We start from the raw sequence: 56,049 nt of genomic DNA on the forward strand, positions 1-56,049 counted from the left end.
CCCGGTCGTTAAGTCTCTTTGCGCTGATGGTACTGCCCTGTGGTGGGGTGGGAGAGTAGGTTGCTGCCACGGTTTGTTGTGGGGGGGTCGTCCTTTGTGGGCGGCCCCCTTTTTTTTGTGTGTTTTTTGTTGTGTGCCGGGGGGTTGTCCGGTTGTGAAAAACCGGAATACACACCGCTCCACGCGCAAATCCCGGGACAGCATCCCGGAGCGAGGAACCCGAGCGGAACTCCTCCACAGGCGGAACCGCGGCTGGGGACGCGCGGTCACATCCCCCGGCCCTTCGGGCCATCCCTGGCGCGACGCACGCCGCTGGGAGCGCCCGGAGCGGCCCTCGGTCTCGCCCGGCCGGCCTCTGGGAGCACGGGGGCGGGCAGCGCGACGGGAGACGGCACACCGCCTGGAGCTCCTGCCCGGGGCATGGCGCGGGGACGGCAGGTCCACCCGGCTGCCTCAGGCGTCTCAGGAGCCGGTGCCAGGGCGGCGTGCAGCCCTGACCGCAGGAGGTCCCGGGGGTGGAACTCCCGCTGACGAGGGTCGTGTCAGAACCTCGGGGGATGTCGGCCTAGTCTTCGTCAGCCTCGGGGGTCTCGATGAGCTGCCGCAGCAGCGCAACGAAGTCCTCTTCGCTCATCGCCGACCAGTCCACGTGCTCGTTCATGTTCTGCGGTTTTCCCCGACCAGGGGCCGATAAGCCTGTGTTGGCCCTATTGGTTTGAGAAGTCTCGGTTAACGAGGCGTTAGCGCAGCTAGTCGGCTCAGAAGTGCTGGCTCAGATCCGCTGGCGCGCTCAGACCCGCTGTTGCAGGGCGCCGCGGCACTCGGGGCAGCGGCAGCGCTTGTTGTAGCCCGTGACGGTGCCGTGCGGCAGGGACGGGTCCCGCTGCTCGGTCAGCGTGAAGTCGAGCTGGTCGCCGAAGGCGGTGAGGATGCGGGCGGTGGAGAAGACCTGTGCGGGGCTGACGCCCAGTTCTCCCGCGGCGTCGTCGATGTGCCTCCCCATCCGGAGTTTCGCGATGAGACGGGACCGGGTGCTCGGAGGCATCTCCGCCTCCGCGTTCGCGATCAGCTGCTCTGCGTCGTCAATGGGGTAGCTCATGGATTTCCTCTACGTGTGTGGTTACGCCCGCCGAAACAGGCGCCTCAAGCATCGTACGCGGTTTCCTCAGGTGGACGGTGGACACCGTCCACGGGGGCCGCGTTTTCGGCCGCCCTAATGCATCGAATCGGCAGCTGTTTTCTAGAAGTGCATTGCTAGATGCTAGACGCCATGTTTCGCTGGTGGTACACCTCCGCCACTCTGTGTCATGGGAACAGCGTTATGACCAGCCCCACGGTCCGCCGTCGGCGACTGTCCGCCGAACTCCGTCGTCGCCGCGTACAGGCGGGGATGACCCTCAGCGATGTCGCCGACGAACTGGAGTGGTCCCCCGCCAAGCTCGGCCACATCGAGACCGGCATCCGCAAGTGGCCCTCGGTCATGGAGATCTCGGCCCTGCTCCAGCTCTACGGGGTGACCGGCGGACAACGCGAGGCGATCCTGACCCTCGTCCGCGAGTCGCGGCTGCGCCCGTGGTGGACCGAGTACGAGGACGTCCTGTCGTCCGCGTACGTGGGCAACGAGGCCGGTGCCGTCTCCGTGCAGGCCTACGCGGGCATCCTGGTCCCCGACCTCCTCCAGGTCCCCGACTACACCGCCACCGTGGCCCGGGCCCTGGGACACAACGGGCGCGCGGTCGAGCGCATGGTCGCGGCCTACCTCAAACGGCAGGAGATCCTCGACCAGGGCGGCCTGGTCCGCTACCACGCCATCGTCGAGGAGGACGCCCTGCAACGGGTGTCCGGCGACCTGGGGCTCCTGCGGACCCAGACCACCCGCATCCTGGAGCTCGCCACGGGCTCGGACCGTGTCACCGTGCAGCTGCTGCCCACCTCGGCCGGTCCGCACGCCGGTGTCGCCGGGCCCTTCTCGGTGCTGGAGTTCGACGAGGACGAGTCGGCCCTGGCCTACGTGGAGGCCACCCAGGGAGGGACGATCGTGGAGGCCGAGGAGTCGGTGGCGGCCTGCAAGCGCGTGTGGTCGGCACTCACCCGGACAGCGGCGTCTCCGCAGACCACGCTGGGTATCCTGCGGCGCATGGCATTGTTGACCTGAGGACACGGAAGCACATCACTCCGAGAAGTTGGTGGAAATCCGTCCACTGTGGCGGGGACCGCCCCCAACAGCTTGCTAGTCTGCTTGGTGACAACCTCATAAAGTTCTCTGCGGAGCCCCGTCGCGGACGGGTGCCCGCGTGTACGCATCGAATTACCGAAAGGGTCCAGACAGTGAAGAAGATCATCGTCCTGGCGCTGGTGGCCCTCGGGGCTTTCGCCGTCTACCGCAAGATCCAGGCGGACCGCGCCGAGCTCGACCTGTGGACCGAGGCCACGGCGGCCAGCGAGAGCTGACCGAACGGTGCGGTGCGCACCGTCCCGGCCAGTTCCTGAGTGACACGAAGACGTGGGTGGGCCGACGATCCCGGGGTGCGACCCACGGCTTTGTGCTGCTTTTGGACCCGAGCGCGGCCCCGCTCGGTGAGCGGGACCACCTTCCGATGAAGGTATGCTCTGCATAGTGGCCAGGGCTTGTGCCCGGGTTCCGAGGGGCCATAGCTCAGCTGGCAGAGCGCCGGTTTTGCATACCGGAGGTCAGGGGTTCGACTCCCCTTGGCTCCACTCCCATTTCCGCAGGTTACAGACATGACGACGGCCACCCAGACGTACAGCTTGGGTGGCCGTTGCACATTTAGTGCACATTGCCGGAGTTTCGTCAGGCGGCACGACCGCGCTTCTTCGTCTCCGCGGCTTTGGCCTTTCGGAGGGACGCGGCGCGCTTGTCACCCATCTTCCGGGCCACCTCGTCCAGCCGGTCGGGGAAGAGGTGCCCGTAGGTGTCGAGCGTCATCGTCGCGGTCTTGTGACCGAGCATCGTCTGTACGACCTTGACGTCAGCCTCAGCGGCGATCGCCAGCGACGCGGCGGTGTGCCGCAGCTTGTGAACCGTCACGTCCAGTTCGGCGAGACCGGCATCCTTCACAGCCGGAGTGAAGACGCGTCGTCGGAAGTTGTCGTAGTGCAGCGGCCCGCCCATCGGAGCGGTGAACGCGAGATCGTCAGCCGCTTTGCCCCCGCACAGGGCACGGAGCTCCTTGAGGAGGAAGCCCGGAATCGGCACGGCACGCTGTTCGTGGTTCTTCGGAGTCTCCAGGTACAGCTTGCCCGACTCCCGACCGAAGGTCTCTTCGACGTGGACCCGTCGACGTCTCAGGTCGATTCGGCCGACCTTCACGGCGGCGACCTCACCCCAGCGGAGACCGGTGTAGGCGAGCAGCAGCACCAGGACCCGGTACTCACCGGAGCAGGAGGCCAGACGTTCCACCTGGACGTGATCGAGGTACACGTGTTTGCCGGGAACGATCATCGGCAAAGCCACCTCTTTGGCGGGATTCACCATGATCCGACCGGATTTCACCGCCCAGGCCAGGACCTGAGAGAGTGCGTAGTAGACCTTGCGCACATAGGAGGGGCTCAACTTGCCCCCGCGCTTTCCCGGTTCGTTGATCAGACGATTAACCCAGTCGGACACCGCTTCGAAACGCACCTGGTTCACGGGCACGTCTCCCCAGGCGGGAAGGACGTAGTTGTCCAGGTATTCACGGTAATCACGTCGAGTCGACCGTTTGAGGTGGTGTTGGGCTTCTAGCCACTTCTCCGCGATCTCTCCGACCGTCATCTTCCCGGCGGATGGATCCCGGAACGTGCCCGAACTCAGCTGGCCCTCAAGTTCGACCTGTCGTCTCTCCGCGTCGGGCTTCTTCTTGAAGGTGCCACCGCTCTTCATCCTTCCAGCAGGGTCGTAGTAGCGGACCATCCAACGGGCCGGAGGGGTACGTCTGGCCTCCTTGGCCTTCTTCACCGCCTCGTTGTAGGACTTCTCCTTGGTGCGGTCGTAGACCCATGCGCGAGCCATAAGGCCGTTTCCTTTCCAAGTGGGGGTTACTGGGAACGGACCCAGGCGTGCACTTCGGAGGGCACATAGCGGACGTACCGGCCGACGCGGTGGGAGGGAGGGCCGTCGCCCTTGTATCGCCATTCATAGAGCGTTTTAGGTGGAATGCGTAGGTATGTGGCGGCGTCCTTCACCGACCACAGGGATTGCTCACGGCGGTGTTCAGTAACGGCTACAGCAACCGTCTTCGTTCTCACGCGACCCTGCCTTCCTGAATTGCCGAGTGTTCGGGGGTACGTGCTGCGTCGAGCTGTGCGCGGCGTTTGAGGGCTTCGCCCACCGCGCGGAGGAGTCGTTGCTCCCGAGGGGCCACGTCGGGGTCAGTTGGACGGGCCAGTTCCCAGGCGAAGGAGCCCGAGGCGACCGAGGACAGCACGGGAGGCCGGTTCTCCTCGTCGCCCTGGTCCTCGTCGGTGGGGTTGACGCCGAGGGATTCCAGGACCCAGGTGAGCCGGTCCGCCTTGTGGTCGGCGAGGGTCTTTCCCGACCACTTGCGCGAGACCAGGGCGCGACGGCCCGCGTAGCCCAGGTGTTCGCGGCGGTGTGCCTTGGAGCGGCAGAACCCCGGGCGCATCCCAGCCTTTGCGCCCTCAGGTTGGATGCCGTAGCGCAGCCAGTTCGAGCACCGGGGCGAGCACGGTTCGAAGCGGAGCGCGTCCAGGAGCCGGTCCACGTGCTGTTCCTGGCGAGTCGTCTCGGCGGCGTGGCACTCGGCGATGTCCTTGGTGAGGTACTTGGCCAGGTAGCGCACACACCGGGACGCGTCTTCGGACCCGGCCACGACCCCTTTGGCGTCGACCTGACGGCCGAAACGCACCACGTGATGGGGTTCCGCCCCAGGGTCGGCGTCCACCAGGTCCAGCGCCTCATCCCAGGTGGGCAGGACTTCACCCGTGGTCGGGTCGAGGAAGGTCTCCGCGGATTCGTCCCACACCGGCAGGTGGTCGCCCTCGAAGAGCACCCGGTTCGCCGGGGGCCACCACACCTGGTGGTAGGTGGCGGCTGCGATCTGGCGCAGCTCCGCCCGGGGGATCGTGCCCCGGGTGGCCATGTGCAGGTGCGGAGCCAGGCGCCGTTGGGGTTCCACGGCCGCGAAGTACTGGACATCGAAGCCCGCGACCCGTCGAAGGTTCTGCACGAACCGGTCCACCAGTTTGGAGAAGTGCAGCGCGTCCCGTGCGGCCCGCCGGTAGTCGTACGTGGAGGGGTCGACGGGGGTACCGTCCGAGCGGACCCGACCGTAGGAGTCCAGGGTCAGAGTGATGAACAGGGAGGGCCGGAACACCTTGCCCGTGTTGGGGTCGGTGAAGGCCCGTCCGACCGTCTTCCTCGTCATGGGTCGCTTAGGAAGGTCGGGTACGTCCTGTCGGCGTTTGGTCGAGCGCACCCGACGCGACCCCGGCGAGGAAGAAGCGGAGCGGGTGACCGAGCCTCGAAGGCCGGAGGCTGTGATCTCCTCGTCCAGGTCCGCGATCGCCGCGTCCAGCGCGGCCAGGTCCTCAGCCGACGCCATTCCCGTGGCGGCGAGCCGGTCCCGTTCGGCGGTGACCACGGCCCGCTGTTCCACCCAGGAGCGTTGCACCTCGGTCGGCGGGTCGGGTTCCACCACGGGTTCGGTGGCCAGGTGCCAGCCCTCTTCGCACTGGGTCCGCCGAAGCGACCTCTTACGACGAGCGCAGGCCGGACACCGGGATTCCAGCGTGGACCCGCACGGAACGTCGATCACCTCAGTCTGTCCGGTGGCGATGCCGGTTCGCCGGAGCGAGACAGGCCGGATGCACACGCCGTGGTCGGCGGCGACCTGTTCGGCCACCTCACGGGCCAGCGGTTGCGCGAGGCGTTCAGCCCGTGTCGTCTTTCCGGTGGGAGTGGGCATCAGGCCACCCCCGTGCCGTAGGCGGCGGCCATGGCGGTGATGTCGTCATCGGAGACGTAGGCGGCCCGGACGCGGACCGGAGTCGGTGAGCCTTCCAGGCGGACGTAGGCGACCCCGGGCAAGGACGGGTCGATGAGGTGGGCCCCAGCCCCGTGTTCCCGGGCGCCCTCACCGAGGACCATGTCCACCTGCGATGCCTCGTCCAGCCTCAGGGCGACCTTGTCCGGGAACAGGTTGCGCAGGTTCATGACCTCCTTGCGCGGGTCCTGCAAGGCGACCAGGACGCAGAAGCCGACCGAGCGGCCCTGTGAGGTCAGGGTGGCGATCGCATTCTCCGCCCGCTTCCGGATGTCCCGGTCAGGGTGGTACGCGGTCAGGAACGCCACCTCATCAAGCAGCACCAGGACGAAAGGGTCCTGCGTGGTGGGAGTGTGCGAACGCTGTCGCCCCGCGTACCGGGACGCCCGGTCCTGCATGTCGGCCACGGCCCGCTCCAACACGGCCACCGCGGATTCACCCGTGTCCGCGTACTGGGCGAACAGGTCGCGACCGTAGGACAGTTCCATCCGTTTGGGGTCGATCGCCCACACCTGCGCGGTACCGGCCTTGACGGCGGGGAGCAGGGCGCGCACCGCCGACCAGAGCACCGAGCCCTTGCCCGCACCGGTCACCCCGGCCACCAGGACGTGCGTGCCGTGCAGCCGGAGAAACCAGGTCGAGCCGTCCTCACACCGCCCCACCGGAAGCGCCCCCAGGTCCGGGGAATCGGGGATGTCCAGGGCTTCCAGGGGTTCGGACAGGGTGTCCCTGCGCGGGAACTCCAGGGTGATGTCCCGGGGACCGTTGACGATCACCCGGCAGGAGGGCGCGGCGAACCCGTGCGCCAGCTCTACCACCCGCGTTTCGAAGTCCGCCGGAGCGGTTCCGGCCACGAGAGCCACCCGGACCCTGTCCGCCCAGGTGTCGCACGTGACGCGGCGGATGCGCGGCAGGTAGCGGCGTTCCTGGTAGGACTCAGCCAACCCGGAGATCACCAACACCGGCTGCCAGTGACGGCGGTAGACGAACACATGTCGCCACCAGGCCAGCAGCCGCAGGAGCACACAGCGCCGGTAGGAGTCGGGCCAGGTGCGCCACCACACCAGGGACACCACGGCGGCCAAGCCCCAGAGCGCGGCCAGTCCGTGCCAGTCCAGCCACCACCAGGCCCCGACCGAGGAGGTCAGGCAGGCGACCATCACGGGGAAGCGGAAGGGCAGGGTGAGAAGGAACCGGAGCAGGCGCCAGATCCAGGAGGCCAGGACCACGATCCCCGGGGTTTCCACGATGGGTGTCGTCCAGCGCACCCCTTGGGCCGGAGTCGGCAGGGTCGGGGAGGTCTGGGTGGCCCCGATCTTGGGCTGTCGCATCACCACTCACCCCTGTTCTCGTTCTCGATCCGGGCCAGGAGCCGGTCACGGTCAGCGCGGGCACGAGCGGCGAACCGGGAGGCGGCGGGGTTGCCGTCCCGGTCGGCGATCATGGCGAAGACACGGGCCTTGAAGTCGAAGAAGTCCGCGCGTTCGGCATCGGTCAGGGGCGGGGTACGGGTCGCGTCCAGCAGCAGGCGGACCAGTTCCGGGCCGCTGAGCCCGGACAGGTCACGGGGGTAATCGGACATACTGAAGACACCTCTTCACGAAGCTTGAGCAAGGGCTTGCAGGAGGGGTTCAAGGGGCGGCCGAGGTGTTGGCGCACCAGGCCGCCCCGTCTTGCGTGTGGGGGTCAGGCGGCGTCCTTCGCCGCCGGGGCACGGCGACTACCCGAAGCGCCGGGAGCCTTCACACCACGGGCCCGCAGCGAGTACGCGACCCGGGGGCGACGGCCGTTGTCGTCGACGTAGGGCATGACCGCCATGGACTCGAACTCGATCGGTCGGAAGGGCAGCCCCGGAACCTCGTCCGGCAGGGTCGGGCAGACCTCGGCGGCAACTTTGACCTTGACCGACTTGGCCTTGCCCCGCGCTTCGGGGTCGGCGTCGATCACGTCCACCGCCCACAGCGGAAGGCCCGTGTCCTTGTCGAGCTGGGGCCGCTTGGTCTCGAAGTCGGTGATCGCCTCCACGCCCAGAGCGAAGGCACCATGCGGGAACACCGTCCCGAACGCGACGGGCAACGCACCCTGAATAGCCATAAGAGCAGTCCTGTTCTTCTCGTTTGAGCTGTTCACGATCCCGGAATGATCGACACGCGATCATCCGCACCAGGGATAGATACATGTATAGCATGTATCGAAATTGGCGACCAGTGGTCACCGCACGCCTTGTCTGTGGTTGTCGTGTCCGCCGCCACTCTGGGTTGCGGCGACGGTTCCACCATCCCCGGAAGGGCCGGGACGAGATCACTACATGGCTGGACGTGTTCAGGACGTCTCGATAATGTGAGCGCGTCCCAAGACATCCTGCGAATCCCGGGGTACATGCCGAACGAGAGGTTGCGAGCCGCGCTGTTGCAGCGTGGGGCCACACCGGTTGATCTGGCCGAGGAGATCGGCGTGGACGCCAAGAGCGTGGAGCGCTGGATCACCCAGGGGCGCACCCCCTACCGCCGGCACCGCTACGCGGCCGCGGCCTACCTCGGCGTGGAGGAGACCTACCTCTGGCCCAAGGCCCTGTCCCCCGAGCAGAGCAAGGCCGCCTCACAGAGCGAGATCGTCCAGATCTACCCGCACCGGTGGAGCGTGCCCACCGACCTGTGGAAGCGGCTGTTCCAGGAGGCGCAGCAGGAGATCTCGATCCTGGTTTTCAGCGGATTCTTCCTCGCTGACGACCCGAGCATGATCACGTTGCTGGCGGACAAGGCCAAGGCCGGGGTTCGCGTGCGCGTCCTGCTGGGAGACCCCGACAGTGAGGCGGTGGCCCAGCGCGGCCGGGACGAGGGGTTGAACGAGCTCCTGGCCGCGAAGATCCGCAACGTCATCGTGCTCTACCGGTCGTTGCGCCAGGTGGAGGGCACGGAGTTCCGACTCCACGGGACGACGCTGTACAACTCGATCTACCGCGCCGATGATCAGTTGATCGTCAACACGCACGTCTACGGCGCGATGGCCTCGGAGGCCCCGGTCTTCCACCTGCGCAAGATCCCGGGCGGGACCCTGGTCGGCACCTACCTGGAGAGCTACGAGAAGGTCTGGACCGAGGCGACCGCACTCGACTGAGGGAAAGAGTCCATGGGTAAGCGGATTGACTACTACGACGACCCCGAGGCCCCAGCCGCCAACAGCCTCGTCCCGTCGGTGAACGTGTTCGTGGTCAACCACCGCGATGAGGTGTTGATGATCCGCCGCACCGACAACGACAACTGGGCTGTCCCCGGGGGCGCCGTCGACCTCGGCGAGTCAGTGCCGCAGGCCGCCGTCCGGGAAACGCTGGAGGAGACCGGCGTCACCTGCGAGATCACCGGGATCATCGGGATCTACAGCGACCCGAGGCACATCATCTACTACACCAGCGACGGCGAGGCCCGCCAGGAGTTCTCCATGGCCTTCTCCGCCCGCCCGCTCGCAGGAGAGCCCACGCCGAGCGACGAGTCCAAGGAAGTCGTCTGGGTACCCAAAGACGAACTGGCTGGATACCGGATGGACCGGTCCATGCGGATGCGCGTGGACCACTTCCTCAGCGGAGGTCCGACCCACATCGGATGAGCGGTCAGCCGACCTCAGCCAGGCGGTGTTCCACGGCCCGCACCGACGCAGTCAGCAGCGGTGAGGAACGGCTGATGGAGCGGTGGACCAGGTCCTCAGGGGCGTAGCGCTTCAGGATCTCCGACAGGCGACGTTCTACCGGCAGGTGGGCACCGTCCGGGCCGGTGGTCATGTCCGCGTAGGTGAGCGCGTCTAGCAGATCCTCCGGCGGAGCGTCGAACTCGTCCTTGAGCGCGGTGAGCAGGCCCCGTTCCTCGGCCTCCACCACGGCGCAGGAGTGGTAGGCCACCAGGGAGACCAAGGTTTCGTCCGCCTCCTGGACCTCGCGCAGGTACCGGGCACCGTCAAGGGGATGGAAGCCCGTGGTCGCCAACTCAGGGGAGTATCCGATGTCGTGCAGCCAGGCGGAGGCTTCCACCAGGTCGGCATGTGCGCCGAGCATGGAACGGAGGGAGCGCGCCTGTTCGGCTACCCCCTGGGAGTGCGCCCAGCGTCGGGGTAGCGGCTGTTCGAGCAGTTCTCGCGCGAGATCCCGCGCCCAGTGAACATGTCCCACATGTACCAGGCTAGCCTGCGGTCGTCTCGGCCCCTTTGACGAACCGTCCCTTACCGTGCACGGCGACGACGAGCCCGGTCCCTTCCAGTTCGGAGAGGGCTTGCCGAGCTGTCCCCCGTGACACCCCGTATTGGTCTACCAACGCGGCCTCACTGGGCAGGGCGTCCCCCGGGGCAAGGTGTCCGCTGGTGATGCGTTCCCGTAGGTCAGCGGCGATGCGCCGGTATTGGGCAAGCGGGGTTTCCTCCGCAGGTGCGCTCTTACGCTCCTCAGCGGTGCACACGACACGACCGGTCCCGGGAAGGGCCTTGATCAGGCGTTCCGCCTCCAGTTCGGCCAGAGCACGGCGCACGGTCGTACGTGAGACGCCGAACTCCTGGCGGAGTGCCGCTTCGGAGGGAAGCGTGTGCCCCGGGGCGAGGTCCCCGCTGGTGATGCGAGCGCGTAGGGACTCCGCGATCTGGTGATAGGTCCCCCATGGGGTACGCGGACTCAAACAGGTTCCTCCGAAGCGAGTTCGCAAAGCGAAAGACGGTTTATTGCACGAACTCTAACCAGTGTGCAACTCGAAGCTCATGGACGTCCGCCGGTGTCGACCCAGCCCGAGGGCTCCTCCCCTTCGATCGACATCCGGCGGACGCCCCAACCGCAGAGCCAACGCCGATGAACGCGAACGGCGGCGCTGACCTACGGTCGGTCCTCACCCTTCGGGAGGACCGTCTTCGGTGGCCCCTACGCGGAGCCCGTTCTCGGTGACGCGTTCACCGGTCAGCCCGGAGACGCCTATCCCCGCAGGCGGGTATTCGAGCTGGTGAACGAAGATCTCTACGTTCTCCTCGACCAGCGTCGGCGCGTGCGTGACGTCATGGCGTGTGGCGGTCGCGATCCACAGGCCCCCGTGGCGGCGGATCGACCACTGTTCCCCGTAGTGGCGCTGGAGAAGGAAGAGCAGGGTGTTCGGGGCAGGCTCACGGGTCATGCCGCTACGACCTCCCTCCGGGAGATCTCAAGGAGCAGTTCCAGGCCCAGGCGGGAAGGGTCGATCGTCACCGGCCGGTGCCCCTTGTGCAGGACGTACGGGCGTACCACCCGCGCGAGAGGGGCGACGGGATGAGCCGGAGGCGGAGGGGTGAACGGAAGCCGCGCGTGCGGCTTGGCCCGGGAAGACCGGTGTGTTGTGGGTCCGCGCGTCCGCAGGTGCGGGATCAGATTCCGCATGGTTCTCCCTGATGAGTCGGGCGAGGCCCCGGCGGGAACGCTCGCTGCGCCGGAGCCCTCTTACATGCGGAAACGATGCTCTGAGTGAGCGGACATGTGTACCACGTATCGGACAACTTCAGGGACGTCTAGGGACGTCTTCTGTTATCGTCGGGGTTCCGCACCCCCCGGAGGGCACCGACGTGAACACCGCACTGCGCAGGGCACTGGCCGCGTCCCGGCTCACGGAGACCGACGTGGCCGCACACCTCGGCGTCGACCCCAAGACCGTGCGCCGCTGGATCTTCGGCCAACGGCCCTACCCCCGGCACCGCTGGGCACTGGCTGATCTCCTCCAGGTTCAGGAGGATCGTCTCTGGCCGCTGGACGGCCAGCTCCGCGAGGACCGCGCACCGCTTTCCGAGCACGCCCACCGCGTCTACCCGCACCGCTGGGAGGTACCCCGTCAGGTCTGGCACGATCTGTTCAGCGAAGCGGAACAGGAAATCGGCATCCTGGTCTACAGCGGCCTGTTCCTGGCGGATGACGCGGGAATCCTGCACGTTCTCGGAGCGCGGGCACGTGACGGCGTGAGCGTTCGCATCCTCCTGGGAAATCCCGAATCCGAGCAGGTCAAACAACGGGGAAGAGACGAGCGGATAGGCGAGGCGTTGGCGGCCAGGGCGAGCAATGCGCTGCTGCTCTTCCGAACGCTTCTGGAGGTCGACGGTGTCGAGATCAGGAAGCATTCGACCACGCTGTACAACTCCGTCTACCTGACGGAGAGAAAACTCCTCGTCAACCAGCACATCTACGGGCTTCCAGCGGCGAAGTCACCCGTGGTCGAGATCAACCGCGACCTGTCCCCGGCCATGGCCGAGACCTACGTTCGGAGCTTTGGCCTGGTGTGGCAGGACGCCGAGCCCGTGACCACATAGCCAGCCGTACCGTTGCCGAATTGGGCTGTATGGGATCAAGGCGACGGCGCGAGCGCCGTCGCGCGGCCCGGCGCCCGTCTCGGGCTGCGGGCTGCCGCCCGGTCCCGAGACGGGCGCCGGGCGGAGCGGAGGAGCAGCGCCGGGGGTGATCCGACAGAGCCAGTGCCGGCCCCGGACGGCCCGCCTTGGTTGCTGGCGTGTTCGGTCCCGAGGCACCCGATAGCGCGACACGCACTGTCTCGGGTGACCGGCTCCGGCGCTATCGGGCACCTCGGCCCGGAACCGTGGTTGCCGAATACAGGGGTCGGGGGAGTCATGGCGGGCGTACTCTGAACGGGACATCCCACCTGGGGCGGAGGCGGATTCGGGGGTCCGGGACGATGCACATTCAGTGCACACGACCCCGGGAACCGGCGGGTAACGGTGGGAAGCGGTCGGATGCATCAGCGCAGGTCACTGGGGGTTCCGCAGGTCGGATGGCCGTGCTCAAGTGATTTGCATACCGGAGGTCAGGGGTTCGACTCCCCTTGGCTCCACACCTTCCGAGGCGGCCCCGCCCGGCGGCTGACAGCCGCCGGGCGGGGCCGCCTCGCTGCTTTCCGGGCTCTTCGGTCTCTTCGGGGCCTTCGCCTGCAATTCCTGAGATATCGGACTCCAAGCCGCGAATAAGACAGCCCGGATAAACCACCTTGGTTACTAATCAGTAGGCCTGTTCGGCCCTATCCGGGGCGATTTTGGTGTCCTCTGGGTCATGCGGGTTCTGGGGTCCGTATAGCCCGTTCGAGTGATGCGGATGACGCAGAGTCCTCTTCGCCCGGGGGTGTCCGGGCCGGGACCGACCTCCTTGCCGCGATGCGAAACCCCAGGTCATGCGCCTGCCGGGAAAAGGCCGGGATCCAACCTTGCATTCTGGTTACGCGGACCCGTCCCTACCACATGCAGTGACTCTCCGTATGTGTATGATGACAGTTCCTCTTAGTGCAATGGTCCTAGTGGGCCATATGAGAAATAGGCCTCTTGGGGTCTGTTGGTGAACTGGGACGAACCGTAGTTTCGACACCAGCGACAACGAGGGAGACAGCGCGCCGAAACGAGCGACCCCCGGAGACGAGCCGTGCGGCCCCCCGCCCGGCGAGGTGACACCGTCCTCGGATCGGACCGCTTCTCCTCACCCCGCCGACGGTCGCGCCAGTCGGCGGGTTCCGATCACCACACATGCTGATCTTGGGAGTGGGGCAACATGTGGAATGAGAAGATGGCGGCCCGCGCCAAATGCCGTGAGATCGACCCTGACGCACTGTTCGTGCAGGGTGCGGCCCAGAACCGCGCCAAGCTGATCTGCCGGGGCTGTCCGGTCCGGACCCAGTGCCTGGCCGAGGCGCTCGACAGCCGTATCGAGTTCGGCGTCTGGGGAGGCATGACCGAACGCGAGCGCCGCGCCCTGCTGCGCCGCCGCAAGGACGTGACCAACTGGTACGAGTTGCTCACCAGGGCGGAGCGCCGCTACGAGCGGGAGCGGGCCGACCAGCCTGTGCCCGTTCCGGCCCGCAACTAGGGGCGGCCGGGGAAGGGGAGCCCCGGCACCGCAGACGAAAGTAGGGGCGTTCTCCGCCCTGAGGGGGAGTTCCGGATCAGGGGAGGATCAGGGTCGGCCCCGATGGCCCCGGCCGGCCCGATGGCGCATCATGAAGGGAGTACGGCCGATGAGTGCCGTACTCCCGTCGCCGTTGGGAGTGGGAGTGTCCGTGCAGAATCCTCAGCACCCGGCGAGGCGTCCCTCGGAACCGCAGATCCGCCTCACCGACGCTGAACGCGATGCCACCATCAAGGTCCTCCAGGAGGCCTACGGTCGCGGTCAGATCAACGAGCTGGAACTCGATGAGCGCACGGACAAGGCCATGCGGGCCAAGTTCGGCGCCGACCTGGTTCCGCTCACCGAGGACCTGGGAATGACGCCCGCGGGAGAGCCCCGGGCCTCCTCCCCCTTCGGCTCCTTCGGTGGCCGGGCGGGCGGGGAGAAGACCGACCCCCGCACGCCTTTGCCGAGCACCCCGGCCGAGCGGGCGGTGGCCGCCGTCGCGCACGGCGGGAACTACTTCTTCCCCGTCGTGGCGCCCCTGGTGCTCTTCGTGCTCAGCGACAGGGTCTCGCCCTACGTGCGGCGCCAGGCGATGGAGGCGCTCAACTTCCAGATCTTCTGTATCGTCCTCGGCCTCGCGAGCGCGTTCCTGTTCTTCCTGCTGTTCCCGCTGCTGGTGACGGCGGCCGTCGCCCTGGGATGGGTGGTGCTTCCGGCCATCGCCACCATCGCCAGCCTCATGGGCCGGAACTGGCGCTACCCCATGTTCTTCCGCGCTCTCAAGGACAACTGAGCGGCCCGGCCGTGCCGCCGTCCCGGACACGACGAAGCCGGGACGGAGGATCCGTCCCGGCTGAGGGGATGGGACCCGCCCCGCGGACGGGGTCCGTCTCTCGTCGTTCGGTCTAGCGGCCGGGCTGCCCGTTCTCCTGGGCCCGGTTCTCGCCGGCGGCCGTGCGCACGGTCTCCTTGGACTTGCCCTTGGCCGTCTTCGCGGTCTCCTTCGCGGCCTCCTTGGCCTTGTCGGCCGTCTCGGAGGCCTTCTCCTCCAGGTTCTCCCTGGTCTCGCGGACCTGGTCGCGCGCCTGGTCCAGGTGCTCCTGCCACTCGGCGTCCTGCGACGCCTGACGCATCCGCACGAGCGAGTACACGACCAGACCGCCGATCACGGCGGCGCCCCCGACCAGGATTCCGCGGGGGACACGGCGGTTGCCCCGCCGGGTCAGCCGCAGCCCGCGGCGGCCCGGTTTCGGGTCGACACGGTGCGCCGCGGCGGTCAGCATCCCGGCCACGCGGGGCGCCACGGTGTTCTCCACGCGCAGCGCCGCGTTCTCCAACCGGGGAGCGGTCCAACCACGGGCCTGGAGGAGCTTCAGAGCGGCCTGGTCACGCGCCTGGTCCGCGTACGGACCGATCCGGTCGGCCTGCTCACGGGCCAGGTCCTGCAGGCGGGAGAGGGTGACCTCCGCCTCCTTGCGTGCCTTGTGTCGCTTGGAAGTGATAGGCACGTCGTCAGCTCCTTCGATCGTTCACCGGTTCTGCGTTCCCCACCCGGTGCGGCCGACGGTTGTCGCCACACGGGCGGCTTCTCCTACGTCGTCCTTCCCCGTTATCCGGGTGTTATCTCAACATACGTCCTCTCCGTGTGTGATCTACGTATCGACACCGCCCGGCGGCATTTCTCCGTGGAACGGTTCCGCGGGCGCCGCCGACCGCGGCGATCTGCCCGGACACCGGTCCCGGACCGCGGACGGGTAACGTGAGCACGTAAGCAAAGTCGATCGAAAGGCACGTAGGTGTCGGACTCCACGGGTCAGCCCACCGCGCGGCTGAACACCTCCAAGGGAACCATCGTCGTGAAGCTGTTCGAGGAGGAGGCGCCGGAGACGGTCGCCAACTTCATCGGACTGGCCGAGGGCTCCAAACAGTGGATGGACCCCACCACGGGCAAGCCGTCCAACGACAGCCTGTACGAGGGCACCATCTTCCACCGGGTCATTGAGGGCTTCATGATCCAGGGCGGCGACCCGCTCGGCACCGGTCGCGGCGGTCCGGGCTACACCTTCAAGGACGAGATCCACCCGAGCCTGCGCTTCGACCGTCCCTTCCTGCTGGCGATGGCCAACGCGGGCCCGGGCACCAACGGTTCGCAGTTCTTCATCACCGTGGACAAGCCGTACTGGCTGGACGGCCGCCACACCATCTTCGGCGAGGTCGTCGAGGGCGACGACGTGGTCACCGCGATCTCCCAGGTGGCGACCGACTCCCAGGACCGTCCGCGCGAGGACGTGGTGATCAACAGCATCGAGATCACCCGCTAGGGAGACGCCCCGAGGAGGAACCCGCCCATGACCGCATCCCCGCCGTCCGGAGCATCGTCCGAACCGGGCCCCCATGCCTCGCGCACCTGTTACCGCCACTCCGACCGGGAGACCGGGGTCAGCTGCCACAGGTGCGGGCGGCCCATCTGCCCGGACTGCATGGTGGAGGCGTCGGTGGGCTTCCACTGCCCGACCTGCGTCTCGGAGGGGAACCGCGGGGTGCGCCGGGCGCGGACCGCGTTCGGGGGCAGGCCGGTGGCCAAGCCCTACGTGACGTGGACGATCCTGGGGCTGATGGTGGCCGGGTTCATCGCCCAGCTGGGTACGTCCGACCCGGTCGGACGGGCGGGCTCCTCCCCGCTGGTGTGGGAGTTCGCCATGCTCGGCTTCGGCCACACGGAGGACGGGGCCCTCCTCGGCGTGCTCGGCGGTGACTGGTACCGGCTGATCACGGCGGCCTTCCTGCACGGCAGCGTCTTCCACCTGCTGTTCAACGGGTACGCCATGTACGTGCTGGGCACCCAGCTGGAGAGCTGGCTGGGCCACGGCCGCTTCCTGGCCCTGTGGGTGCTCGGCGCCCTGGCCGGTTCGGTGCTCAGCGTCCTCGCGGCGCCCGCCCAGTTCTCCGTCGGGGCCTCCGGCGCGATCTTCGCGCTCTTCGGGGCGGTCTTCGTGATCGGTCGGCGCCTGCGCCTGGACCTGCGGATGGTCGGCGTCCTGCTGGCGGTCAACCTCGTGCTGACCTTCGTCGTTCCGCAGATCTCCTGGACCGCGCACATCGGCGGGCTGGTCGCCGGGTTCCTCCTCGGCGCGGTGTTCGCCTACCTGCCGGGCCGGTCCGCCGGGAACACGGCGCGGACCGTCACGCACGTCCTGCTGACCGCGGCCTTCGCCGCGCTGCTGGTGGCCCTGGTGGTCACCGCTCCGCTGATCGTCCTCAGCTGACCGCGCCCGGGCCCCGGAGGAGTCCTCCTCCGGGGCCCGGGCGCGTGCGGATCCCCACCGCGTGCGGCGGGGACCTCCGGTCTCAGGAGCAGTCGAACCAGTGCCCGACAGGGCGCCCGGGGCACGAGCGGCACTCGAACACGTACACGCCGCCCGCGTCCCCCAGCATGAGGCCCGCCGCCTCCCGGACCGGGCGCCCCCGCCCGGGGCGGGGCGCCTCCTCCCCGTCGACGACCGCCCGGTCCTCGGCCGGGAGCCAGGTGCGCCAGGAGTCCCCGCCGTACTCCCAGCTGGCCACGGTGAGCAGGTGCTCCATGCGCTGCCCGCACGACGCGCAGTCCGGCCACACCGGGTCCTGGGTCCAGCCCGGGTACCCGCCCAGCTTGATCCCGGGGGCCTCGGCGAGGTGGTACTCGTACTCCAGGCCCGTGTCCGCCTCCAGCCGGTCGAAGCGCTCCCGCAGAGCCCTGAAGAGTTCCGGGGGCAGGTCCCGGCCGGGGTACTCCGTCACCCGCTCGGGGTGGACCGCGCAGGGGTCGGGCACGGAGTCGGGAGGCGCCCCGGAGGGCGCGGGGGGTGTGGCGCGGACCGGACCGACCGCGTCGGCGGCGCGCCAGTACACGCGGGGCAGGGGGTAGGCGAACTCGCCGTGCTCGAAGGGGCACCACAGGACCTGGAGGAGGTCGCGCCCCTCGGGGAAGGGGACGCCGGGCGCGTCCTCCCGGTGGACCTGGACGACCGGGACGAGGGAGGCCCCGTCCTCGGGGGGCGCGCCGTAGCCCATGTCCTCGTGCTCCTCGGCGCACACCGGCCAGGGCGCGTCGGCGGGCCACAGCAGCGGGCCGCCGACCGAGCTGTCGCGGAAGGAGGGGTCGCCCGCGCGGGGGTGGAGGCGCACCGCCTCCCGGCGCAGAGGGACCAGTTCGGGGAAGAGTCCCTCCACGTCGACGGGGCGGGGCGGGGTATGACGGGTCACCTGTGCCTCCGGTGCTCGGGCCTGTGCCGGTGACGGGACCCTACGCACCGGGACGGACGTTCGCCCCGGGGTTGCGTACCCGCGTCGGAGACTGTGCGGGCATGCCGGGCAGAGCTGCCCACAGCCTGTGGACAACTTTGTGGAAAACGTGTGTCGGTGCTGTTCGGAGCGGGTGCGGGGGGCTACTCGGAAACCGTCCGCACCGCGGTCAGTGCCAGCGTGTGGACAGGATGACGGCCACGATGATGCCGCTGAACCCGATCAGCAGGTTCCAGTTCTGCCAGTCCTGCATGTAGGGGATCTGGGAACCCGCGATGTAGTAGACCGCGATCCAGAGAATGCCCAGGGCGAAGAAGCCCAGCATCGTCGGGACCAGCCATCGCGGGCTGACCTTGGGCTTCTCCTTGGAAGGAGGCGGCGTGTAGACGGCCTTCTTCTTGCGATCGCTGCGGGACTTGGGCACGGTCGCTGCTCCAGTACGTGGGGCGGTTCGTAAACGAGAACACAGTCTACGCCCCGGATGAGGCCCGCGTCACCGCCGGCCCCGTGTCCGGGTACTCAGTCCCTGCGGACCGAGGGGAAGACGAACTGCTCCTCGTCGCCCTCGCCGTCACCCGGAGGCGGCTCCTCGGTGCCCGGCGGGGGTTCCTCGGTGCCCGGGCCGCCGCCGTTGCCGTTCCCGTTCCCGTTTCCGTTGCCGTTCCCGTTGCCGGGCTGCTCCTCGTTCTGCGGGGCCGCGGCGAGTACCACGTTCACCGTGGTCCCCGGGGCCACCGACTCCCCGCTCCCGGGGCTCTGCCGGATGACCGTGCCGACCGGTCCCTCCGTGGACTCCTCCTCCGAGAAGGAGGCGCCCAGACCCACCTGCTCCAGGGCGGACTGCGCACCGGCCTGGGTCATGCCCTCCAGGTCGGGAACCTGTACGTCGTCCGGGCCGGAGGAGATCCGCAGGGTGATCTCGGTGTCCGGGGCGACCTCCTCGCCGCTGGCCGGGTCGGTCCCGATCGCGTTGCCCTCGGCCACGCTGTCGCTGGCCTCGGAGGCGGTGGTGACGTTCTCGAAGCCCGCGTTGCGCAGGGTGTCGCGCGCGGCGGACTCGCTCTGGCCCTCCACGGAGGGGATCCTGACGGCGTCCGGGCCGCTGGAGACGTACAGGACGATCTCGGTGTCCACCGGCACCTCCTCGCCGCCGGCCGGGTCGGTCTCCACGACCGTGCCCTCCTCGGCGTCGGGGTCCGCGCGCTGCTCGGTGGTGACGTTCGTGAAGTTCGCGTCCTCGAGGGTGGACTGTGCCTGCTCGACCGTCGAGCCGACCACGTCCGGCACCGCGGCCGTCTCCGTGTCCGGGCGGCCGTTCATGTTCATCAGGACGAACACCAGGACCAGGGAGGCGATCACGCCGAGGCCGAGCAGCACCCACAGCGCGGTCTTGCCCGCGTTGTTGCGCCTGCGGTCGTCGTAGTCGTCGTAGTCGTCGTAGTCGCCGTAGCGCTCGTCGGTGGCGGGCGGCATCGCCGTCGTGGCCCCGGCCGCCGCCATCGCCATCGTGCCCGCCTGCGTGGGCATCCCGGCGAGGCCGCGCTGGAGGTCCGCGCGCATCTCGGCGGCGTTCTGGTAGCGGTCCTCGCGGTCCTTGGTCATCGCCCGCAGGGTGATGTCCTCCAGCCACTCCGGGACCTGCGGGTCCACCTCGCTCGGCGGCACCGGCTCCTCGCGCACGTGCTGGTAGGCGATCGAGACGGGCGAGTCTCCGGTGAAGGGCGGCTGCCCGGTGAGCAGCTCGTAGAGCACGCAGCCCGTGGAGTAGATGTCGCTGCGCGGGTCCACCCGCTCGCCGCGCGCCTGCTCCGGCGACAGGTACTGGGCGGTGCCGATGACCTGCGAGGTCTGCGTCATCGTGGCCTGGTCGTCGTTCATGGCCCGGGCGATGCCGAAGTCCATGACCTTGACCTCGGCGTTGCGGGTCAGCATCACGTTGGCGGGCTTGATGTCGCGGTGGACGATCCCGTTGTCGTGGCTGTACTCCAGCGCCTTGAGGATGCCGTCGACCAGCTCCGCCGAACGCTCCGGCAGCAGTCGCCGGTCGTCGTCCAGCAGCTCCTTGAGGGTGCGGCCGTCCACGTACTCCATGACGATGTACGGGATGGACACGCCTTCGACCATGTCCTCGCCGGTGTCGTACACCGCGATGATGTTCGGGTGGTTCAGGGAGGCGGCGGACTGGGCCTCCCGCCGGAACCTCGCCTGGAACACGTGGTCGCGGGCCAGGTCGTGCCTGAGGGTCTTGATCGCGACGAGACGGTCGAGCCGCAGGTCGCGTGCGCGGTAGACCTCGGCCATGCCGCCGCGCCCGACGATGGTGTCGAGTTCGTAGCGTCCGCCAAGGAGCCGGGGCTGGGACATGTCGTGTACTGATCCTCGTGTCTTCCGGAGGCCGCCCGCGGGCCGCCGCCTACCCTGAACGTCTCTCGCTCATGGCCTCTATCGTGTGGTGTTGCCTTCGCCTTCGCCCGGAGGTGTCACCACTCCGCCGCCTTCGCCGCTGTCGCCACCCCCGCCGTTGTTCCCGCCCGGGGGGTCCTGGGTGCCGGTGTCGGGCGGATCGGTGGCCTCCCCCTCCGAACCGCCGTCCTCGCCGTCGTCCTCCGGGGGAGTGGCGTCCTCGCCACCCTCCTCCTCGTCGACGGCGCTCTCGCTCGGCTCCGGATTCCGAGGCTGCGTGGGCCAGTCGTTGCCCCTGTCGGGGACGACCGGCGCCTCCTCGGAGGTGTCCTCCTCGGTCTCGAGCGTCCGCTGCGGTGACGGTGACGGCGTCGCGGCCGGAGCCTCGACGGTGTCGCGCACGTTGCCCGTCTCCGCTCCGCTTCCGGACCAGAGGAAACCGGCCACCATGGCGGCCACGATCATGACCGTCGCACCGACCGCCGCCAGGACCACGGGAAGGCTGATCCGCCTCCTGGGCTCCTCGGCCAGACTAGCGGAGCCCCCCTGCTGTCCAGGCGGGACGGTCGGCTGTCCGGAGGTGCGCCGGGGCACGGCGCCCGGGGCCGCGTCGGGAACCGCGCCCACGACCATGGTCTGGGCCATGCCCTCGAAGCCCGCGCTGGGCGTCGGCGGCCCGGTGCCCGCGTTGGAGCGGATCACCGCCGCCATGTGCGCGACCTCGCTGGCGGAGGCGGGCCGTTCCTCGGGATCCTTCAGCAGCAGCAGGGAGACCAGGTACGCGACGTCGTCGGGGACGTCCTCGGGCAGCTCCGGCGGTTCGTCCCGGGTGTGCGCCAGGGCCAGCGCCACCGGGGTGTCGCCGGTGAACGGCGGCGTCCCGGCCAGGCACTCGTAGGCCACCACGCCCAGCGCGTACAGGTCCGAGGAGGAGGTCGCGGGCCTGCCCGAGGCCTGCTCGGGGGAGATGTACTGGGCGGTTCCCATGACCATGCCGGTCTGGGTCAGCGTGACCGACATGTCTCCCCGGGCGATGCCGAAGTCGGTGAGCTTGAGCTGCCCCTCCGGGGTGACCAGCAGGTTGCCCGGCTTGATGTCGCGGTGCACCACGCCGCGCGCGTGCGCCGCCGCCAGGGCCTGGGCGGCCTGGCAGACGAAGTCCAGCGTCTGGTCCGGGCTGAGGTGGCCCTGCTTCCGCAGCACCTGGGAGAGCGGTTCACCGACCACCAGCTCCATGATCAGGAACGCGCGGCCCTCCTCCTCGCCGTAGTCGAAGACCTGCGCGATACCGGGGTGGGACAGGCCCGCGGTGATGCGGCCCTCGGTGCGGAACCGCTCCCTGGCCGTGGGCTCGGCCATCTGCGCGGGGTGCAGCAGTTTCACCGCGACGGGGCGGTTGAGCAGGGTGTCCGTGGCCTTCCAGACTGTACCCATGCCACCGGAACCGATCTGCTCCTCCAGGCGGTAACGATCGCTCAGAACGGTCCCGGTGAGTCCACCGGGACCGTTCTGTGAAGATGGCTCGTAGGCGCTCACTACTGAACCACTGCCTCCATCATCTGGCGGGCGATGGGCGCCGCCAGTTCGTTGCCGCTACCGCCGCCGAACTCGACCACGACCGCGACCGCGATCTGCGGGTCGTTGGCCGGCGCGAAGCCGATGAACCAGTTGTGGGTGGGGCTGTCCGGGCCGGTCTCGGCGGTACCCGTCTTGCCCGCCACCTGGACCCCGGGGATGGCGGCGTTGGTGCCCGAGCCGCCCTGCTGGGTGACCAGGGTCATCATCTCCGTGAGGTCCTCGGCGGTGCTGGCGCTGACCGCCTGGGAGTAGGTCTCCGGGCTGGTCTGCGTGATCACCGACAGGTCGGAGTCGCGCACGCTGTCCACCACGTAGGGTCGCATGACCTCACCCGAGTTGGCCACACCCGCGGCGACCATCGCCATCTGGAGGGGGGTCGCCTCCACGTTGGACTGGCCGATCCCCGCGCGGCCCAGGATGTTGCGGTCCTCCTCGGGCGGGGCGTAGCTCGGGGTCACCGACAGGGGGATGTTGAGCGGGTTGGCCTCGGCGTCCTCCACGGTGGGGTGGAAGCCGAACGCGCTGGCCTGCTCCGACAGGTTCTGGCCGCCGACCTCGATCGCCCAGTTGGCGAACGAGGTGTTGCAGGAGATCTGGATCGAGTGCGCCAGGGTGTCCGGCTGGCCGCCGTTGCAGGTGCCTCCCGGGGTGGCGTTGGGCAGGTCGTTGCCCAGGGACAGCACGTCAGGGGCGTCCTGGGTGCTCTCCGGGGTGGCGTCCAGGTACTCCATGGCCGCCGCCGCGGTCACCACCTTGAAGGTCGAGCCCGGGGGGTAGCGCTCGTTGAGGGCCCGGTTCAGCAGCGGCTTGCGCGGGTCGTTCTCCATCGCCGTGTAGTTGTCCACGGCGGCCTGGGTGTCGGTGATGCTGACGACCTCGTTGGCGTCGTAGGAGGGGTAGGACACCGCGCCCAGGACCGCCCCCGTGTCGGGGTCGAGCGCGACCGCGGCGCCGTTCTTGCCGCCCAGGGCGGCGAAGGCCTCGTAGCCCGCCTTCTGCACGCCGGGGTCCAGGGTCAGCAGGACCTGGGCGCCCTCCGGCTCCCGGCCGGTGATGATGTCGCGGAAGTTGCGCACGGCCAGGCGGTCGTCGGAGCCGTCGAGCAGCGCGTTCTCGGTGTACTCGATGCCCGAGGCCCCGTAGGTGCGGAAGGAGCCGACGATCGGCGTGTACAGCCCGCCGCCCACGTACTCGCGCTGGTACTTGGGGGGTTTGCCCTCCTCGGAGATGTCCTCCGAGTAGGCCACGTTCTCGCCCGCGACCTGGATGGGGCCGCGCGCCTCGCTCAGGCGCTCGCTGAACTTGCGCGTGTTCAACGGGTCGTTGCGGATCGCCTCGGCCTGGAAGCCCTGGATCCAGGTGACGTTGAGCATCAGGACCACGAGCAGGAACAGGGCGAAGACGCTGAGTCTGCGGATCGGTGTGTTCATCGTCGGATCACCTGGGTCGCGCCCTCGTCCTGGATCGCCTGCGGTGCGGGTCGTCGGGCGTTGTCGCTGATGCGCAGGAGGATGCCCATCATGATCCAGCTCGCCATCAGCGCGGAACCGCCCGCCGACATGAAGGGTGTGGTGGAACCGGTCAGCGGGATCACCCGGGTCAGCCCGCCCAGGACGATGAAGACCTGGTAGGCGAGGACGAAGGCGATGCCGCTGGCCAGCAGCTTGTTGAACACGCCGGTGGAGGCGAGCGCCATGCGCATGCCGCGTTCCACGAGCAACCCGAGGACCAGGAGGATGGCGAGCAGGCCGGTCACGCCCAGTTCCTCGCCGAGCGAGGCGAGGATGAAGTCGCTGTCGGCGGCGAAGATGTTGTGCGCCTGGCCCGCGCCCAGACCGGTGCCGAAGAGGCCGCCGTAGGCCATGCCGACCAGTCCCTGCACCAGCTGCTGGCTGCCGCCGACCTCGTAGTAGACCTCCTGGTCGAAGGCGTTCAGCCAGATGTTCACCCGGGCCTGGACGTGCCAGAAGAGCAGGTAGGCGATGTAGGCGCCGCTGACGAACAGCAGCAGGCCGATGGTCACCCACGAGGAGCGCTGGGTGGCCACGTACAGCATGGCCAGGAAGGTGCCGAAGAGCAGCAGCGAGGTGCCCAGGTCGGTCAGCAGCACGAGCATGCCGATCGCGAGCAGCCAGCCGACCAGGATCGGCGCCATGTCCCGGGCCCGGGGCAGGTCGATGATCTTGAAGCGGCCGATCTTGATCGGTTTGCCCACGATCTGGAGCACCTGGCGCTTGTTCATCAGGTAGGAGGCCAGGAAGATGACCAGCGCGATCTTGGCGAACTCCGAGGGCTGGAGGGTGAACGGGCCGATGCCGATCCACAGCCGGGCGCCGTAGACCTCCTTGCCCAGGCCGGGAACGGCCGGGAGCATCAGCAGCACGATCGCGACCAGGCCGCTGATGTAGGTGTAGCGCTGCAGGACCCGGGGGTCCTTGAGGAAGATGATGATGAGGAAGCAGCAGATCAGGCCGACGGCCGTCCAGACCAGCTGCATGCCCACGCCCGCGCGTTCGATGTCCTCGACGTCGACCGCGTTCAGCCGCCAGATCATCGCCACGCCGATGCCGTTGAGGAACAGCGTGCACGGCAGGATCAGCGGGTCGGCGTAGGGCGCCACGAACCGCATGGCCACGTGCGCGGCGGCGGACAGGGCGCCGAAGGTCAGGCCCACCGTCCACATCGCGGCGGGGACCCGGCCGTTGAGGTTGATGCCGGCCATCGCGATGCCCGCCATGGTGATGCCGATGGCGAAGACGATGAGGACCAGCTCGGCGTTGCGCCGCTTGACCGGCGGCAGCATGGTCGGCGCCTCGGGGGCGGATGCGCTACTCACACCTGCTCACCCGGACCCTTCCTCGTTCGCCGCGTTCTCGCGGAGCAGGCCGACCCGCTCGCGGGCGTCCTCCAGGTTCTCCGCGGGCAGGGTGTTCTCCACGGCGTCGCGGTCGGCCTCGGGGAGCGAGTCCAGGCGCAGCCCGGTGTCCTCGACCTCCTCGGACAGGCTCAAGCCCGCGAGGTCGGTGTTGATCCCCTGGTAGATGCTCACGGTCTCCCCGGCGGGGGAGGGGCCCACGTAGTACTGACTGTCCACGTACTGGCGGCCGAAGTAGTAGGTGGCGCCCGCGACGACGGCGACCACGACCAGGAACACCAGCACCATCGGCCACCAGCGGCGGGTGCGGTACTCGGCCTCGGGTTCCGGACGGCCCCGCCGGCCGGCCGGCGGGGCCTCGTAGCCCTCGTAGTCGTCGTTGTAGGGGTCCGCGTAGCCCGACCCCGGCGCGGCCCCGTACGGGCCGTCTGCGGGCTCCTCGTCGCCTACCGGGTCCATCTCGGCGGTGTCGCCGGAGCCGCGTAGCTCCTTGGCCCGTCTGGCCGGGCTGTCGTCGCCCTGGTCGGTGATCTCGCGGCGCTGGTCGGCCGCGCCGACCACCTGGGCCGAGCGGGTGGGGCCGTCGCGGTCGGTGTCGGTCTCGATGACGTCGGCGATGACCGCGGTGATGTTGTCCGGGCCGCCGCCGCGGATGGCGAGTTCGATGAGTCTCTTGGCCGCGGTGCGCGGGTCGGCCTCGGTGGCGAGGGTCTCGTGGATGGTCTTCTTGCTGACCACGCCGGAGAGCCCGTCCGAGCAGAGCAGGTAGCGGTCGCCGACCTTGGCCTCGCTGATGGAGATGTCGGGGTCGACCGGGCTCTTGCCGTCCAGGGCCCGCAGGATCAGGGACCGCTGCGGGTGGGTGGCGACCTCCTCCTCGGTGATCTTGCCCTCGTCCACCAGGGTCTGCACCAGGGTGTGGTCGTGGGTGATCTGCTCGAAGCGGGGGCCGCGCAGCAGGTAGGCGCGGGAGTCGCCGATGTGGATGAGCGCTACCCGGGAGCCGGCCCAGAGCATGGCCGTCAGGGTGGTGCCCATGTTCTCCAGCTGGGGCTCCGCCATGATCCTGCGCGAGAGGGAGGCGTTGGCCTGCTCGACCGCGCGCTGGAGGACCTCGGCCATCTCGTCGGCCCGCGGCGACTCGGAGTCCAGCCGGCGGATGGTGGAGATGGCGATGGAGCTGGCCACCTCTCCGCCCGCGTAACCGCCCATGCCGTCGGCGACCGCGAGGAGGTGTTGGCCGGCGTAGCCGGAGTCTTCGTTGCCTTCGCGGAGGCATCCTACGTCGGAGTACGCCGCGTATCGGAGAGCGATGGTCATTTGCGCAGTTCCAGGACGGTTTTGCCGATACGGATGGGCTGACCCACCGTGATGGGCTGAGGGCGGTTCAGCTTCTGCTGGCCGAGGTAGGTGCCGTTGGTGGAGTTGAGGTCCTCCACGAACCAGCGGCCGTTGTCGGAGTAGACGCGCGCGTGGCGCCCGGACGCGTAGTCGTCGGTGATGACGAGGGTGGAGTCCGGGGCGCGCCCGATGAGGATGGGTTGGGCGCTCAGGTCGACCGTGGTCCCCTTGAGCGAGCCCTGGGTCACGACCAGGGCCGTGGGCTCGTTGCGGCGCGCGCGCTGGGGCCGGGAGGAGTACGAGGGCGCGGAAGCCTCCCGGCGCTGGGCCGGACGCGGCGCGGGGCGGGGCTTGCGCCGCGGCTTCTTCTTGGACGGACCGAAGAGGTCCGTGCGGATCACACCGACCGCGAAGAGGACGAACAGCCAAAGCACCGCGAGATACGCGATCTTGATCAGTATGAGGGTCAAGTTGGACATCGAACTGCTCTTCAGCCCCTGTCGTGCTCCGGCCGGGGTGGCGGTCATCTACGCCGCCACCGTGTCTTCCCCACCTTCGGGTCGGTGAGTGTCGAGGTCGCCGACCGCGGCGTCCGGCCGCGGCCATTGTGCCCGATCGGTCAGGTCTTCGCGGAGACTACCCTCCCGGCCGGATATCCGACAGCGGATCCACATTCGGCCCGCCCGGGCTCGACCTGTCAGACGCCGGCGGGACGGCGTTGGTTGCGGTCCTTTCGGGTCTGATCGGTCGGCTCCGCGGGGGCGTCAGTCGCGCCGGAACGTCATCGTGGTCCGGCCGAGGCTGATCCTGCTGCCGTCCACCAGGCGGGCCTGCCTGACCTGCTGGCCGTTGACGAAGGTGCCGTTGGTCGACCCCTTGTCCACCAGGATGGCCTCGTCGCCGTCCAGGCGGATCTCCACGTGGTGGCGGGAGACGCCGTTGTCGACCAGGCGCAGGTCGCAGTCGGTGCCGCGGCCCAGGAGCGTGACCGGCGTGGTCAGCTCGAAGGACTGCTGCATCCCGTGACTGGCGATACTGCCCTCGGCGGTGGCCCCGCCGGGGGAGATCAGCAGGCGCGGACGCCCGGTCTGCTGCTGGCCCGCGGCCTGGCCCGGGTCGCCGACCGGCTTGCGGACCTCGCCGTCCTTGCCGACCATGGTGCCGCGCACGACACCCGAGCGGATGCGGAAGCGGCCCGTCTTGAGGCCGTCGTCGGACCTGAAGTGCACACGGACCGGCCCCACGAAGGAGTAGCCCTGCTCCGTGGCGTAGTCGCGCGCCAGCTTGGACAGCTCCTGTCCCAGGCTGTCGGCGTAGACTTCCAGGCGTTCCTTGTCGCTGGTCGCCAACTCGACGATGAAGTCGTTCGGGACCAGGGTGCGGCCCTGGGCCACGATGGCCGCCCGCTCGTCCATCTCGCGCTGGACGGCGCTCGCCACCTCGACCGGCTGGAGCTCGGACTTGAAGGCCATCGCGAAGGTGCCTTCGATCATGCCCTCAAGCCTGCGCTCGAAGCGTTGGAGCACTCCCACGAGGTACCTCCCTTTGTACTCCACTTCGTATGTGTAGACGATCGTAACCGGGCTGGGGTGCCCCTGGTTTCAGGCGCACCCCGCCAGGGCCCCCGCGGGGTTGCTCCCCAGTGGACCGAAATGCGTGTGCGACCCACCTCCAGAGCGTGCTAGCCTTATCCATGTCGCCAGGGGAACCGGACGAAAAGCCCGGATCACCTGGCAACACAACTGAAGAAGTGAAGAAGTGTCACTCGGGCGGGTGGCGGAACGGTAGACGCGCACGGTTCAGGTCCGTGTGTCCGAAAGGATGTGAGGGTTCAAATCCCTCCTCGCCCACATGAAGCGGGCTGCTGCTCGGAGGCTGTGCCTCCTCGCGGCAGCCCGCCGTTCTTGTTGAGGGGCGATCCCCCGCACCTCCGGAGTCCGGGCACGGTGGCGGGCCCGACGGCGATCGCCGGGCGGCCGCCGCCGGGCAGACTCCTCCGGGGCCGGACCCGGTCCGGACGCGCCCGCGGATCCGGGGGCGCGTCCGGGTTCCGGTTCGGTCAGTCGATCCTCGCGGCCCCGTCCAGATCCCACACCCGAAGGTGTCCGCACATGCCGTTGCGCAGCGGCCCGGACGGCACGTCGGCACCGTAGACGGCGGACTCCTCCAGGTGCGTTCCGTCGCCCCGACCCAGCGCCTCCAGGTGGCTCCTGGTGGTCCGGGCCTGGTGCACCGCTCCCCGTTCCACGTGGTGGTGCCACCCCGCGGCCCGCTCGCGGACCAGCTCGGTGGCCGCACGGTACAGTCCGCGCATCGCCCCGGGACCCTCGCTCTCCACCCGTTCGCGCAGTTCCAGGTAGCCCTGCACGGCGAGGTCCCGGCGCTCCCGGGCCGCCCGCTCGGCCGAGGTGACGGCCTGGGGCAGCACGGTGGCCCGGCGGTAGGCGTCCGGGTCGGCCAGCACCCGGCCGGGGTAGGTGAGCACGGCGTCCCCCGCCTCCGGCAGCCCCGCGTTCTGCATGACGACCAGGATCTCCAGGTCGCCGCTGTCGTTGACCAGCCGGTGCACGGTTCCGGGCGTGAACCACAGCAGGCTGCCCGGGCGCAGCGGGGTCCGCTGGAACCCGGCCCCGCTGAGGGTCTCCAGGAAGCCCTCGCCCCGCAGCACCACGTAGCCCTCCGCCGAGGCGGTGTGCAGGTGCGGCGAGCCGCCCGCGAGCCCGTCGGCGGCGGGCCAGTCGTAGACCCGCAGGTGGGAGACGGCGGTGCCGCCGGGGAACCCCGGGATCCGGGGGCCGTTCACCGGGTCTCCCCGGTGCCGCCGTCCCCGGCCGGGTCCGCCGCGGAGCCCTCGGCCGCCTCCCGCTCCAGCTCGGCCAGGCCCAGGTCGGCGAGGGCCTTGGAGCCCTCCCCGCCCCGGTCCCCGTCCGCGACCACGACCGCGTACCGGAAGGCGAGGGTCTCCCCCGCGCCGACGGTCACGACCTCGTCGAAGAAGGGCGCCGGGCACACGCACGCGAAGATCCCGCTGCGCACGAACCACTTCACCGGGTGCCCGGGGTTGTCCGGGGCGTCCACGAACACCAGCGTGGAGGAGGAGTCCGTGCCGTCGTGGCGCCCCACGAAGCCCATCCACGGCGAGCGCGTCCCCATGAGGTCGTCGCCGCCCTCGCGCCCCTCGGCGTGGACGCGCCCCCCGCTGAAGGAGCGGGGACCGCGCCAGAACAGCCCGCCGTACCCGGCGTTGGGCCGGCCCTCGGTGGTGGGGCTGCCGAAGGGGACGTCCCCGCCGGTCAGGTTGGTGAACGAGGTGGTGAACACCAGGGTCCACGCCCCCCGGTCGGGGGCCGCGGTCACCCGCAGCCCCCGCCGCTCGGAGAACCAGGTCTCGCCCTGCTCGGTCACCCACTCCAGCCGTTCGCCGATCGAGACCCGTTCCGGTGAGGCCTCGATCCGGTCGAAGGACCGGTGCTGGGTGGAGCCGTCGTTGGCGAGCTGCTGGTACCCCGCGTCCCGGAGGTAGGTGGGCCCGCCCCAGAAGTTGGCCGATCCCACGTTGGGCAGGGACCAGGCGATCCCCTTGTGCCACACGTGGTCGTGCGGCCGGTACAGGCTGACGGTGTCTCCGCCCAGGGTGCGGAGGGGGTGGAGGTAGGGGCGCGGCGCCTCCAGCTGCGCGTCCCAGGGGCGGTACACGTAGCGGAAGAGCTCGCCGCCGTCGTGGGTCAGGCGCAGCGAGCGTCCCTGCTCGTGCACCAGGCCCAGACCGCGCGCGGCGGGCTCGCCGTCGGCCGTGGTGGTCGTGGTGTTCGCGGACATGTCCTTCACCCTTCTGTGGCCGGGAACCGGTGTGGTCGGCGGGGCGCGGGGGAGCGGGCCCCGCGCCCCGCCGGGACTACTCCTCGATGAAGTACTGCTCCGGGTTGGTCGGGCCGGGGTCGTTGTAGTTTCCGGAGGAGTACATGCTGTCGGGCACGTTGTGGAAGGTGTCCGCCACGATCCCGTAGCCGGGCGGGCTCAGGCTGATCCCGATGGCGTAGAACTGCTCCTGCGTGACCGCCAGGAAGTCGTGCATCAGCTCCTCGCGGGCCTCGGGGTCGGGCTCCTCCTGGATGGCGTCGTACATCTCCAGGTGTTCGCGCACCTCGGCGGGCGGCTCCTGGGAGCGGGGGTCCTGGCCGTCGGAGACGTACCACTGGGCCCACGGGATGCCGAAGTTGGACTCGCCGCTCTGCGTGGGCGCGTACCAGCGCGGGTCGTACATCGCGTCCATCATCCCGTTGTCGCCCGACCACACGTTGGCGTCGTGCTCGTTGTTCTCCCGGCGGGTCTGCCAGAGGGAGCGGTCCTCGGTGTTGAGTTCCACGTCGATGTCCAGCTCGCGCCAGAAGCCGACGACCATCTCCATCGAGTCCACGATGTCGGGGCGGAAGTCCGTGGGCACCGACAGGGTGAAGCGCACCGTCTCGCCGCGCGGGCTGGTCCGGAAGCCGTCGGAGCCGCGCTCGTCGTAGCCCGCCTCGTCGAGGATCTCGTTGGCCAGGTCGAGGTCGTACTCGGTGTACTGCTTGGCCAGCTCCTCGTTGAAGAACGGGCTCTCCTCGCGCGGTGCGCCCTGCCAGGGCTCGCCCTGGCCGCGGTAGACGACGTCGATGATGTCCTGGCGGTTGATGGCGTGGGAGAGCGCCACCCGGAAGTCGCGGTCGTTGAAGGTCTCGCGCAGCTCCTCGTCCTCGTGGGTGAGGTTGAGGGAGATCATCGCCGTGTTCATCTCGGCGGGCTGGAGCTCGAAGAAGTCGTAGCCCCCGGACTCGCGTCCCTCTGCCAGGGTGGGCCGGTTGGCCAGGGTGTTGAAGTGGCGCGAGTGCATGTCGATCTCGCCGTTGAGCGCGCGGACCAGCATGACCTCCTCGTCGGGGAGGATGTCGAAGACCACCCGGTCGATGTAGGGCAGCTGGTTGCCCTCGGTGTCGACCTTCCAGTAGTAGGGGTTGCGCTCCAGGACCATGCGTCCGGAGTCGGCCAGCGGCTCCACGACCTTCCAGGGGTACATGGTGGGGATGTCCGGGTTCTGCCAGTACCGGGAGCTGTCGATCACGCCCGCCTTGGCCTCGAACATCTCGACCCAGTCGGTGAAGCCCTCCTCCCGTGCCAGCTCGTCGGCGTCCGGGTTGTGGTCGATGTGGAACTGCTCCAGGTAGTGCTTGGGCTTGGTCACCACCTGGTACTGGAGGAGGTCGTACCCGGCCCACAGGGCGTCGGGCTCCTCGAAGGTGATGGTGAAGGTCTGCTCGTCGATCTTCTCGGCGGTGCCGGGGCCGGCCGCCGCGACGGGGGTGAGGTCGTGGTTGTTGAAGATGTCGTTGAAGGCGAACACGACGTCGTCGGAGGTGAACGGCTCCCCGTCGGACCAGCGCAGGCCCGCGCGCAGGGTGAAGGTCAGCTCGGTGGCGTCCTCGTTGTACTCCCAGGACTCGGCGAGGTTGGGGATCACCTCCTCCCAGTCCGTGCTCCAGCGGGTCAGGTTCTCGTAGCCCACGGTCCGGCCCAGCCAGGGCCAGTCGCCCACGCCCAGGATGGCGGTGTTCCACTCCCCGCCGTAGACGCCGACGCGCTCGTGGGGCTCGACCACGAGGGGTTCGTCGGGCAGCCGTTCCTCCAGCGGGGGCAGGTCGCCCGACTCCACCAGGGCGGCGAGCATCGGCGCCTCACCGGTGCCCTCCACCTGCTCCCCGCCCTCGACGTCGGGGTCGAAGGAGAAGAAGGAGCAGCCCGTGGCCATCACCACCGCCGCCGTGCCAGCGGCGGCTCCCAGCCACCGCCGTCTGCCGCCTGTCATCCGTTGCCTCATGTGTCCTTCTCCTGCTTCATGGGGGGTTTCCCGCCTCGGGCGGGCCGGGGGGTCAGGTACGGGAGCTGCCGGGGCCGCCGTTCGCGGTGATCCCGGTGAGGTCGAGTTCCTCGGCGCGGTGGCAGGCCACCGTGCGGCCCGGCGCGGTCCCGCGCGCCACGGGCGCCTCGGTGGCGCACAGGTCGACGGCGTACCGGCACCGGGGGTGGAAGGGGCAGCCGGACGGCGGCCGCGAGGGGTCGGGCACCTCGCCGGTGAGCCGCACGCGCTCGCGGGTGCCGCGCAGCCGCGGGTCGGGGATCGGCACCGCGGAGATCAGCGCCTCGGTGTAGGGGTGCAGCGGTTCGGCGAACAGGTCCTCGGTGGGCGCCACCTCCACGATCCGGCCCAGGTACATGACCGCGACCCGGTCGCACACGTGCTCCACCACCGACAGGTCGTGCGACACGAACAGGTAGGTCAGTCCCAGCTCGTCCTGGAGGTCCTGGAGGAGGTTGAGGATCTGCGAGCGGACCGAGGTGTCCAGGGCGCTGACCGCCTCGTCGGCCACGACCAGGCGCGGCCCGGCGACCAGCGCGCGGGCGATGCTCACCCGCTGGCGCTGGCCGCCGGAGAACGCGTGCGGGAAGCGGCGCAGGTGGTCGGGGTGCAGCCCGACCCGCTCCATGACCTCGCGGACGCGTGCCTCCAGTTCCTCGCCGCGCAGGCCCAGCAGCGTGCGCAGGGGTTCGCCCACGATGTCGCGCAGGGTCATCCGCGGGTTGAGCGAGGACTGCGGGTCCTGGAAGACCATCCGCACCTCGCGGTGGTAGGTCGCGGCGTCGGAGGCGGACAGGTTCAGGGCGTCCAGGACGCGGCCGTCGGCGGTCCGGTAGCGGATGTGCCCGGTGGCCTCCGGGCGGACCCGCATGACGCTCGAACCCAGGGTGGTCTTGCCGCAGCCGGACTCCCCGACCAGGCCCAGGGTCTCGCCCTCGTACACGTCCAGGTCCACTCCGGCCACGGCCCGCACGCGGCGAGGGCCGCGCCGGGACCGCCGTCCGCGCACGGGGTAGCTCACCTCCAGGTCGCGGACGCTGAGGACGGGGGCGGTCGCCGCCGCGTCCGAGGCGGGACCGGTCCGCTCGGCCGGCGCGGGGGCCGGGGTCTCAGTCGGCATCGGGGGCCTCCTCGCCGTTCGGGGTGTTCTCCTGCGGGCGCGCGCCCGCCGCGGGTGCGCCCGTGTTCGCGCCGCTCCCGGTACCGCCGGCGGCTCCGGCCGGAACCGGTTCCCCCACCAGGAGGCAGCGCACGCGGCGGCCGGGTCCGGGCGCGGTGACCGGGGGGACGGTGGTGTCGCACAGCCCCTCCACGGCCTCGGGGCAGCGGGTGCGGAACACGCAACCCGTGGGCTGGTTCCCGGGGTCGGGGATGGTGCCCCGGATGGTGGGCAGGCGGCGCGAGCGGGAGGCGCCCATCCTGGGCACGGCCTCCAGCAGGGCCCGGGTGTAGGGGTGGCGGGGGTCGTGGAAGACGTCGTCCACCGGGCCCTGCTCGACCACCGTGCCCAGGTACATGACCGCGACCTCGTCGGCGATCTCGGCGACCACGCCCATGTCGTGGGTGATGAAGAGCAGGCCCATGCCGGTGTCGTGGCGCAGGTCGGCGAACAGGTCCAGGATCTGCGCCTGCGTGGTGACGTCCAGGGCGGTGGTGGGCTCGTCGGCGACGAGCACGCGGGGGCCGCACGCCAGGGCCATCGCGATCATCACCCGCTGGCGCATCCCGCCGGAGATCTGGAAGGGGTAGGAGTCCACGACGCGCTCCGCGCCGGGGACGCGCACGCGTTCGAGGAGTTCGACGGAGCGCTTCCTGGCCTCTCGGCGCGACACCCCGTGGTGCACGCGCAGGGACTCGCCGATCTGGTCGCCGACGGTGTGCACCAGGGACAGCGAGGACATGGGCTCCTGGAAGACCATGGCCACGTCGCGGCCGCGCACCGCGCGGATCTCCCTGCCGGTGGGGCGCAGCGCGGCCAGGTCCAGGGGCTCGCCCGGGCCCTCCGCCGGGTACAGCAGGATCCGGCCGCCCACCACCTCGCCGGGTGGATCCACCAGCCGCAGCACCGAGCGGGCCATGGCGCTCTTGCCGCAGCCGCTCTCGCCGACCACGCACAGCGTGCCGCCCCTGCGGACGGTCAGGTCCACCCCGTCCACGGCCTTCACCACGGCGTCGTCGGTGGTGTAGTACGTGCGCAGGTCCCGGATGTCCAGGACCACGTCGTCTCGGGTGTGGGTCACCACGGTGGCCACCTCCCTACCGGTAGGGGTCGGCGGCGTCGCGGACGCCGTCGCCGACGAAGTTGAGCACCAGCACCGCCACCGTCACCGCTGCCCCGGGCAGCAGGAGCCAGGGGGCGCCGGCGATCGAGTGGATGTTCTGCGCCTCCTGCAGGAGCACGCCCCAGCTCACGACCGGGGCCTGCAGGCCCAGTCCGAGGAAGGACAGCGAGGTCTCGGCCAGGATCACGAACGGCACGGCCAGGGTGAGGGAGGCGATGATGTGGCTGGTGAAGGAGGGCAGCATGTGACGGCCGATGATCCTGCCGGTGCCGCAGCCGTCCAACCGGGCGGCCGTCACGAAGTCCTCCTGCCGCAGGGACAGGAACCGCCCGCGCACCACGCGCGCCAGGTCGGTCCAGCCGATGAGGGAGAGGATCACGGTGATGGCCAGGTAGGTCTGCACCGGTCCCCAGTCGCGGGGCACGGCGGCGGACAGGCCCATCCACAGCGGGATCGTGGGGACGGACATCAGGAACTCGATGACGCGCTGGATGGCGGTGTCCACGCGTCCGCCGAGGTAGCCGGACAGGCCGCCGAGGACCAGCCCCAGCACGAAGGACAGCGCCACCCCGGCCAGCCCGATGGACATCGACACCCGGGTGCCGTAGATGAGCCGGGAGGCCATGTCGCGGCCGTTGCGGTCGGCGCCCAGCAGGTACACGCGCTGCTGCGGGTCGGCGGCACCGATCAGGTGGCGGTCGGAGGGGAACAGACCCCACATCTCGTAGGGTTCGCCGCGCACGAACAGGCCGACGGGGATCTTCACGGACTCGTCGACGGTGAAGGTGTTGGCGAGCGTATCCGGGTCGCGCTCCACCTGGTAGCCGTACACGTACATGCCCAGGTCGAAGCCGTCCTCGGTGTCCACGAAGTGCAGCCGCTGCGGCGGGGCGTAGGTGTGCTCGGCGCTGTAGGCGCTCGGTGTGCTGGGTGCGAGGAACTCGGAGAACACCGAGACCAGCAGCAGCGCGCACAGCACCAGCACACCGACGACGGCCAGCTTGTTGCGGCGGAAGCGCCGCCAGACGAGCGTTCGCTGGGGGAGGTCCGGGGCGGTTCGCGCCCTCCCGGGGGCGACCGTGCCGGTCGCCGCGGGGTCGGCCGCGGGCTCGCGGCCGGTGGGGGCGGGGCGGTCGGGCAGTGCTCCCACGGGTCACACCCTCTCGACGTGGGGGTGGCGGATGCGGGGGTCCCACCAGGCCAGCAGCAGGTCGGACAGCAGCGTTCCGATGACGGTCAGCGCGCCGAGGACGAGGATGACGCTCCCGGCCAGGTACATGTCCTGGTTGCGCAGGGCCTCGACCAGGAGCGGGCCGGTGGTCTCCAGGCTGAGCACGATGGAGACCAGGACCTCGCCGCCCACCAGGGTGGGCAGGATCCAGCCGATGGTGCTGATGAAGGGGCTGAGCGACATCCGCACGGGGTACTTGAGGATGACCCGCCACTCGGGAAGTCCCTTGGCGCGGGCGGTGGTGACGTAGGGCTTGCGCAGCTCGTCCAGGAGGTTGGCCCGCAGGACCCGGATGAGCGCCGCCGTACCCGCGGTGCCGATGATCAGGACCGGGATCCACAGGTTGGACACCACGTCCAGCACCTTGCCCAGGTTCCAGGCGGCGTCGGCGTACTCGCGCGAGACGATGCCGCCCACGCTCTGGCCGAAGTAGCGGTAGGACACCCAGGCGAAGATCAGCGCGAGCATGAAGTTCGGGGTGGCCAGGCCGACGAAGCCGACGACGGTCACGGCGTAGTCGCCCAGCGAGTACTGGCGCACCGCCGAGTACACCCCGAGGGGGAAGGCGATCAGCCAGCTCAGCAGGAGGGTGGACAGGGCCAGGACCAGGGTGAGGCCGATCCGGTCCCACATGAGGTCGGACACCTCGCGGTGGTACTGGAAGGACTGGCCGAAGTCGCCGTGCAGGACGATCCCCGAGATCCAGCGCCAGTACTGGACCAGCACGGGGTCGTTGAGCCCGTACCTCTCCTCCAGGGCGCGGATCTGGGCGCTGTCCACCCCCTGGCCCTGCGCGGACAGCTGGGCGATGTAGGCGGTCAGGAAGTTGCCCGGGGGCAGCTGGATGACCAGGAACGCCACGACCGAGATGGCGAACAGGGTCGGGACCATGTACAGCAGGCGGCGGATCACGTAGCGGCGCACGGTGTCCCCCTCCCCGGGGCCGCCGTGCGAAGGCCCCGCGCCCGGTCCGCGCGCTCCCGGCCCGTCGTCCGCTTCGCTGTCCGGCCCGGCCGCGTCCGGGGCGTCACCACCGGACGCCCCCGCCGTCCATGCGGGTGTGGAAGGGCGACTCCGGCCCCAGGTCGGCGGGGGTGACGGGCCGCCCCTCGAAGGCGGAGGCGTAGACCCCCGCGACCAGGCGCAGGGTCCGCAGCGCCTCGGCGGAGGTGACCGGCGGGGCGGTGCCCCCGCGCAGCGCGTCCAGCACCCGGGAGATCTGCGCGTGGTGGCCGCTGTCGGCCCCGTGCTCCCCGGCCTCCCACGCGGCGGTGAGCTCCTCCTCGCACCCCGGGGCCGGGGTGATCCGCCAGTCGGAGTCGCCGTAGCCGTAGAGGTGGACGAGTTCGACGGTGGCCCGCTCGTAGTCGATCCGGATCCGGCTCTCCTCCTGGGGGGAGACCAGGCTGTTGACCACGCTGGCCACCGCCCCGTTGGCGAAGGCCACGTGGGCCAGGGACACGTCCTCGGTCTCGACGTCGCGGGCCTGGCGCCGGGCCACCGCCGACACCTCCGTCCACTCGCCGAGCAGGAAGAGCAGCAGGTCCATCTGGTGGATGCCGTGCCCCATGGTCGGGCCGCCGCCCTCGGTCTCCCACCTGCCGCGCCAGGGCACGTCGAAGTACTCCTGGGGCCGGAACCAGGTGGTGTGGCAGGCGGCCACCAGGGGACGTCCCAGCACACCGGCGTCGGCCAGGGCCCGCACCCGGCGGGCGCCCGAGCCGAAGCGGTGCTGGAACACCGTGGCCAGCCACGGCCCGCGCGCGCCGCCCTCGGCCGCCGCCATCTTCTCCGCCTCGGCCAGGCTCAGCGCCGGCGGCTTCTCCACCAGCACCGACGCACCCGCTCCCAGGCAGGCCTCCACCTGGGAGCGGTGCAGGCCGGGCGGTGTGCACACGTGCACCAGTTCGGGGCGTTCGCGCTCCAGCATCACGGCCAGGTCGCCGTATCCGGCCGGGATGGCGAAGCGGGAGCGGAACGCGGCCAGGGTGTCGGGCTCGACGTCCACGGCGGCGACGATCTCGGCGCGCTCCTCCAGGGAGCGCAGGGCCGAGGCGTGGAAGCGGGCGATGTTGCCGGTGCCCACGAGCGCGACGCGGATCCGGTCCGCCGGGGCGGCGGCCTCCGGTGAGGGGGTGTTCATGAAGGTGCTCTCCTCTGACGGGGGGTGCGGGGGGCGGTGTGCGAGGGAGGAGCGCCCGGGCCGGACGGCCCGGGGGTCAGCCGTGGGCGGCCACCTCCCCCTGGTCGACGGGGTCGAGCTGGACGACGCAGTCCATGCGGCGGGTGTGGTCCACGGTGCGCTCGGGTCCGTCGAGCCGGACCGCGACGGTGTGCCGCACGTCCAGGCTGGAGGCGGACAGCAGCAGGTCCAGGTGGCCGGGGTCGACCACGCGCCGCCCGTCGGGGCCGGTGTAGGAGGACAGGTCGGCGTGGACGGTGAAGTCGACCGCCCGCGCCTCGCCGGGCTCCAGGTGCACCCGGGTGTAGCCGACGAGCCGCCTGCGCGGCCGCGCCACCCGGGCCACCGGGTCGTGCATGTAGAGCTGGACGACCTCGGTCCCGGCGACGGGGCCGGTGTTGCGGATGGTGCAGCCCACGGTGACCTCCCCGTCGGTGCCCAGCGCGGTGATCTCGCCGGGGAGCGCGGGGCTCCCGTCCACCCGCGGGTCCTCCCAGGCGAAGCGGGTGTAGGACAGGCCGTGCCCGAAGGGATGGCGGGGGGTGGGGTCCACCGAGCTGACCTCGCTGCGGTGCGCGAGGTCGGGGCCGAGGTAGGTGGTGGGCTGCCCGCCCGGACCGTTCGGCACGGACACCGGCAGGCGCCCGCTGGGGTTGACCCGGCCCGAGAGCACACCGGCCACGGCGGGCATGCCCTCCTCCCCGGGCAGGAAGGCCTGCACGAGGGCGGCGAGCCGGTCGGCGACCGGCCCGAGCGCGTAGGGGCGTCCGGACACCAGCACCGCGACCACGGGGGTCCCGGTCGCGACGAGGGCCTCCAGGAACTCCTGCTGGACCCCGGGCAGGCGCAGGTCCTCGGCGTCACAGCCCTCGCCGGAGGTCCCGCGGCCGAAGAGGTCGGAGCGGTCGCCGACCACGGCCACGCACACCCGGGCACGGGCGGCCGCGCTCACGGCCGCCTCGAAGCCGTCGGTGGAGTCGCCGTCCACTGAGCAGCCCTCGGCGTGCTCGATCCGCGTACCGGGCAGTTCGGCGCGCAGGGCCTCCAGCAGGGTGGGGATCTCCACGCCGACGGGGGTGTCGGGGTGGCGCCTGCCCACGTGTGCGGGGAAGGAGTAGCAGCCGAGCACGGCGTCCCCGGTGTCGGCGAGCGGCCCGACCAGGGCCAGGTCCCCGCCGTCGGCCAGGGGCAGGGCCTCCCGGGGGTTGGACAGCAGCACCACGGAGCGCTCGGCGAGTTCGCGGGCCAGGGCGCGGTGCTCGGCCGGGTCCAGGTCCACCGGCGCGTCGGGGTCCTCGGGGCCGGGGTCCCATCCGGCGTCGAGCAGGCCGAGCTCGCACTTTTGCAGCAGGACCCGCCGGGCGGCCAGGTCGACCGCCTCCTCGGGCACCTCGCCGGAGCGGACCAGGGCGGTGAGCCGGTCGCCGTAGCAGTGCACGGTGGGCAGCTCCACGTCCACGCCCGCGGTCAGGGCCAGGGCCCCGGCCCGGTCGGCGGAGTCGGCGACCCGGTGCAGGGTCTGCAGGAAGGTGACGCCGAAGTAGTCCGAGACCACCGTGCCCTCGAACCCCCACGTGTCGCGCAGCAGGCCGGTGAGCAGACCGGGGTCGGCGGCGGCGGGCAGCCCGTCGTTGTCGTTGTATGCCTGCATGACCGAGCCCGCGCGGCCGTCGCGCACCGCCATCTCGAAGGGCGGGAGCAGCACGTCGGCGATCTCGCGCGGTCCCGCCGAGACGGGGGCCAGGTTGCGTCCGGCCCGGGAGGCCGAGTACCCCACGAAGTGCTTGAGGGTGGCCACGATCCCGGTGGACTGCAGGCCGCGCACGTAGGCGGTGGCGACCGTCGCGACCAGGTGGGGGTCCTCGCCGATGGTCTCCTCGGTACGGCCCCAGCGGGCGTCACGGCTCACGTCCAGGACGGGGGCCAGCCCCTGGTGCACGCCGACCCGGCGCATGCTCGTTCCGATCTGCGCTGCCATGCGCTCGACCAGGTCGGGGTCGAAGCTGGCGCCCCAGGCCAGGGGCACCGGGTAGATGGTCGCGGACCAGGCGGCGAACCCGGCCAGGCACTCCTCGTGCGCCACGGCCGGGATGCCGAAGCGGTTGGCGCGCATGATCTCCCGCTGGCTGCGGGCCAGCGACGCGCGTCCGGCGGCGGGGTCCACCGGCACGGTTCCGAAGGGGCGCGTGAGCTGGCCGAGGCCGTGCTCGATGACCTTCTCCCAGGCCGGCGGTTCCTGGGTGAGGTCGTGCTGGTGCGGTGCGACCGCCTCGCCGGAGGCGTCCGCGCTCACCCACACACCGTGCAGCTGGGCGACCTTCTCCTCCAGGGTCATCGACCCCAGCAGTCTCTCGACGCGCGTCGCCGCGGGCAGGGACGGATCCCGCCAGCCGTCGGCGGGTGCCTCCTGAGCGGCGACGTGGTCCGAGGGTCCGGTCATGGGTGGGGTGCCTTTCTGTGCGTGGTGGGGATGCGCGGGGGGAGGGCGGCGCACGGGGGGTCGCGCGTACTCGACATTCGAAACTTTCGGTTTTTATATCGAAACTTACTGATCGAGAATGTACGTATTCTCCGTGTCCTGGTCAACCCCCCGGGGAGATATGTGTCACAAGCTGGCGGCAGCCTGCGCCGTTGTGGAATTCTCGCTGGTGGGAAAGAAAAAGGTTTCACGGGACGTTTCAGTGGGAAGCGCTTACCATCCGAAACTTTCGGTTCCACTGCTGGTCACGGGACGGCGGCGTGCTCCAGAGCCCGGGCGGACACTTGGGTCCCGGGGCCACAGGTGCGACACTTCGGGCGTGAGACTTCCCGAACGACTCCACGAGCTCGGGCGGCCCCTGGTCGCCGAACAGCTGGCGCACCCCACGGTCGCCGGCATCTCCCGCGGCGACCTCGACGAACGGGCCTTCCGCTACTGGCTGGAGCAGGACCACCTCTACCTGCTCGACTACGCGCGCGCCTTCTCCCGCCTGGCCTGGCAGGCACCCGACCACCACCTCGCCGACCTGGTGGGCATCGCGCACAGCACGCTCAACGAGGAACTCGAACTGCACCGCTCCCTGGCCGGGGAGTTCGGCGCCGACCTGGGCACCCGGGAGAAGGGGCCCGCGTGCGCCTCCTACACCGCGTGGCTGCTCGACGCCGCCGCCGACTACCGGGACGGCCTCGCCGCCGTCTACCCCTGCATGTGGGGCTACAACCAGCTCGGGCTGGCCCTGGCGGAGAACCGCCCCGAGGAGCCGCGCTACCGCCGCTGGGTCGACACCTACGCCGACCCCGAGTTCACCGCCCTCACCGAGCACTACGGGCGGATGCTGGAGGAGGCCGCCCCCGACCCCGGGCGCGCCGAGCGGTTCTTCCTGGAGGGCATGCGCCACGAGGTGGCCTTCTGGGACACCCCGTACACCGCGCCCGCCTCCTGAACCCTCCCCGCGCGCACGGCGGAGGGCGGGGGCCGGACCCGGCCCCCGCCCTCCGCCGGGGCGCACCGCTCAGGGGTTGAGCACCGTCTCCACGGTCTCGAAGCGGTCGATCTCGCATCCGTTGCGCTTGTTGAACTCGGTGTCGACCTCGGTTCCGCCCACGTGCCCGGTGACGTGGACGACCTCGGGGCCGCCGATCTGCATGGTGCACACCATGTCGGAGGTGTCGAGGACGAACGGCTCCGCGCCGACCTCCTCGATCTCGGCGCACGCCGCCTCCGGGGCGGGGTGGCTACCGCCCTCGGGGCCGCAGGTGAGGGTCCATACGCCCTCCTCGTAGCCTTCCTCGGGGGACAGGGCCTCGTCGTCGCTCAGTGAGCGCTCGATGGTCAGCTCCACGTCGGCGCCGTCGGCGGACTCCTCCTCGGAGCCCTCCCCGGTCGTTCCGGGGGGCGGAGCGGTCTGGTCGGACTGTTCGGACTCGGGGGCGGGCGCGTTCACCTCGGCGGGCTCGTTGCCGCAGGCCGTGATAAGCAGGCCAAGGGCTGCGAGAGCGGCGAGGCGGGACGGCAGGGCCGCCGCGAGGGTGTACTCAGCCATACGGTTTGGACGCGGAGGGTCTCCGCCCGGTTCCCCGGTTCCTCACATTCTTCGAAGCACGCAGACACAGGGGGTCACATGTTCGGCAACGGTGTTCCGGAGGCCAACGTCACCGAGGTGCCCGAGGGCGCCTACCTGCTCGACGTCCGCGAGGACGACGAGTGGAACGCGGGCCACGCGCCCGACGCCACGCACATCCCGCTCGGCGAGCTGGGCCAGCGCGCCGCCGAGGTGCCCCAGGACCAGCGGGTCTACGTCGTCTGCCGCGTGGGCGGGCGCTCCGCCCAGGCCGTCGCGGCGCTGAACCAGGCGGGCTGGGACGCGGTGAACGTCGCCGGCGGGATGCGGGCCTGGGAGCACGCGGGCCGCACGATGGCGGCGGAGTCCGGAGCCGAGCCCCGGGTGATCTGAGGGGTCCGCGGGTCTCCTCCGGCCGCCGATTCGGCGCCGATTGCGCAAAGACCTGCCTTCGGGGGCGCGCGGGTGGCACTATGACGTCGTGAGTTCCGAGCGCGCGCCCCTCAGCGCCGAAGCCGTGCTGGCCTCCTCAGCGGACGCGGTGGTGTGTATCGACAGCGAACTCCGAGTCACCCTCTGGAACCCGGCCGCCGAGAGGCTGTTCGGCTGGCGGGCGGAGGAGGTGCTCGGGGAGGAGCTGCCGATCGTCCCCGCCGACCTGAGGGCCGAGTCCGGCGCGGTGCTCGAACACGTGCGCTCCGGCACCCCGCTGTCCATCCACACCCGCCGCGTGCGCAAGGACGGCGGTGTCGTCGACGTGCGGGTCAACACCAGCCCGGTACCCGGCGCCGCCGGCGGAACCGCCGGGTGGGTGCTCAACCTCTATCCCTCCGACAGCGACACGCGGGCCCAGTCCTCGGCGATGGAACGGGCCAGGCTGGTGCGGCGGCTCACCGACGTGGTGGTCGACATCAACGCCGACCTGAGCCTGCGGATCGTCCTGGACCGCATCTCCCGCGGCATCACCGAGCTCACCGGCGCCGACGCGGGCGGCTTCGTGCTGCTCAAGGAGGACCGCGTGGAGCTGGTGAGCATCTCGGAGCTGTCGGAGCAACTCCGGGGCTTCAGCTCGGCGCTGGACGACAGCCTGTTCGGCGAGCTGTTGCGCAGCGGCAAGTCCGTGCTGCTGGCCAACGAGGACACCCGCGGCCTGCAGGACCTGGTCTGGGCCGACCTGCCCGGGCTGCACACCATCGCCCTGGGCGTGTCCAACGTGCACGGCCGCCCCTACGGCGCCCTCTACGCGCTCTACAGCCAGCGCAAGGTCGGCCACGTCGAGCTGGAACTCCTCGAACTGCTCGCCGCGCACGCCGGGGTGGCGATCGGCAACGCCCTGGCCTACGAGGAGCTCAACCGCCAGCGCGTCCACGAGCAGGCGGTGGCCGACTCCAGCGCCGACGGCATCGCGGTCCTGGACTTCGGCGGCCGGGTGCGCAAGTGGAACCGCTCGGCGGTCGAGCTCACCGGCTACCGGGCCGAGGTGGTGGAGGGGCGCCACCCGCCCTTCCCGCTGCCCGCCTGCCACGGCCAGCCCGTCAAGCACCAGCTCAAGGACGGCCGCTGGCTGGAGATCCTCATGGCTCAGATCCCGCGCACCCACGAGTGGGTGGTGGACTTCCGCGACATCACCGCGCAGAAGGCCATGGAGGACGAGCGCGAGGCCTTCCTGGCCACGAGCGGGCACGAGCTGCGCACCCCCATCACCGTGATCCACGGCTACGCCACCACGCTGATGCGCAAGTGGGAGCGGCTCACCCCGGAGGCGCAGTACAAGGCCGTCGGCACCATCGCCGAGCGCTCCTCGGCCCTGGCCACGCTGGTGGACCGGCTCCAGCTGGGCTCGGACGTGGCGCGCGGGGACCTGCGGGTCAGCCACGACCGCTTCGACCTGTCCGAGGTCCTGCGCCAGGCGGTCAGCGCCTTCCGACCCCTGTCCGACCGGCACGACGTCACCCTGGGAGCGCTGCCCCCGCTGCCGCCCACCGCGGGCGACCCGCTGGCCACGGGCATGATCATGGACCAGCTGCTGGACAACGCCCTGAAGTTCTCCCCCGGCGGCGGCCGCGTGCACGTGAGCGCGTACGCCGAGGAGGACGCCGTCGCCGTGGTGGTCGACGACGAGGGCGTGGGGCTCCGGGCGGGCGACGAGGAGCGCATCTTCGAACGCTTCGTGCAGGCCGGGGTGCGCGGTGACGACTCCGGTTTCGGCGGGTTGGGCCTGGGGCTGTACATCGTCCGCCAGCTGGCCCGGGACCAGGGCGGCGACGTCACCGCCCAGCGGCTGGAGCGCGGGGCGCGGATGCGCTTCACGGTGCCGCTCCACCGCGCGGACGACCCGCCCTCCGGGGACGGCCCGCCCTCCGGGGACGGCCCGCCCTCCGCGGAGAGACGGCCGTCGACCCCCGACGAGTCGCCTCACAAGCAACCTGAGTCCCAGGAGTCAACAAAAAACTCTTCAACACCAGAACCCCTGTCACGTCAGCGATCCCCGCGCCGACGTGCGAGTCGTACGCGGTGATTCATCTCGCGGTGGGTTTCCTCGCGAGTTGAACGGGGCATTTCCACCCCTGGTGGAATTCGCTGGCACACATCGGGCGGGTTCCGGACGGCCCGAGAAAGCACGATCGCGCAGGGATTCAACGTGTCAGGAGACCACACCCCACTCGACGCGGGGAACCGCCCGCACAAGGTCGAGCGGAACGTCACGCTCCCCTACACCCCCGCCAGCGTGACCGGTGCCCGGCGGCGGATGTGCCGCGACCTGCGCGCCATGGAGATCGGGGAGGACCGCGTCGACGACGCCGCCCTCATCCTCAGCGAACTCGTCAGCAACGCCCTTCGCCACGCCAGCCCCCTGCCCACCCCCGGCAACCCCGAGAACAGCGTCGGCGTGTCCTGGCGCGCCGAGGTGGACCGCGGGCCGCAGTGCGGCGGCTGGGTGGAGATCGCGGTGCGCGACGGGGGCTCCAGCACGATGCCCCGGGTGGCCCGCCCCTCCGTCTCCGGCCTGGGCGGCCGCGGCCTGGGCATCGTCCAGTCCCTGTCCGGCCGCTGGGGCACCGAGATGGACGCGACCACCACCACGGTGTGGGCGGTCCTGGAGATCCCCGCCGAGGAGTCCGTCCACGAGGCGGGCGACACGGCCCGGGGCCTGCCCGAGGGCCTGGGCGGCGGTTCCGGCGACGTCGTCGAACTGCGGCTGCGCGTCCGGGAGGGCGCCAGCGCTCGGACCGCCATGATCTGACCGCTCCGGGATTCCCCGCGGGCGCCGCGCGGCGCCGTCCGCGGGTGTACCGCCGATGTCGCGAAACACCGCCAACGAGGTGGCCCGCGGCCGGACCTGCCGCTACAGTCACGACTGTGGAGTTGAAGATATCAAGCCGATCTCAGGAAGACGTCGCGGTGGTAACCGTGGGCGGTGAGGTCGACCTGTACACGGCACCCCAGATGCGGGACGGTCTCCTCGGGGCCCTCGACGACGGGGCACGGCGGTTGCTCGTCGACATGTCGAGGGTGGAGTTCTGCGACTCGACCGGCATCAGCGTGCTGCTCTCCGCCATGAAGCGCGCCCGCGACAAGGGGGGCGACCTGGAACTCGTCGCGCCCCGGCCCGCGGTCACCAAGGTGCTGGAGGTGACCGGGCTGGACGAGGTGTTCGTCGTCCACGCCGACCCCGAAGCGCTGCCGGTGGTCGCCGGGACCGGCGGCACCCCGTAGAGCCCGTGTCCCGGGGTGAGGGCGGCGGCCCGGAGGAGACCGGCGTCGCCGTGGTGATCGCCGCCAAGGACGAGGCGCCGCGGGTCGGCAGGACCGTTCGGGCCGCCCGCGCCCTGCCCGGGGTGGACCTGGTCGTCGTGGTCGACGACGGCTCCACCGACCGCACCGCCGACGTCGCCCGCGAGGCCGGGGCCCGCGTGCTCCGGCACGCCCGCAACCGCGGCAAGGGGGCGGCCATGGAGACGGGCGCCGAGGGCGTCCGCCTCGCCGAGGCGAGTGACGGGAGCGCCGTCCGCCCGCCCCGGCACCTGCTGTTCCTGGACGCCGACCTGGAGGACACCGCCGCGGCGGCCGCCCCCCTCGTCGAGCCGGTCCTGCGCGGCAAGGCCGACATGACCATCGCGCTCTTCCCCGCCACCCGGATGCGCCTGGGCGGCCACGGGTTCGTGGTGAGCCTCTCCCGCGGCGGGGTCCGCAGGGCCACCGGGTGGGAGCCCGAACAGCCCCTCAGCGGACAGCGCTGCCTCACCCGGGCCGCCTTCGAGGCGGCACGCCCCCTGGCCGCGGGCTTCGGCGTGGAGACCGGGCTGACCATCGACGTGCTGCGCGCGGGCTTTCGCGTGCTGGAGGTGGAGGTGCCCCTGGAGCACCGGGCCACCGGCACCGACCTGCGCGCCCAGCTGCACCGGGCCCACCAGTTCGCCGACGTGGCGCGGGCGCTGGCGTTGCGCGAGCTGCGCCCCACCGCCCGGCGCCAGTGGGAGCGCACCCGGGCGCGTGCGCTCACCTCCGGACGGCAACTGGCGCGCAAAGTCGGGCACATGAGTCGGCGAAATCGCCCGAAGTAACCCCATGGGTGCTCTGAGTAGTTGTACGCTCGCCCTGTGTTCACGACGATCCTGGCTTTGACCGGAATGCTCTCGGGTCTGGGCGCGCTCGCCCTCGGCGGGTACGCGTTGTCCAGGACCCGGGTGGCCGACAACGACTCCCAGACGATCGCCCTGCGGGCGGCGGAGGCCGGCGCCTCGGGCGCGGACCCGCTCGCCGTGCGCGACGTCGCACTGCTCCACTACGACGCCCTGGAGGAGATGTCGGGCGCCCGCTCCTTCTCCCTGGCGCTGCTCAACAGCGAGGGCGACGGAGTGGTCGTCACCTCCATCAACGGGCGCACCGAGACGCGCACCTACGCCAAGCCCGTGGTGGGCGGCGAGTCCGACATCCTGCTCAGCCCCGAGGAGTACCGCGTGGTCCGCGCGGCCCGGCTGGGCGAGGGGGTGGGCGCCACCGTGACCGCGGGGAGTTCCCCGCTGCGCACCGTGCCGCGCCCCGGCGGGGCCCGCGCCGCCGCGGAGGCCGACGCCCCCGGGAGGGAGCGGGAGCCCCTGGCCACCGTGCCCCGGGGCGCGGGGGAGGAGGCGCGCGGCGACGCCGGGGAGGACGCCCCGAACCAGACGGCCCCGTAGGCTCCGGGCCCGGGCGGACCCGAACCGCCGCGCCCGTGCCCCGGGTCCGTATAGCCTGGCCGTATGCCCAAGCGCTACGCCTACCTCGGCCCCGAGGGCACCTTCACCGAAGCCGCCCTGCGGGATCTGCGCCCCGGGGCGGCCGACGAGGCCCGCGTCCCCTGCGAGGGGATCGCGGCGGTCTTCGACGCGGTCCGCTCCGGCGCGGCGGACGGCGGCGTCGTCCCCCTGGAGAACTCGGTCGAGGGCGGTGTCACCGCCACCATCGCCGAGCTGGTCAACGGCGCCCCGCTGCTCATCACCGGGGAGGCGGCCGTACCGGTGGAGTTCACCCTCTTCGCCCGGCCGGGGACGGTCCTGGAGGACGTCAAGCGGGTGGCCACCCACCCCCACGCCCTCGCCCAGTGCCGGGGCTGGCTCGCCCAGCACCTGCCCGAGGCCGACACGCACACCGTCTCCTCCACCGCCGCCGCCGCGCGCGCGGTGTCCGAACCCGGCTCGCCCTACGACGCCGCCGTCTGCGCGGTGATCGCCGGGGAGCGCTACGGCCTGCGCGCCCTGGCCTCCGGCATCGGCGACCGCTCCGACGCCGCCACCCGGTTCATCTACCTGTCCCGGCCCGGCGCACTGCCCGAGCCCACCGGCTCGGACCTGACCTCGCTGGTCGCCTTCATCGCCGACGACCACCCGGGCGCCCTGATCGGGGTGCTCAACCAGTTCGCCGTGCGCGGGGTCAACCTCACCCGCCTGGAGTCGCGCCCCACCGGTGACGGGCTGGGCAGCTACTGCTTCTGCATCGACGCCGAGGGGCACGTGGCGGACGCCCGCGTCGGCGAGGCGCTCATGGGCATCCGGCGGGTGTGCCGGGACGTGCGCTTCCTCGGCAGCTACCCCCGCGACGGGAGGGCCGCCGTGGCCGACCCGCCGCTGCGTCCCCGCCCCACCACCGACGCCGACTTCGCCGAGGCCGAGCTGTGGCTGGCCCGGGTGCGCTCCGGCCAGGTGGACTGAGCGGGCTCCGCCGCCTCCCGTCCACGCCGCGGTTGTGGAAAAGTTGTCGGCGCGTCCGGGACCGGGCGGTAACCTGCAAGACGTGATCGACCTTCGCGCTCTTCGAGAAGACCCCGAACGACTCCGTGCCTCGCAGCGGGCCCGCGGTGAGGACCCCTCCGCCGCCGACCGCCTGCTCGAACTCGACGCCAGCCGCCGCTCCGCGCTGTCCCGGTTCGAGACCCTGCGCGCCGAGCAGAAGAGCGTGGGCAAGTCCGTCTCCAAGGCCTCCCCGGAGGAGCGCGAGGAGCTGCTGACCCGGGCCAAGGCGCTGGCCGCCCAGGTCAAGGAGGCCGAGGCCGAGGCCGGGCGCCTGGGCGCCGAGCTGGACACGGCCCTGGCCGGGGTGCCCAACCTCGTGGAGGAGGGCGCGCCCGAGGGCGGCGTGGACGACTTCAAGGTCCTGGAGACCGTCGGCACCCCGCCCGCCTTCGACTTCACCCCGCGCGACCACCTGGAGCTGGGCGAGATGCTCGGCGCCATCGACACCGAGCGCGGCGCCAAGGTCTCCGGGGCCCGGTTCTACTTCCTCACCGGCGTGGGCGCCCAGCTGGAGCTGGCCCTGCTCAACATGGCGATGAACCAGGCCGTCCAGGCGGGCTTCACACCGATGATCCCGCCGGTGCTGGTCAAGCCCGAGACCATGGAGGGCACCGGGTTCCTCGGCGCGCACGCCGACGAGGTCTACCGCCTGCCCGCCGACGACCTCTACCTGGTCGGCACCTCCGAGGTCCCGCTGGCCGGGTACCACGCCGGGGAGATCCTGCCCGCCGACGCGCTTCCCCACCGCTACATCGGCTGGTCGCCGTGCTTCCGCCGGGAGGCGGGCTCCTACGGCAAGGACACCCGCGGCATCATCCGGGTGCACCAGTTCAACAAGGTGGAGATGTTCGTCTACACCCACCCCGACCAGGCGCACGAGGAGCACAAGCGGCTGCTCGCCTGGGAGCGGGAGATGCTGGACAAGCTGGAGCTGCCCTACCGGGTGGTGGACATCGCCGCCGGGGACCTGGGCACCAGCGCCGCCCGCAAGTACGACTGCGAGGCGTGGGTCCCCACCCAGGAGACCTACCGGGAGCTGACCTCCACCTCCAACTGCACCGAGTTCCAGGCGCGCCGCCTCAACGTGCGCTTCCGGGGGGAGGACGGCAAGCCCCGCTTCGCCGCCACGCTCAACGGCACCCTGGCCACCACCCGGTGGATCGTCGCGATCCTGGAGAACCACCAGCGCGAGGACGGCTCGGTGGTCGTCCCCGAGGCGCTGCGGCCCTACCTGGGCCGCGAGGTCCTGGAGCCGGTCACGGCCGCCAGGTAGCCCGAGCGCGAAGGCGCCCGCCCCGGCCGGGGCGGGCGCCTTCGCCGTCCCGCGTCACAGGTAGGGGCCGGACCCGTGCCGCTCCTCGCCCGGGCCCCCGGGGCCCTGGGCCTGCAGACCCGCCACACCGGGCGGCAGGGCCTTGCGCATGTTCTCCAGCTGGGCGCGGGCCGCCATCTGCTGGGCGAACAGGGTGGTCTGGATGCCGTGGAACAGGCCCTCCAGCCAGCCCACCAGCTGCGCCTGGGCGATGCGCAGCTCGGCCTCGCTGGGCGCGGCCCCCTCCGCGAACGGCAGGGCCAGTCGTTCCAGCTCCTCGATGAGCTCGGGGGCCAGACCGTCCTCCAGCTCCTTGATGGAGGACGTGTGGATCTCCTTGAGGCGCGTACGGCTCGCCTCGTCCAGCGGAGCGGCCTTCACCTCGTCCAGGAGCTGGCGGATCATGCTGCCGATCCGCATCACCTTGGCGGGCTGCTCCACCATGTCCGCGAGGGTGCGCGGTTCCTCCGCTTCCCCATCGCTCCCGCCGCGCTGGTCGGCTCCCATCACCAGCATCTGGGGCTGCTCGTTCGGGTTGTCTGCGCTGCTCATCAGTCCCCTTACGTGGAATGTCACCGGCACGCCGTCAACGGGTGAGGAGGATCTTTCCGGTGTGCGCGCTCGTTTCCATGACGCGGTGCGCCTCCGCCGCGTTCCGCATCGGGATCGAACGGTCGACGACGGGGCGAACGACTCCCTGTTCTACCAACGGCCACACCTGCTCGCGTACTCCCGAGACGATGGCCGCCTTCTCCTCCAGGGGACGGGAACGCAGGGTCGTCGCGTGTACGGAGAGCCTTTTCGCGAGCATACGCCCCAGGTCGGCCTCGGCCCGGCGGCCGCCCATCAGCGCGATGATCACCAGGCGGCCGTTTGTGGCCAGGCAGCGCAGGTTGGCGTCCAGGTAGGAGCCGCCCATGATGTCGAGGACCAGGTCGGCCCCGCCCGCCTCGCGCACGCGCTCGGTGAAGTCCTCGGTCCGGTAGTTGACGGTGATCTCGGCGCCCAGCTCCCGGCAGCGCTCCAGCTTCTCCTCGCTGCCCGCGGTGACGGCCACCCGGGCGCCCAGGGCGCGGGCGAACTGGATGGCGAAGGTGCCGATACCACTGCCCCCGCCGTGCACCAGGACGGTCTCCCCGGCGCGCAGGCCGCCGACCATCACCAGGTTGGACCACACCGTACAGGCCACCTCGGGCAGCGCGGCGGCCTCGACCAGGTCCACCCCCCGGGGCACCGGCAGCAGCTGGCCCACCGGTACGGCGACCCGCTCGGCGTAGCCGCCCCCGGACAGCAGGGCGCACACGGGGTCGCCCACGGACCAGCCCGCGCCCTCGGTGCCGGGGCCGAGCGCGGCGACGGTACCCGAGCACTCCAGTCCCGGGTACTCGGAGGCGCCGGGCGGCGGCGCGTAGTTGCCCTGGCGCTGGGCGACGTCGGCCCGGTTGGCCGCGCTGGCGGCGACCTCCACCAGGACCTCGCCCTCGCCGGGAACGGGATCGGGAACCTCGGACCAGGACAGGACCTCGGGCCCGCCCGGTTCAGTGATACGGATCGCGTGCATGAGCCCGACAGTACCCGGGGAGGCTCCTCGGCAGACAGGGGATCACTCCCTCCCCCCGCCCCGGGAAAACGCCTCGGTGGCAGGGTAGGACTGACCCCAGGGAGCAGGTCCCGTCCCTTCCCCGCTGCGGTATCGCTCCCACCACACAACACCCCCTTCACGCAGGAGAACTCCGGTGGCACACCAGGAACACAACGGGTCAGGCCCAGGCTCCGAGGCGGGCCCGGAGGCCGAGGTCTGGGACCGTCCCGACGGCGACCCGGAGGAGCCCGGGGCGGAGCCGGAGGCTCCCGCGCCCTCCCCGAAGGAGCAGTGGTTCGGCGGGTTCGAGGGCACGGCCCCGCCCCCGCCGCCCTACGCCCGGCTGCCCGAGGACACGCCGTTCCCGGTTCCGGGGAAGACCGGTCCGGCCGAGGAGGAGGACACCGCGCGGGAGGCCCCGGAGGAGCCGCGGCCGGCCGAGGAGCCCGGGGCGGTCGCCCCCCGGGAGGAACCGGACGGGGACGAGCCGCGGGGAAGCACGGTCCGGCTCGTGCCCGACCCCGTCCGCAAGCGCCCGCAACGGCAGCGCCTCCAGCGCCCCGCGCGACCGGGCGGGGAACCGGACCCGCTGGGCCCCCGCCGCCTGCGCCGCGACCCCGACGTGCCCGAACCCGAGCAGCTGCCGCCGCTGGAGACCGACCGCGCCGAGGACCCCGGGGAGCCGGGCGTCCCGGAACCCGCGCCCGCTCCTCCGGCGCCCGCTCCTCCGGCGCCCCCGCGCGAGCGGCCCGAGCCGCCGCGCACCCTTACCGGGCCCCGGGCCGAACTCGTTCCCGTGCCACCGGTCCAGCCGCCCCCCGAGCCGGACCGGGAGACCTCCGACTCCCTCAACGCCGCCACCCTCGTGCGCAACCGGCGCCAGGGGCCCAGCGGCGGCTGGCGCCGGGCCGTGCACACCGCCACGCTGGGCCTGGTCAACCCGGGGGAGTCGCCCAAGGTGCTGCGCCGACGCGAACTGGTGGCCCGCGCCTGCACGCCCGTGGCCACCGGCCACCACCGCGTGGCCGTGCTCAGCCTCAAGGGCGGGGTCGGCAAGACCACCACCACGGTCGCCCTGGGCGCCACCCTGGCCTCGCTGCGCGGTGACCGGGTGCTCGCCGTGGACGCCAACCCCGACCGGGGCACGCTCTCGGACAAGGTGCGCCTGGAGACGGCGGCGACCATCCGCGACCTGCTCAACGAGCGCCACCTGGTCTCCCGCTACGCCGACATCCGCGGGTTCACCTCCCAGGCCCCCAGCCGCCTGGAGATCCTGGCCTCCGACCGCGACCCGGCGGTCTCGGAGGCCTTCAGCGACGCCGACTACCGCGAGGTCGCCCGGATCGTCGAGCACTTCTACTCCATCTGCATCACCGACTGCGGTACCGGGCTGCTGCACTCGGCCATGCGCGGGGTGCTGGGCCTGGCCGACCAGGTGGTCCTGGTCAGCTCGGCCTCCGTCGACGGCGCGCGCAGCGCCAGCGCCACCCTGGACTGGCTGGAGGCGCACGGCCACGGGGACCTCGTCCGCAGCGCCGTGGTGGTGCTGTCGATGGTGCGTTCCGACAGCAAGAGCAGCGTGGACCTCAACCGGCTCCAGGAGCACTTCGCCGCGCGCTGCCGCGACGTCGTGCGGGTGCCCTGGGACGGGCACCTGGAGGAGGGCGCGGAGGTGGAGCTGGACCAGCTCGCCCCCGCCACCCGGGACGCCTACCTCCACCTGGCCGCGACCGTCGGGGAGGCCTTCGCCCGGCAGCCGTGAGACTGGTTTTCCCGCGTCGGGTTTCGGACAGGGGAGGTAACGAGGGAAGGGGTTGGGGATGAACGCACACGAACGCCCGCCCGCGATCGTGGTCGGCGTGGACGGCACACCCGCCTCCCACGCCGCCCTGGTCTGGGCCACCGAGGAGGCCGCCCGGCGCGTGACCCAGCTGCGGATCGTGCACGGCCTGGGGATGCCGGTGGTGATCGGCGCCTACGGCCCCCCGGCCCGCGGCGCGGTCGAGGACCTGCGGGAGGCCGGGCACGACCTGCTCACCGCGGCCGCCGCCTACGTGCACCGGGCCCGGCCCGAGGTGGACGTGGCGACCGTCCTGGCCCCCGAGGACGCGCCCGCCGTCCTGCTCAACGAGGCCCGGCACGAGGACGTCATCGTGGTGGGTTCGCGCGGCCTGGGCGGGATCCGGGCGATCATGCTCGGCTCGGTCAGCGTGCGCGCCTCCTCGCACGCTCCCTGCCCCGTGGTGGTCGTCCCCGCCCTGGAGAAGCCGCCGCCGCGACGGGGGCGCGTGGTGGTCGGCGTGGACGGCTCCGACTCCTCCCGCCGCGCGCTGCGCTTCGCCCTGCACGAGGCCCTGGTCGGCGGCTCGGAGGTCGTGGTCGTCAACAGCTGGCAGGTGCCGCTGCCCGCGGACACCGGGGCGCTGGCCGAGGACGGACGTGAACCGCACGAGGAGACCTTCGACCGCCAGTCCGAGGAGGTGGTCGCGGGCCTGCTCGCGGACGTGGTCGACGACCGCACCGAACACCTGGAGATCAGCGCGGTGCGCACCCAGGCCGACCCGGTGGACGCCCTGCTGGAGGCCGCGCGGGAGGCGGACCTTCTCGTCGTGGGCTCGCGGGGCCGGGGTGGGGTTCGGGGCCTGGTGATGGGCTCGGTGAGCCAGGGGGTGCTGCAGCGCTCCCCGGTACCCGTCGCCGTACTGCCGCCGCACGCCGAGGACGAGTGACCGAGGAGACACCATGGCAGACAACGAGGAACGCACACCCCGGGTCGTCGTGGGGGTGGACGGCTCCGACCCCTCCCGGGCCGCGCTGGACTGGGCCGCGGCCGAGGCGGCCCGCAGGGGCGCGCCGATCCTGGCGGTACACGCGCTGGGGATGCCGCTGATCGTGCCGGTCACCGCCGGGCCCGCCCGCTTCGAGCCCACGGAGGAGATCGCGGACCAGGCCACCGACGTGCTCACCCGGGTGACCGAACGGGTCCGCGACCTCCAGCCCGCGGTCACCGTGGAGACCGAGACCGCCCTGGACGAGGCGCCGCTGGCCCTGCTGCGGCACGTCCGCCCCCAGGACCTGCTCGTCGTGGGCTCGCGCGGACTCGGCTCGGTCGCGTCGGTCTTCGTCGGCTCGGTCAGCATCCGGGTGGCCGCGCAGGCGCCCTGCCCCGTCGCGGTGGTTCCCTCCCGGTGGCGGCACCGGACCTCGCTGGACCGGATCGTGGTCGGCGTCGACGGCTCGGACAACTCCCGCCGCGCCCTGCGCCTGGCGGTCGACCTGGCCGACGAGGGCGGGGGCGAGCTGGTCGTGGTCAACAGCTGGGAGGTTCCCTACCCCTACGACCCGGTCGCGATGACCGCGATGGGCTACGAACCCCAGGAGCGGCTGTTCGACCGCAATTCCGAGGAGCTCGTGGACGAGATGCTGAACGAGGTCGCCGACGGGTTCAGCCGGGAGCGGGTCACCGTGGTGCGCACCCAGGACAGCCCGGTGAACGCTCTGCTCCGGGCGGCCGAGGACGCCGACGCCGTCGTCGTGGGATCCCGCGGCCGGGGAAGCGTGCGCGGCCTGCTCCTGGGCTCGGTCAGCCAGGGCCTGCTGCACCGCGCCGACATCCCGGTGGTGATCCTGCCCCACCGGGCCGAGGACGGCTAGCCGCCGTACTCCAGACAGAAAGGGTGCCCGGCGGGGTCGGCGTAGACCCGGAACAGGTCCTCGGGGTCCTCCTCCGCGACCGCGAGCCTGCGTGCTCCCAGCGCGAGCGCACGCGTTTCCGCCGCCTCGATGTCCTCGACCCAGATGTCCAGGTGCACCTGCTGCGGCCGCTCCGGGTCGGGCCAGTCCGGCGGGCGGTGGTCGGGGGCGTGCTGGAAGGCCAGGCGGGGCCACTCCTCGCCGACCACCACCCACCGCCGGCTGCGCCGGGTCACGGGCAGCCCCAGAAGCTGCGAGTAGAACTCCGCCAGAGCGTCGGGGTCGGGACAGTCCAGGGCCACGGTGTGCAGTCGCGCGTTCATGCGCCGCGTCCTTCCCCCTCACGCGGAAACGATGCCTTGCGGGGAGCCGTGTCCTGCGTGCGGGCCCTGACGAAGCACTGGACGGATGCCCGCCCACAGGATCCCGCACACGGCGTACAGCCACCCCCAGGGGCTCTCGACCACGACGAGCCCGACCGTGCCGAGGAGGAACCACAGGGCACTGGCCGCGAGGTTGAGGACGTCCATCGTCCGTGTTCTCATGCCGCCTCCCGCCTGGACTCGTCGCCGGCCGCCGGTGAGACGCGTCGGACCGCTGAGCGCCGGGACCGGAACAGTCGGGCGGCGAGCGGTCCCGCGCCCCCTCCGACGAGTCCGGCCAGTCCCCCGGTGACCCATGACGGCCACTCGGTCAACAGCCAGAGGGGGAGTGAGAGGGCCAGCATGACGACCACCGTCACGGCGATGCTCGTCATCATCTGCGGCAGGGGGTCCATCCGAGGCCTCCTCGGGGGTGGGCGGGCCGTGTGTCGAAGCGGGCCTGCTTGGGGGCTGCCGGTCCCGGCTCGCACTACCAACGGACCCGGGCCCACTGCTCCGACGCCCCGGACGGCTCCACGCCCGCCCGCGCGCGGGCGGGCCGCTGCCCGAGCCCTGGCGGCTCGCCGCAACCGATCACAACGAGTAGAGGGCGGACACGGAGAGGGCCGCCCGGGCCGGGACGCGTCGCTGGCGACGTTCCGGGCCGGGCGGCCCCGTACGCGGAGGGTGTGGGATTTGAACCCACGAAGCCCCGTCAAGGACTTGGTGCTTTTCAAGAGCACTGCACTCGGCCGCTATGCGAACCCTCCATGCGGAGAGCGACTCTCCGCCAGTCATGTTAGCCCACAGCCCTCCTCCGGCGGTGCCCGACCGGAAGGCCGGTCCC

Annotated in this window: 56 protein-coding genes and 3 tRNA genes; 23 read left to right on the forward strand and 36 right to left on the reverse strand. The window is 71.1% G+C overall.

The window, feature by feature from the left end:
* Positions 1–790 precede the first annotated feature (790 nt).
* A complete protein-coding gene (locus FYW95_RS20755; protein WP_159944249.1) occupies positions 791–1,099 on the reverse strand; it encodes a hypothetical protein in 309 nt (102 codons plus the stop codon).
* Between the two features lie 222 nt (positions 1,100–1,321).
* Here FYW95_RS20755 and FYW95_RS20760 point away from each other — a divergent pair, with 222 nt between their 5' ends.
* The 3 genes from FYW95_RS20760 (at position 1,322) to FYW95_RS20765 (ending at position 2,718) form a co-directional block, all read left to right on the forward strand.
* Positions 1,322–2,155 carry a helix-turn-helix domain-containing protein gene (locus tag FYW95_RS20760; RefSeq protein WP_159944250.1) on the forward strand — a complete coding sequence of 278 codons (834 nt, stop codon included), beginning with the start codon at positions 1,322–1,324 and terminating at the stop codon, positions 2,153–2,155.
* 173 nt (positions 2,156–2,328) lie between these two features.
* Positions 2,329–2,451 (forward strand): DLW-39 family protein, encoded by a 123-nt coding sequence (locus FYW95_RS28415; RefSeq protein ID WP_014912962.1) that lies wholly within the window; start codon positions 2,329–2,331, stop codon positions 2,449–2,451.
* 194 nt (positions 2,452–2,645) lie between these two features.
* Positions 2,646–2,718: transfer RNA gene (locus FYW95_RS20765), tRNA-Ala, on the forward strand.
* 94 nt (positions 2,719–2,812) lie between these two features.
* On the opposite strand, the gene FYW95_RS20770 is transcribed toward FYW95_RS20765, so the two are convergent.
* From FYW95_RS20770 to FYW95_RS20795, 6 genes are all read right to left on the reverse strand, one after another.
* The gene (locus FYW95_RS20770) at positions 2,813–4,012 is read right to left on the reverse strand and encodes a tyrosine-type recombinase/integrase (RefSeq protein ID WP_160050663.1); all 1,200 of its coding nucleotides are present in this window, start codon (positions 4,010–4,012) and stop codon (positions 2,813–2,815) included.
* A gap of 26 nt (positions 4,013–4,038) precedes the next feature.
* A complete protein-coding gene (locus FYW95_RS20775) occupies positions 4,039–4,248 on the reverse strand; it encodes a helix-turn-helix transcriptional regulator (protein ID WP_160050664.1) in 210 nt (69 codons plus the stop codon).
* Positions 4,245–5,927, reverse strand: coding sequence for a replication initiator (locus FYW95_RS20780; protein ID WP_160050665.1), 1,683 nt, complete (start codon positions 5,925–5,927; stop codon positions 4,245–4,247). The genes FYW95_RS20775 and FYW95_RS20780 overlap by 4 nt, the downstream gene beginning before the upstream one ends.
* Complete coding sequence (locus tag FYW95_RS20785) at positions 5,927–7,336, reverse strand: FtsK/SpoIIIE domain-containing protein (protein WP_160050666.1); 1,410 nt, start codon at positions 7,334–7,336, stop codon at positions 5,927–5,929. Before FYW95_RS20785 ends, FYW95_RS20780 begins: the two co-directional genes overlap by 1 nt.
* Positions 7,336–7,587, reverse strand: a complete 252-nt coding sequence (locus FYW95_RS20790) for a hypothetical protein (protein WP_160050667.1) — start codon at positions 7,585–7,587, stop codon at positions 7,336–7,338. The genes FYW95_RS20785 and FYW95_RS20790 overlap by 1 nt, the downstream gene beginning before the upstream one ends.
* A gap of 104 nt (positions 7,588–7,691) precedes the next feature.
* Entirely contained in the window at positions 7,692–8,099 is a 408-nt protein-coding gene (locus FYW95_RS20795; RefSeq protein ID WP_160050668.1) for a plasmid replication, integration and excision activator, read from the reverse strand.
* A gap of 285 nt (positions 8,100–8,384) precedes the next feature.
* On the opposite strand from FYW95_RS20795, the gene FYW95_RS20800 reads away from it, so the two are divergent.
* Together FYW95_RS20800 and FYW95_RS20805 are read left to right on the forward strand one after the other, a co-directional pair.
* Positions 8,385–9,122 (forward strand): DUF5919 domain-containing protein, encoded by a 738-nt coding sequence (locus FYW95_RS20800; RefSeq protein WP_160050669.1) that lies wholly within the window; start codon positions 8,385–8,387, stop codon positions 9,120–9,122.
* 12 nt (positions 9,123–9,134) lie between these two features.
* A complete protein-coding gene (locus tag FYW95_RS20805; RefSeq protein WP_160050670.1) occupies positions 9,135–9,608 on the forward strand; it encodes an NUDIX hydrolase in 474 nt (157 codons plus the stop codon).
* Positions 9,609–9,612: 4 nt separating this feature from the next.
* On the opposite strand, the gene FYW95_RS20810 is transcribed toward FYW95_RS20805, so the two are convergent.
* The 3 genes from FYW95_RS20810 to FYW95_RS20820 all read right to left on the reverse strand — a co-directional run bounded on the left by FYW95_RS20810 (position 9,613) and on the right by FYW95_RS20820 (position 11,143).
* Complete coding sequence (locus FYW95_RS20810) at positions 9,613–10,125, reverse strand: HD domain-containing protein (RefSeq protein WP_160050681.1); 513 nt, start codon at positions 10,123–10,125, stop codon at positions 9,613–9,615.
* Between the two features lie 49 nt (positions 10,126–10,174).
* Complete coding sequence (locus FYW95_RS20815; protein ID WP_160050671.1) at positions 10,175–10,660, reverse strand: GntR family transcriptional regulator; 486 nt, start codon at positions 10,658–10,660, stop codon at positions 10,175–10,177.
* A 204-nt stretch (positions 10,661–10,864) separates the two neighbouring features.
* Positions 10,865–11,143 carry a hypothetical protein gene (locus FYW95_RS20820; protein WP_160050672.1) on the reverse strand — a complete coding sequence of 93 codons (279 nt, stop codon included), beginning with the start codon at positions 11,141–11,143 and terminating at the stop codon, positions 10,865–10,867.
* Positions 11,144–11,564: 421 nt separating this feature from the next.
* On the opposite strand from FYW95_RS20820, the gene FYW95_RS20825 reads away from it, so the two are divergent.
* The 3 genes from FYW95_RS20825 to FYW95_RS20835 all read left to right on the forward strand — a co-directional run bounded on the left by FYW95_RS20825 (position 11,565) and on the right by FYW95_RS20835 (position 14,671).
* Positions 11,565–12,299, forward strand: coding sequence for a helix-turn-helix domain-containing protein (locus tag FYW95_RS20825; protein WP_236572266.1), 735 nt, complete (start codon positions 11,565–11,567; stop codon positions 12,297–12,299).
* Positions 12,300–13,539: 1,240 nt separating this feature from the next.
* Entirely contained in the window at positions 13,540–13,854 is a 315-nt protein-coding gene (locus FYW95_RS20830) for a WhiB family transcriptional regulator (protein ID WP_159944251.1), read from the forward strand.
* Between the two features lie 190 nt (positions 13,855–14,044).
* Complete coding sequence (locus tag FYW95_RS20835) at positions 14,045–14,671, forward strand: DUF1707 and DUF4870 domain-containing protein (RefSeq protein WP_159944252.1); 627 nt, start codon at positions 14,045–14,047, stop codon at positions 14,669–14,671.
* Between the two features lie 112 nt (positions 14,672–14,783).
* Here FYW95_RS20835 and FYW95_RS20840 read toward each other — a convergent pair whose 3' ends face one another.
* Positions 14,784–15,386, reverse strand: coding sequence for a hypothetical protein (locus FYW95_RS20840; RefSeq protein WP_159944253.1), 603 nt, complete (start codon positions 15,384–15,386; stop codon positions 14,784–14,786).
* Between the two features lie 288 nt (positions 15,387–15,674).
* On the opposite strand from FYW95_RS20840, the gene FYW95_RS20845 reads away from it, so the two are divergent.
* Together FYW95_RS20845 and FYW95_RS20850 are read left to right on the forward strand one after the other, a co-directional pair.
* Positions 15,675–16,199 (forward strand): peptidylprolyl isomerase, encoded by a 525-nt coding sequence (locus tag FYW95_RS20845; protein WP_160050673.1) that lies wholly within the window; start codon positions 15,675–15,677, stop codon positions 16,197–16,199.
* Positions 16,200–16,226: 27 nt separating this feature from the next.
* Positions 16,227–17,144, forward strand: coding sequence for a rhomboid family intramembrane serine protease (locus tag FYW95_RS20850; RefSeq protein ID WP_201294961.1), 918 nt, complete (start codon positions 16,227–16,229; stop codon positions 17,142–17,144).
* An 82-nt stretch (positions 17,145–17,226) separates the two neighbouring features.
* Here the strand turns inward: FYW95_RS20850 and FYW95_RS20855 are convergent, their stop codons facing one another.
* The 9 genes from FYW95_RS20855 to FYW95_RS20895 form a co-directional block, all read right to left on the reverse strand.
* Positions 17,227–18,120, reverse strand: coding sequence for a YwqG family protein (locus FYW95_RS20855; RefSeq protein WP_201294962.1), 894 nt, complete (start codon positions 18,118–18,120; stop codon positions 17,227–17,229).
* Between the two features lie 208 nt (positions 18,121–18,328).
* A complete protein-coding gene (locus FYW95_RS20860) occupies positions 18,329–18,583 on the reverse strand; it encodes a cell division protein CrgA (protein WP_159944255.1) in 255 nt (84 codons plus the stop codon).
* Positions 18,584–18,678: 95 nt separating this feature from the next.
* Positions 18,679–20,523 carry a Stk1 family PASTA domain-containing Ser/Thr kinase gene (gene pknB / locus FYW95_RS20865; RefSeq protein ID WP_160050674.1) on the reverse strand — a complete coding sequence of 615 codons (1,845 nt, stop codon included), beginning with the start codon at positions 20,521–20,523 and terminating at the stop codon, positions 18,679–18,681.
* 78 nt (positions 20,524–20,601) lie between these two features.
* Entirely contained in the window at positions 20,602–22,098 is a 1,497-nt protein-coding gene (locus FYW95_RS20870; protein ID WP_159944257.1) for a serine/threonine-protein kinase, read from the reverse strand.
* Positions 22,098–23,570, reverse strand: coding sequence for a peptidoglycan D,D-transpeptidase FtsI family protein (locus FYW95_RS20875; protein ID WP_159944258.1), 1,473 nt, complete (start codon positions 23,568–23,570; stop codon positions 22,098–22,100). Before FYW95_RS20875 ends, FYW95_RS20870 begins: the two co-directional genes overlap by 1 nt.
* Complete coding sequence (locus tag FYW95_RS20880; protein ID WP_159944259.1) at positions 23,567–24,976, reverse strand: FtsW/RodA/SpoVE family cell cycle protein; 1,410 nt, start codon at positions 24,974–24,976, stop codon at positions 23,567–23,569. The genes FYW95_RS20875 and FYW95_RS20880 overlap by 4 nt, the downstream gene beginning before the upstream one ends.
* A 6-nt stretch (positions 24,977–24,982) precedes the next feature.
* Positions 24,983–26,335, reverse strand: coding sequence for a Stp1/IreP family PP2C-type Ser/Thr phosphatase (locus tag FYW95_RS20885; RefSeq protein ID WP_160050675.1), 1,353 nt, complete (start codon positions 26,333–26,335; stop codon positions 24,983–24,985).
* Positions 26,332–26,883: an FHA domain-containing protein FhaB/FipA gene (locus FYW95_RS20890; RefSeq protein WP_159944261.1), complete on the reverse strand. Its 552-nt coding sequence runs from the start codon at positions 26,881–26,883 to the stop codon at positions 26,332–26,334. The genes FYW95_RS20885 and FYW95_RS20890 overlap by 4 nt, the downstream gene beginning before the upstream one ends.
* A gap of 237 nt (positions 26,884–27,120) precedes the next feature.
* Complete coding sequence (locus FYW95_RS20895) at positions 27,121–27,882, reverse strand: FhaA domain-containing protein (RefSeq protein ID WP_159944324.1); 762 nt, start codon at positions 27,880–27,882, stop codon at positions 27,121–27,123.
* Between the two features lie 241 nt (positions 27,883–28,123).
* Between FYW95_RS20895 and FYW95_RS20900 the strand changes: the two genes are divergently transcribed.
* Positions 28,124–28,206, forward strand: a tRNA-Leu gene (locus FYW95_RS20900).
* Between the two features lie 209 nt (positions 28,207–28,415).
* On the opposite strand, the gene FYW95_RS20905 is transcribed toward FYW95_RS20900, so the two are convergent.
* The 9 genes from FYW95_RS20905 to FYW95_RS20945 all read right to left on the reverse strand — a co-directional run bounded on the left by FYW95_RS20905 (position 28,416) and on the right by FYW95_RS20945 (position 40,381).
* The gene (locus FYW95_RS20905) at positions 28,416–29,159 is read right to left on the reverse strand and encodes a cupin domain-containing protein (protein ID WP_159944262.1); all 744 of its coding nucleotides are present in this window, start codon (positions 29,157–29,159) and stop codon (positions 28,416–28,418) included.
* The gene (locus FYW95_RS20910) at positions 29,156–30,175 is read right to left on the reverse strand and encodes a DUF6807 domain-containing protein (protein WP_159944263.1); all 1,020 of its coding nucleotides are present in this window, start codon (positions 30,173–30,175) and stop codon (positions 29,156–29,158) included. The genes FYW95_RS20905 and FYW95_RS20910 overlap by 4 nt, the downstream gene beginning before the upstream one ends.
* Positions 30,176–30,251: 76 nt before the next feature.
* Positions 30,252–32,138, reverse strand: a complete 1,887-nt coding sequence (locus FYW95_RS20915) for an ABC transporter substrate-binding protein (protein ID WP_160050685.1) — start codon at positions 32,136–32,138, stop codon at positions 30,252–30,254.
* A gap of 121 nt (positions 32,139–32,259) precedes the next feature.
* Entirely contained in the window at positions 32,260–33,366 is a 1,107-nt protein-coding gene (locus FYW95_RS20920; RefSeq protein ID WP_159944264.1) for an ABC transporter ATP-binding protein, read from the reverse strand.
* Positions 33,356–34,489: an ABC transporter ATP-binding protein gene (locus FYW95_RS20925; RefSeq protein WP_236567950.1), complete on the reverse strand. Its 1,134-nt coding sequence runs from the start codon at positions 34,487–34,489 to the stop codon at positions 33,356–33,358. The genes FYW95_RS20920 and FYW95_RS20925 overlap by 11 nt, the downstream gene beginning before the upstream one ends.
* Before the next feature lie 13 nt (positions 34,490–34,502).
* Positions 34,503–35,678 carry an ABC transporter permease gene (locus FYW95_RS20930; protein ID WP_236567951.1) on the reverse strand — a complete coding sequence of 392 codons (1,176 nt, stop codon included), beginning with the start codon at positions 35,676–35,678 and terminating at the stop codon, positions 34,503–34,505.
* A gap of 3 nt (positions 35,679–35,681) precedes the next feature.
* On the reverse strand, positions 35,682–36,683 hold the full coding sequence (locus FYW95_RS20935) for an ABC transporter permease (RefSeq protein ID WP_160050676.1): 1,002 nt from the start codon (positions 36,681–36,683) through the stop codon (positions 35,682–35,684).
* A 103-nt stretch (positions 36,684–36,786) separates the two neighbouring features.
* A complete protein-coding gene (locus FYW95_RS20940; RefSeq protein ID WP_159944266.1) occupies positions 36,787–37,902 on the reverse strand; it encodes a Gfo/Idh/MocA family protein in 1,116 nt (371 codons plus the stop codon).
* 76 nt (positions 37,903–37,978) lie between these two features.
* On the reverse strand, positions 37,979–40,381 hold the full coding sequence (locus FYW95_RS20945) for a beta-xylosidase/alpha-l-arabinosidase (RefSeq protein WP_159944267.1): 2,403 nt from the start codon (positions 40,379–40,381) through the stop codon (positions 37,979–37,981).
* A 358-nt stretch (positions 40,382–40,739) separates the two neighbouring features.
* On the opposite strand from FYW95_RS20945, the gene FYW95_RS20950 reads away from it, so the two are divergent.
* A complete protein-coding gene (locus FYW95_RS20950) occupies positions 40,740–41,363 on the forward strand; it encodes a TenA family protein (protein WP_159944268.1) in 624 nt (207 codons plus the stop codon).
* Positions 41,364–41,432: 69 nt separating this feature from the next.
* On the opposite strand, the gene FYW95_RS20955 is transcribed toward FYW95_RS20950, so the two are convergent.
* The gene (locus FYW95_RS20955; protein ID WP_159944269.1) at positions 41,433–41,963 is read right to left on the reverse strand and encodes an SSI family serine proteinase inhibitor; all 531 of its coding nucleotides are present in this window, start codon (positions 41,961–41,963) and stop codon (positions 41,433–41,435) included.
* Positions 41,964–42,041: 78 nt separating this feature from the next.
* Between FYW95_RS20955 and FYW95_RS20960 the strand changes: the two genes are divergently transcribed.
* From FYW95_RS20960 to serS, 8 genes are all read left to right on the forward strand, one after another.
* Positions 42,042–42,374, forward strand: coding sequence for a rhodanese-like domain-containing protein (locus FYW95_RS20960; protein WP_159944270.1), 333 nt, complete (start codon positions 42,042–42,044; stop codon positions 42,372–42,374).
* Between the two features lie 88 nt (positions 42,375–42,462).
* Positions 42,463–44,499 carry a PAS domain S-box protein gene (locus FYW95_RS20965; protein ID WP_159944271.1) on the forward strand — a complete coding sequence of 679 codons (2,037 nt, stop codon included), beginning with the start codon at positions 42,463–42,465 and terminating at the stop codon, positions 44,497–44,499.
* A 123-nt stretch (positions 44,500–44,622) separates the two neighbouring features.
* Positions 44,623–45,225: an ATP-binding protein gene (locus FYW95_RS20970; RefSeq protein ID WP_159944272.1), complete on the forward strand. Its 603-nt coding sequence runs from the start codon at positions 44,623–44,625 to the stop codon at positions 45,223–45,225.
* A gap of 116 nt (positions 45,226–45,341) precedes the next feature.
* Entirely contained in the window at positions 45,342–45,698 is a 357-nt protein-coding gene (locus tag FYW95_RS20975) for an STAS domain-containing protein (protein WP_201294964.1), read from the forward strand.
* A gap of 5 nt (positions 45,699–45,703) precedes the next feature.
* The gene (locus FYW95_RS20980) at positions 45,704–46,546 is read left to right on the forward strand and encodes a glycosyltransferase family 2 protein (protein ID WP_159944273.1); all 843 of its coding nucleotides are present in this window, start codon (positions 45,704–45,706) and stop codon (positions 46,544–46,546) included.
* 36 nt (positions 46,547–46,582) lie between these two features.
* Positions 46,583–47,161: a DUF4446 family protein gene (locus FYW95_RS20985; protein WP_236567953.1), complete on the forward strand. Its 579-nt coding sequence runs from the start codon at positions 46,583–46,585 to the stop codon at positions 47,159–47,161.
* A gap of 63 nt (positions 47,162–47,224) precedes the next feature.
* The gene (pheA, locus tag FYW95_RS20990; RefSeq protein ID WP_159944274.1) at positions 47,225–48,172 is read left to right on the forward strand and encodes a prephenate dehydratase; all 948 of its coding nucleotides are present in this window, start codon (positions 47,225–47,227) and stop codon (positions 48,170–48,172) included.
* 82 nt (positions 48,173–48,254) lie between these two features.
* Positions 48,255–49,526 carry a serine--tRNA ligase gene (serS, locus tag FYW95_RS20995; protein WP_159944275.1) on the forward strand — a complete coding sequence of 424 codons (1,272 nt, stop codon included), beginning with the start codon at positions 48,255–48,257 and terminating at the stop codon, positions 49,524–49,526.
* Between the two features lie 54 nt (positions 49,527–49,580).
* On the opposite strand, the gene FYW95_RS21000 is transcribed toward serS, so the two are convergent.
* Both FYW95_RS21000 and FYW95_RS21005 read right to left on the reverse strand, forming a co-directional pair.
* The gene (locus FYW95_RS21000) at positions 49,581–50,117 is read right to left on the reverse strand and encodes a bacterial proteasome activator family protein (RefSeq protein ID WP_159944276.1); all 537 of its coding nucleotides are present in this window, start codon (positions 50,115–50,117) and stop codon (positions 49,581–49,583) included.
* 34 nt (positions 50,118–50,151) lie between these two features.
* Positions 50,152–51,126, reverse strand: coding sequence for an NAD(P)H-quinone oxidoreductase (locus FYW95_RS21005; RefSeq protein ID WP_159944277.1), 975 nt, complete (start codon positions 51,124–51,126; stop codon positions 50,152–50,154).
* A 175-nt stretch (positions 51,127–51,301) separates the two neighbouring features.
* Between FYW95_RS21005 and FYW95_RS21010 the strand changes: the two genes are divergently transcribed.
* Genes FYW95_RS21010 through FYW95_RS21020 form a run of 3 tightly spaced genes read left to right on the forward strand, consistent with a single transcriptional unit; the run spans position 51,302 to position 54,801 of the window.
* The gene (locus FYW95_RS21010) at positions 51,302–52,909 is read left to right on the forward strand and encodes a MinD/ParA family ATP-binding protein (protein ID WP_159944278.1); all 1,608 of its coding nucleotides are present in this window, start codon (positions 51,302–51,304) and stop codon (positions 52,907–52,909) included.
* 58 nt (positions 52,910–52,967) lie between these two features.
* The gene (locus FYW95_RS21015) at positions 52,968–53,876 is read left to right on the forward strand and encodes a universal stress protein (RefSeq protein ID WP_159944279.1); all 909 of its coding nucleotides are present in this window, start codon (positions 52,968–52,970) and stop codon (positions 53,874–53,876) included.
* Positions 53,877–53,889: 13 nt separating this feature from the next.
* Positions 53,890–54,801 carry a universal stress protein gene (locus FYW95_RS21020; protein ID WP_160050677.1) on the forward strand — a complete coding sequence of 304 codons (912 nt, stop codon included), beginning with the start codon at positions 53,890–53,892 and terminating at the stop codon, positions 54,799–54,801.
* On the opposite strand, the gene FYW95_RS21025 is transcribed toward FYW95_RS21020, so the two are convergent.
* The 4 genes from FYW95_RS21025 to FYW95_RS21040 all read right to left on the reverse strand — a co-directional run bounded on the left by FYW95_RS21025 (position 54,798) and on the right by FYW95_RS21040 (position 55,972).
* Positions 54,798–55,163: a VOC family protein gene (locus FYW95_RS21025; protein ID WP_159944281.1), complete on the reverse strand. Its 366-nt coding sequence runs from the start codon at positions 55,161–55,163 to the stop codon at positions 54,798–54,800. The two genes, FYW95_RS21020 and FYW95_RS21025, sit on opposite strands and share 4 nt — an antisense overlap.
* Positions 55,164–55,181: 18 nt before the next feature.
* Entirely contained in the window at positions 55,182–55,385 is a 204-nt protein-coding gene (locus FYW95_RS21030) for a hypothetical protein (protein WP_159944282.1), read from the reverse strand.
* Entirely contained in the window at positions 55,382–55,618 is a 237-nt protein-coding gene (locus FYW95_RS21035; protein WP_159944283.1) for a hypothetical protein, read from the reverse strand. Before FYW95_RS21035 ends, FYW95_RS21030 begins: the two co-directional genes overlap by 4 nt.
* Before the next feature lie 265 nt (positions 55,619–55,883).
* Positions 55,884–55,972: transfer RNA gene (locus FYW95_RS21040), tRNA-Ser, on the reverse strand.
* Between the last annotated feature and the right edge of the window lie 77 nt (positions 55,973–56,049).

It is taken from the genome of Nocardiopsis sp. FR4 (genome assembly GCF_009830945.1).
Classification (GTDB): domain Bacteria; phylum Actinomycetota; class Actinomycetes; order Streptosporangiales; family Streptosporangiaceae; genus Nocardiopsis.

Coding starts and splice junctions, on each gene's coding strand:
- FYW95_RS20755 (WP_159944249.1), bottom strand. CDS start 1,099: ATGAGCTACCCCATTGACGACGCAGAGCAGCTGATCGCGAACGCGGAG.
- FYW95_RS20760 (WP_159944250.1), top strand. CDS start 1,322: ATGACCAGCCCCACGGTCCGCCGTCGGCGACTGTCCGCCGAACTCCGT.
- FYW95_RS20770 (WP_160050663.1), bottom strand. CDS start 4,012: ATGGCTCGCGCATGGGTCTACGACCGCACCAAGGAGAAGTCCTACAAC.
- FYW95_RS20780 (WP_160050665.1), bottom strand. CDS start 5,927: ATGCCCACTCCCACCGGAAAGACGACACGGGCTGAACGCCTCGCGCAA.
- FYW95_RS20785 (WP_160050666.1), bottom strand. CDS start 7,336: ATGCGACAGCCCAAGATCGGGGCCACCCAGACCTCCCCGACCCTGCCG.
- FYW95_RS20790 (WP_160050667.1), bottom strand. CDS start 7,587: ATGTCCGATTACCCCCGTGACCTGTCCGGGCTCAGCGGCCCGGAACTG.
- FYW95_RS20795 (WP_160050668.1), bottom strand. CDS start 8,099: ATGGCTATTCAGGGTGCGTTGCCCGTCGCGTTCGGGACGGTGTTCCCG.
- FYW95_RS20800 (WP_160050669.1), top strand. CDS start 8,385: ATGCCGAACGAGAGGTTGCGAGCCGCGCTGTTGCAGCGTGGGGCCACA.
- FYW95_RS20805 (WP_160050670.1), top strand. CDS start 9,135: ATGGGTAAGCGGATTGACTACTACGACGACCCCGAGGCCCCAGCCGCC.
- FYW95_RS20820 (WP_160050672.1), bottom strand. CDS start 11,143: ATGACCCGTGAGCCTGCCCCGAACACCCTGCTCTTCCTTCTCCAGCGC.
- FYW95_RS20830 (WP_159944251.1), top strand. CDS start 13,540: ATGTGGAATGAGAAGATGGCGGCCCGCGCCAAATGCCGTGAGATCGAC.
- FYW95_RS20850 (WP_201294961.1), top strand. CDS start 16,227: ATGACCGCATCCCCGCCGTCCGGAGCATCGTCCGAACCGGGCCCCCAT.
- pknB (WP_160050674.1), bottom strand. CDS start 20,523: ATGTCCCAGCCCCGGCTCCTTGGCGGACGCTACGAACTCGACACCATC.
- FYW95_RS20875 (WP_159944258.1), bottom strand. CDS start 23,570: ATGAACACACCGATCCGCAGACTCAGCGTCTTCGCCCTGTTCCTGCTC.
- FYW95_RS20885 (WP_160050675.1), bottom strand. CDS start 26,335: ATGACCATCGCTCTCCGATACGCGGCGTACTCCGACGTAGGATGCCTC.
- FYW95_RS20890 (WP_159944261.1), bottom strand. CDS start 26,883: ATGACCGCCACCCCGGCCGGAGCACGACAGGGGCTGAAGAGCAGTTCG.
- FYW95_RS20910 (WP_159944263.1), bottom strand. CDS start 30,175: ATGTCCGCGAACACCACGACCACCACGGCCGACGGCGAGCCCGCCGCG.
- FYW95_RS20915 (WP_160050685.1), bottom strand. CDS start 32,138: ATGGCCACGGGCTGCTCCTTCTTCTCCTTCGACCCCGACGTCGAGGGC.
- FYW95_RS20920 (WP_159944264.1), bottom strand. CDS start 33,366: ATGCCGACTGAGACCCCGGCCCCCGCGCCGGCCGAGCGGACCGGTCCC.
- FYW95_RS20940 (WP_159944266.1), bottom strand. CDS start 37,902: ATGAACACCCCCTCACCGGAGGCCGCCGCCCCGGCGGACCGGATCCGC.
- FYW95_RS20945 (WP_159944267.1), bottom strand. CDS start 40,381: ATGACCGGACCCTCGGACCACGTCGCCGCTCAGGAGGCACCCGCCGAC.
- FYW95_RS20955 (WP_159944269.1), bottom strand. CDS start 41,963: ATGGCTGAGTACACCCTCGCGGCGGCCCTGCCGTCCCGCCTCGCCGCT.
- FYW95_RS20960 (WP_159944270.1), top strand. CDS start 42,042: ATGTTCGGCAACGGTGTTCCGGAGGCCAACGTCACCGAGGTGCCCGAG.
- pheA (WP_159944274.1), top strand. CDS start 47,225: ATGCCCAAGCGCTACGCCTACCTCGGCCCCGAGGGCACCTTCACCGAA.
- FYW95_RS21000 (WP_159944276.1), bottom strand. CDS start 50,117: ATGAGCAGCGCAGACAACCCGAACGAGCAGCCCCAGATGCTGGTGATG.
- FYW95_RS21005 (WP_159944277.1), bottom strand. CDS start 51,126: ATGCACGCGATCCGTATCACTGAACCGGGCGGGCCCGAGGTCCTGTCC.
- FYW95_RS21015 (WP_159944279.1), top strand. CDS start 52,968: ATGAACGCACACGAACGCCCGCCCGCGATCGTGGTCGGCGTGGACGGC.
- FYW95_RS21020 (WP_160050677.1), top strand. CDS start 53,890: ATGGCAGACAACGAGGAACGCACACCCCGGGTCGTCGTGGGGGTGGAC.
- FYW95_RS21025 (WP_159944281.1), bottom strand. CDS start 55,163: ATGAACGCGCGACTGCACACCGTGGCCCTGGACTGTCCCGACCCCGAC.
- FYW95_RS21030 (WP_159944282.1), bottom strand. CDS start 55,385: ATGAGAACACGGACGATGGACGTCCTCAACCTCGCGGCCAGTGCCCTG.
- FYW95_RS21035 (WP_159944283.1), bottom strand. CDS start 55,618: ATGGACCCCCTGCCGCAGATGATGACGAGCATCGCCGTGACGGTGGTC.